Genomic DNA, 57,671 nt, shown 5'->3' with positions numbered 1-57,671 from the left:
CAGAGATCAACACACATAAGAGGGGGCTTAATAGAGATAATTTTTTTTTCCGCATATCCTTGCTCTTATATTGTCTGATGATGACTAGTCTGGTAAAAAATCACACTAAAAAGCAAGCTCTTGCTACAAAAAATAAAAACTTAATTTGAAATATGCTTTTGAATCTCTTTATATAATTCCCGGCAATTAATCGGGGAACTGAATTGAGCAGTAATCATCTGAATCATTTGCCAGCTAATGCCATGATGGCGTTCCAATAAAAAATAAGGATAGGCCGATTCATTCTGTGACAGGGCTAAACGTTTGTGCCCATGAATAAGCCGTATTTTTTGCCGTTCTTTGAGTAAAAGTAGCGGTGTTTTAATATCGGCGGCACTTTCATCCAGCTTAATAATTTTTTGGGTTTGAATCAGTTGTGCAGGAATAAATGGCATATAGTTTTCATCATGCCAGATGCAAATGGCTTTATGCGTATAGACATCAAACAGGGCTTCAATAGAGTTAAAATGATCGGCCAGGTCTATCCAGGGAATTGTCTTGATTGCAGCCAGGGCATATTGCTCAGCATTATTCAATAATGGCATGAACTGCATGGCCTGCGCCTGGTTTTCTGCACCCAGTAATGCCAAATATCGAACAAAACAACCTTGCTGATTGATCTGCTCTGCCAGATAAATTGGGTAATGCTGCCATTTTTCCAGGTCTGCACCATGTAACAGTAAATCTAGATACGGGGCAATTTCTAGCAAGCTGGGAATGTCTAAACGATATAGCTGCTGTAATGAGGCTTCTTCGCCAGGTAGCGAATGAATACGGGCGACATATTGATTGAGTTCCAGGGTTTCTGCAACATCTTTGATGATAGATGACGGAGCCGCCGTATTCTCTATATCGGTGTGGGCGAGCGTAGAAGCCGCCATCGGTAGATCAGGTTCTACAGTTGAAGACGGTTGCTGAATCTCGGCAGGCTGCTGGCTTTGCTGCGCAGATGTTTCAGTGGCTATCGGCTCTTGATCTGAATACAGCTCAGTTATGGATAAATCCATTAAATTGGATTGTTCATGTTCAGCAATGGTTTCAAGCTCATCAGCAGCTACAGTTAGATTTGTCTTAGTCTCGGTTAAAACACTCGTTAGCTTTGGTACAATCAAATTTTGAATCTGTTTGAGTTCATAGTCTGTTTTTAGGCAACCATAGTTCTGTTGTTGTTGCAGCATCCAGTGATAGGCATCCTCCAGATTTTCCCATTCGCTGATCAGGGCTGTACGATTTGCTGCCGGAATTAACCAGATTTGCCAACCGAGTTGAGCATCATGCAAAATAGCCCAGCCAAAATCTGGATGTTGATAAAGGGCTTGCTCTAGCGCTTTACCTTGCTGAAATACGCCACGAAAAGAGAGCTGAAACAGGGTTTGAGCGGCGAAATCTGTAGCTGCTTTTTCGGGCTGGCTATGGGATTTAAATTGTAAAATCTGTTTTTTAAAAATCGGTTCATCACATAAAGCAAAAATGTCTTTTATCCGGGCTTTTGAGCTGGCAATTTCAAAGAAAGATAAGGAACGTTGTTCCAAGCCATCGATGAGTTGATTTAATTCGTGAATCAGCTTGGCTTTTTCTAAGACATTCATGTGCTGATCTCACCTCTAGAGATGCTTTTGCGCTTTTTCTAGATAACTTGCCAATACGATATTAATCGCGAGTTCAAGTAACTTATATTCTGCAGACGTGGGCTGGGAGTAATGCTCAGCAAGCATGATCAACTGATCGGTTTTGATCGTTTGCGGAGAAATCTTGCCTTGAATCAGTGCTTGAAGTTCTTGCATATACACACTTCTTCTTGAGTGAATTATTTATTTAATTGTTTTGATTATATGTATTTAGTAAAAAAAAGCATGAAAAAAAATGTCAGTTTTTGAGTATTTATAGACATAATTTGCAAAAAATGTAAATTTTAAATAAAAAATAAGCAATTTTTTGGCAGGAGAGAGCAGAAATCTGCTGATCAGGCTTTAGCTGTCCTGTTATTTTGCAAAGAAATGGATAAAAAGAAAGTAATGAAATGACAGATTAAAACGATGTTCTGATCGAACATAAGCTGGTGAACAAAATGCCAATTTATGCTGATAAAAAAACCAGACCACATTTGTTTTGTCTGGTTTTTTTTATGGATTTTTAGATTAGGCAGCTGTTTTAGATGCAGTCACACTCTGTATCTCAGTTTTAGCAACAGGTGCTTTTTGTTCAGCATTCACGGTTTCTGTTGCTTTGCTGACAGGAAAATCTGGGGTATAAACAATTTGAGCAGAAAGGTTAGCAGAGCAAGCCACAATAGCAACAGCGATAAGAGATTTAATCAGGTTCATCATCATTTTCCTTTAGTGAAAGGATGTCTGCTTCATTCAAAAATGAAGCAGGCAAGGAGAGAAATAAAAATAAATTTCATGTGAATGATATCAAGAAGTGATTGAATCAAGTAAGGAGGTGAGAGCAAAAAAAGATGAACGGTGAGTTTAAAATATTATATAAATCATATATTTAGAGTTTTTGCTCTAAGACAGACTGTCTGTTAACAATCTGTCTTAACTGCTTTGAAAATATATAAAAATTATTTTGCATGGCATTTATTTTGGTATTTTTTTTCGTAAACTTTTCCCGCCACACCTCCAATAATGGCACCACTAAACGTACCGAAAACGGGTAATACACTACCAGCCACTGCGCCAATCAGTACACCTTTGAGCGTGGGTGAAAAAGGAGATTTTGCAGATGTGCTTTGTTTTGGACTGGTATCAATCATCGGATCTTGTATTTCAGTGTTCATATTTACCTCTATAAATTTCATGATTAGGAACTCAGATATTCCGCATATTAGCCTAGCGAATTGTGCTTTTAATTGTGTCCAAACCTTGTATAGATAAGTTGTCTTTTGTAAGAGGTTCAAAGCAAATAAGGGTATTGTGACCCGGCTGTAAGTTTTTGCGCTGTAATGTTAAAACTCACTTTTTTGTTTAGAAAATGTCCTATGATCTGGACTCAAAATAATAAAACCTGAGGTAAAAACAATGGCTATCGCAAAAGTGGTTGAAGTGAATTCAAGCAGTAATAAAAGTTTTGAAGATGCTATTCAAAGTGGCATAGATAAAGTGATCGAAACAGTGAAAAATGTGCAGGGTGCATGGATAAATGAACAAAAAGTGGTGATTAAGGATAATAAAATTACAGAATATCGGGTGAATTTAAAAATTAGCTTCTTGGTTGACTGAATTGAATAGATCAATGAATCTTAAAATAAAAAATCCCCAAGGACTGGGGATTTTTTATTGACTTGCTGTAGTTAAGACTTCAGCTTATTTTTCCGGAACATCACACTGATCTTCTTTACAGATTGCGCTATCTTCAGCAACTATGTTGTCTTGTTGAGGTGCTTCAAGGGCTTTTTTCATCACCTGTAAAAATACTTCACGTGGCTGTGCACCCGCGAGTGCGATCCGTTGATCAAAGACAAAGAAGGGTACCCCGGTCACTTTGAGCTGATCACGTGCTACTTCTTCATCAAATTTGACAAAATCTGCAAATTCGTCTGAATTGAGCACATCATCTACTTCAACCGGATTTAAGCCAATACGGGCTGCAACATCTTCCAGGGTTTCACGTTCACCAATGGCTAAACCTTGGGTCATATAACTATAGAAAAAGGCTTCTTTGGCTTCGGAACCCAAGCCTTTGCTTTGTGCCAAATGAATAATACGGTGAGCATTGAAGGTGTTGCCTGAATTGGCATTTTCCCAATTGAACTGAATACCTTCTTCTGCAGCCATTGCGGCAATATTGCGCTGCATTTCTTCAACTTCAGTCAGAGTACGGCCGTATTTTTGCGCCAGACGTTCAGAGTTGGATACTTCTTGGCGAACAGGTGCTTCCCGGTCAAGTTCATAACTATGCCAATGAACTTCAAGTTCTAAACCTGCCTGTTCAGCAGCAGCTTCCAGACGTTTTTTACCAATATAACAAAATGGGCAAACTACATCTGACCAAATATCTACGCGCATGAGAGTTCTCTTATCTTTTCTTGCTTCTATTGATGGGGATAGAGATTAAAATTTAAAGCATCTAAAAATGAAAAATCATGAATTTATCAAATGGTATAAAACATATAGGTTTAAGGATAGATTGAAACTTAAAGAAGCGGGGTTCTTATGAAAAAATCGAATAAGCAATTCCATTTTAATTAGATTACAAGCATTACTATAAACAATATTATTAAAAAATATATTATTATTTAATCAATTGTTAGCATGAATATTCACACTTCTCCCCGTTTTTTAGCTGCTTTATTGCCATTGATCAGTACTCCTGTATTTGCAACAACTGGATATTTTATGCATGGTTATGGCATTAAGGCTCAAGGGAATGCTGGAGCCTCTGTTGCACATTTTCAAGATGCATTGACCATTGCAAATAACCCGGCAGGGTTGAGTTGGGTGGGCTCAAGAATCGATATTGGCGCTACACTTTTTGCTCCTGATCGCTCAGCAGAAATAGTGGGGAATGCTGTACCTGGTGCCAATGGTCATTATGATGGCAATGGTCGAAAGTATTTTGTACTTCCTGAACTTGCCTATAACCATCAAGTGAATAATCAAGTTAATTTGGGGATCGCTATTTATGGCAATGGCGGTATGAATACCGGCTATAAGCAAAATCCATTTGCTGCATTTGGAAATCAAGGCAGTGCGGGTGTGGATTTGTCACAGGTGTTTATTTCTCCTGCTGTCTCTTGGCAATATGCGAAAAATCAATCGATTGGGGTTGCGACCAATATCTTGTATCAACGTTTTGAAGCCAAAGGTATTAGCGGTTTTGCGGGTCTTTCTGTCGATGGCAATAAGCTCAGTAATAAGGGTAAAGACTCCGCTACAGGCGTTGGCGTACGTGTCGGTTGGGCTGGGAAGTTCTTTGATGAGCGTTTAACTCTAGGTGCAAATTATAGTTCTAAAATTGATGCAGACCGTTTTGATCAATACAGTGGCTTATTTGCACAACAAGGTGATTTTGATGTACCTGAAAGTTACGGTATTGGTGCAGCCTATCAGCTGACAGCAAAGTTGAACGTGGCTGCCGATGTGGAACGTATTAACTATTCAGATGTCGGTTCGGTTGGACATGCGATTAATCCGCTATTCCAGGGGCATGCCTTTGGGTCGGATCAAGGTCCAGGCTTTGGCTGGAATGACATTAACGTGTATAAAGTTGCAGCAAGCTATCAGGCTCATCCAAAATTAACTTTACGTGCCGGGTATAGTCATAACGACCAGCCCATTTCGGCGGATCAAACCTTCTTGAATATCTTGGCACCCGGGGTCGTGCAAGATCATTTGAGCGTAGGTGCAACCTGGAATGTAGATGCTCATCAAGAGCTCAGCATTGCATATACCCATGCTTTAGAAAAAGAAGTAAAGGGCAGTGAGTCCATTCCTGCAAACTTTGGTGGTGGTGAAGCGAATTTGACAATGAGTCAGAACATTTTAGGCTTGGCTTATGGTTATAAGTTCTAACCTGAGGCTTTCAAAAGTTGCGATAAAAGCCCTTTTCATCGGGCTTTTTTAGCTATGCGGTTTAATCTTCAATTAGCCATTTTCTTAAACAAGACATATGGACTTGATTTTAACTCATTTGCTGTCCTGCATACTTTGTGTCCTTATTGTTTGATAAATGAACGATTTAAGGCTGAATCAAGTTATGATGTGAAAAAGGCGGTATAGGGGAGTCTGGTATGCCCAGAATTTTTCTCATCTTGGCATTGGCAACATGCAGCGTATTTGGCTGGATGTTGTATCAATATTCGGTCCAGCAAAAGGAACTCAGCCAACTGCACAGCTACCAAACGGTATTGTATGAAAAAGCCGAACTCATTTATCAGCAGGCCCAAGACTGGTCTAAGCCAATCCAGATCAATGTTTCAGATAATCGTCTGCAGGGCGATTATAAAGTGATGGCAGATTTTGTGTTGAGTGAAATGATTCAAAATGCTGAAGCAAGAAATCAGTATTTGCGCGAGCTGAAAGCGATTCACTGGGATCAGTTTTTAAATATCGACCGTTTAGACCAAGACCGCGAGCAGAAATATGTAGAAACCGAGCAGATGTTGCAGCAAGCACATCTGCTCGCGAAGCGCTATCAGCAACAAACCCTACAGCGTGAACAAAATACCTTAGCCCGAGCTAAACAATTATCGATTAAATCACATCTCAGGCATCAGCTCACCGATAGCTTGCGTGAAAGCCGGGATAGTGATCAGACCCATGCGCTATTTGCTCTGGAGCTACAGGTTCTAGATAAGGCGGATGCCTTATTCCAGATTCTTAAAAATAATCAATGGGAGAAAAAGAACAAGACCTTTATGTTTTATCAGGATCAGCCCCTCAAGCAGTTTAATGATTTGTATAAGCAGATTCTGCAGTTAAATGCAGAAATAGAAAAAATTAAAAAGCAAAACCGTCAGGCGGTTGAGCAGCGTTTATAGATTTTGAGTTTCGATTGGGGGATGTCAGCTAAAGCAGCAGTTTAAAATAAAAAAGCGTACCGAAGTACGCTTTTTGATACTATTGAGTGAGGCGATTAAGCACTTTTCTCTTCAGCCTGAGCAGCAAGCATATGGCCGGTTTCTTCGAAGTTTGAATGCCAAGACAGCGCTTCACGAAGAATGTGTGGAGTTTGACCACCTTTAGCACATGCACGATCAAAGTAATTGTTTAGAGCATCACGGTACATCGGGTGAGCACAGTTGTCGATAATCACACGCGCACGTTCACGAGGTGCTAAACCACGTAAGTCAGCAAGACCCTGTTCAGTTACCAGAATGTCTACGTCGTGTTCAGCATGGTCAACGTGAGAAGCAAATGGCACCACAGAAGAAATGTCACCGCCTTTAGCGATAGACTTAGTCACGAAAATTGCCAAGTGGGCATTACGTGCGAAGTCACCAGAACCACCAATACCGTTCATCATTTTGGTACCGCATACGTGAGTTGAGTTTACGTTACCGTAAATATCGAACTCTAATGCAGTGTTGATACCGATAATACCGAGACGACGAACCAGTTCAGGGTGGTTCGAAATTTCTTGTGGACGAAGCACAAGTTTGTCTTTGTATTGCTCAAGGTTGTTAAATACTTTTTCGCCATATTTAGCAGAAAGCGTAATTGAAGAACCTGAAGCAAATTTCATTTTGCCAGCATCAATCAATTCGAAGGTACAGTCTTGAAGTACTTCTGAGTACATGATCAAGTCTTCGAAGTTCGAATCTTTCAAACCGGTCAATACTGCGTTGGCAATCGAACCGATACCTGCCTGTAATGGACCAAGATTAGAAGGAAGACGGCCTTCAGCCACTTCTTTTTCAAAGAATGCGATCAAGTGGTTCGCAATGCCTTGAGTTTCATCATCCGGTGCAGTCACGGTAGATGGAGAATCGTGGTATTCGCTGTTGAATACGATACCGACAATTTTTGCAGGATCGATATTGATGGCTGTTGTACCAATACGCTCATCCACTTTAGTCAACGGAATAGGTTGACGTGTTGGACGATATGTTGGGATGTAGATGTCGTGTAAACCTTCAAAAGCAGGGCTTAAGTTGGTGTTGATTTCTACAATCACTTTTTCAGCGAAAATAGCAAAGCTAGCAGAGTTACCCACAGATGTAGTTGGAATGATGCCGCCATCTTCAGTAATGGCAACAGCTTCAATCACTGCCACATCTGGCTTTTTAAGTTGCTGGTTACGCATTTGTTCAACAGTTTCAGACAAATGCTGATCGATGAACATCACTTCGCCTTTGTTAATGGCTTTACGTAACGTATTATCCACCTGGAACGGTAAACGGCGAGCAAGTACACCAGCTTCAGTTAACTGTTTATCTAAATCGTTACCAAGACTTGCGCCTGTAATTAAAGTAATTTTCAAAGGATTTGTTTGAGCCTGTTTTACCAGTGCCAGGGGAACAGCTTTTGCTTCACCTGCACGAGTAAATCCACTCATACCTACAGTCATACCATCTTGGATAAAAGTAGCAGCTTGTTCTGCGCTCATGACTTTGTCATGAAGTGACGCTAAACGAATACGATCTAAAGACATGGTCTACGCTCAATTCTTGTTCAAAACTAGACGGATTGTACCGTCCAAAAAACAAATTGTGCATGCCTGTTAGGCTAAGGTCTAATTTTTTGAAAAAATGTGGGTATAACGAATTTTTATGGTTTTTAATGCCTTGATTTTAATAGTGTAAAAACCAGGGGGGTAATCATTAAACAAAACTGTTTGTTGATTAATTGATCAAAGCTTAAAAGTGTCCCGTAATCGTTTGTTTAATTTTTTCTAAAGTGCCTTGCGGGATATTTTCCTCAACTTCATCATGCAGTAGAGGTAAAGAAATCAGTGCTTCCAAACCGCCTTGCGGGCGATTTTGAATGGTAAGCTGCCCTTGATGAAGATCAACAATACGTTTTACGATGGCCAAACCTAAACCACTGCCCTGAATGGTCCGGGCTTCATTGCCGCGCACGAAAGGTTGCATCAAATCTTCAATCTGGTCTTCAGGAATACCTTCGCCATGGTCGGCGACACGAATCAGCAGGTGATTGTTTTCCACTTTGGCAGATAACTCGATCGGTTCGGCGCCATAGCGTTTGGAATTGTTAATCAGATTACCAATCAGGCGCTTTAAAGACTGGCTACGTGCCTGAATAATTGGAACTTCCTCAGCTTCAAAACGCACGTCCAGCGGCTTGAACTGAATGACCAGTTCCTGTAACAGCATATTAATATCGGTGTCCTGAAGTTCTTCATCAGAGCCATCACGCATGTAGGAGATGAACTGGTTCAGGATGGCATCCATATCTTCGACATCATAAATGAAGCCTTCTTTCAAAAAGTCATCATCGGGCATCATTTCTGCACTTAAGCGGATACGGGTTAGCGGAGTACGCAAGTCGTGTGAAATCCCCGCCAGCATAATACGGCGGTCACGTTCAGTCTGCTCCAGCGTATAAATCATATGATTGAAGGCCTGATTGACTTCACGAATCTCTTGTGGCCCATGATTGGTTTCCAGATAGGGTGCTGAGCCGGTTTTGCTATAGTTGTTAGCTGCATCCTGCAAACGGCGAAGCGGGCGGTTTAACTGGCGAACTAGAGTCAAAATGATGGCAGCAGCAATCAGTGGAATACCAACTAACCAGCCATAGATCAGTTCGGGACTATAGTTGGCATAGGTTTTTAAAGGTTCACGGACCCAATTTCCATTCATTTCTGGAGTCTGAATCCAGATACTGGGACTGGGTTTAAACTGGAAATAAACCGTTACATTTTCAACTTTCAGTTCTTTCGCCAGCTTTTTTTCTATTTGATTGGTAAAAAATTCGGCAATCACCTTGTCTCTTACACGGGGATATTCTGCGGGATTGGTAATATATTCAATACCGACCCGATTTTTGAGCCATAAATCGGCATCCACTTCGGCATTATTATGAAAAATGCGTAAGTCAGGATTGTTTAGAATTTCCAGCTCGACCCCTAAATAGCGGGCATGCTGCTGAATTTCAGGAAGGTAAAGCGTACGCCAAAAGAACCACAACGACATAAATAAACTGAAAAATACAACGAATAACACCAGCACGGTGGTACGCATTGCAGCAGAACGCGGCTTAATCTTATCCAGAAAGCGTTCCCAGCGGGTTCGCTTCTTTTCTGAATAAGCTTCGTAATCAGTAAATTTTTGCGGGTCGATGGGTTCAAGTTTCACGCCAGCTTCCTGTAGGTATTTTTTTAAATTGAACAGTAATAATATTCGCGGTGGAATCTTACTGCCTGTACTTTCGATGGAAGGAGCTTGTTATGTTACTTTTTTTGAAAAAAGTAACCAAAAAACTTTGCCATTCGCTGAACTCGCGCATTTGCATGCGAGTTTTTAAAAAAGGGCGAGCTCAAACAGCAGCGAATGGCTTTTAGGGACAATTAATATTGCGAAGAATTATCCGCGTTGAGCATTTTTATTCCGCACCATCTGGAACAAAGACATAGCCTACGCCCCAAACCGTTTGAATATAACGCGCACGGGCAGGGTTTTCTTCCACCAGACGACGTAAACGTGATACCTGAACATCAATCGAACGTTCCATCGCACCCCATTCACGGCCACGTGCCAAATTCATCAACTTGTCACGGGTTAAGGGTTCACGTGGATGTTGTACCAGTGCTTTCAGTACTGCAAATTCGCCCGTGGTCAGCGTTACCACCTGGCCTTCACGGGTCAGGGTGCGGGTCGACAAATCCAGTGACCAAGGGCCGAAGCTCACGACTTCCATTTGCTGGCTTGGTGCACCCGGGACTTCACGAACCTGGCGGCGCAATACAGCACGGATACGTGCGAGCAGCTCATTTGGGTTAAACGGTTTAGGCAGGTAATCATCAGCACCTGCTTCCAAGCCGGCAATACGGTCAGAATCGCTGCCACGGGCGGTCAGCATGATAATCGGCGTATCGATATTGGATTGGCGTAAACGGCGACAAATACTTAAACCATCTTCAACAGGAAGCATAAAATCGAGCACGATCAGGGAGAAAAGTTCGCGCTGCAATAAACGATCCATTTGCGTTGCATCGTGAGCAGTTTTGACCACAAAACCTTTATCTTCTAGAAAACGCTGTAACAACGTACGTAAACGCACATCATCATCCACAACGAGAATGCGCTCGACGCGATCAGGGTCGCTTTGTACTGGATCTGTTTTTTCAGCAGGTACCACTAAACTCATGATGTGCTCCTTTATCTTTATTGTCATCGTAAACAAAAGTTTGGATGATCTTGAGTATACGATTCATTTGTATCTGTTTACTATGCTCTAAAGCAACAAATATTGCAGATAAAATCAAGACATAGATACCAAATATATACATCTAAATTATCGCTTATCCTGCTGAATATGTAGAGTTAAAATCTACTTATCACCTAATTTTGTCGCAAATTCTAAAAAAACTGTGAATTGGCAATACTGACCACTGATAAATTTAATCAAAACAGTTGTGGATTTTATAGTCTTGGTCTTTATAATCATGCCATTTAGTACTTATCCTTGTGGGATCAAACACGATGACTGACTTAGTTCAGCAGTTGGCAAAAGAAATTGCCGTACGTCCAAATCAAGTAGAAGCTGCCATCAAGCTGATTGATGAAGGTGCAAGCGTTCCATTTATCGCACGTTACCGTAAAGAAGTAACCCAAGGCTTGGACGATATCCAGTTACGCCAACTCGACACCCGTTTATCGTATTTACGTGATTTATTTGAACGCCGTGAAAAAGTAATTGAATCGTTGAAAGAACAAAATAAATTGTCAGACGATTTGTTGGCACGTGTAAATGCTGCTGAAACCAAGAATGCTTTAGAAGAACTTTATGCACCGTACCGTCCAAAACGTACCAGCAAATCATTTAAAGCCAAAGAAGCGGGCCTCGGGCCAATTGCTGAAAAAATCTTCAGCGAGCAAGTTGATCCTGCGGAAGCACTCGCTGGCTTTAGCCATGAAGATTATCCGGATGTGGAAAGCCAGTTGGATGCGATCCAGCACATTCTGATTGATGACTGGGCACAAAATATTGCTTTAACCACTGAACTTAAAGCGACATTTGCCAAAACAGCTGTATTGAAAAGTCTGGTCGCCAGTGAAGAGAAAAAAGAAGTCGGTAAAAAATTCCGCGATTACTTCGATTTTTCTGAAAACTTAAACAAAGTACCTTCACATCGTTTATTGGCCATGCTGCGTGGCCGTCAGGAAAATGTCCTGGGCTTAAAAGTGGATGGTGAAGATGATGCCCCACTTGCTCGCATTGAAACTGAATACAACCTGGAAACAGTGCAACCGCAAAGCCGTCAGGATTACTTGAAGCAAACTGCAAAACTGTTCTGGTTAGGCAAAGTCCGTCCACAAATCGAACATTCATTATTGACTGAAAAACGCTTGGCTGCTGAAGCAGAGGCGATGGAAGTCTTTGCTGAAAACCTGCGTCATTTATTGCTTTCTGCTCCTGCCGGTGCACGTTGTACCTTAGGTGTAGACCCTGGCATTCGTACCGGCGTGAAGCTGGCTGTGGTGAATCAGTCCGGCGATGTGGTTGCGCATAGCACCATTTATCCGTTTGCACCAAAAGAAGATAAAGCAGGTTCAATTGCAGAACTTGCCCGTCTATGCCGTGAATTCAATGTTGACCTGATTGCCATTGGTAACGGTACTGCAAGCCGTGAAACTGAAGCTGTTGTGGCTGAAATGATGGCGGCCAATAGCGACCTGAAATTGACCCGGGTTTCCGTCAGTGAAGCAGGCGCATCGGTTTATTCGGCATCTGAACTGGCTTCACAAGAACTTCCAGAACTCGATGTTTCAATTCGTGGCGCTGTATCTATTGCACGTCGTTTACAAGATCCACTCGCGGAACTGGTGAAGATTGATCCGAAAGCGATTGGTGTGGGTCAATACCAACACGACGTAAACCAGGCCGGTTTGGCGAAAACATTAGAAGCAGTTGTTGAAGACTGTGTGAACTCGGTCGGTGTAGATGTCAATATAGCATCTTCAGCAATTTTGGGTTATATCGCAGGTTTAAACAAATCGATTGCCCAACAAATTGTTGATTTCCGTAAAGAAAATGGCCGTTTTGATAACCGTCAGGCACTCAAAAATGTACCACGTTTAGGCGAGCGTACCTTTGAACAGGCGGCAGGTTTCTTGCGTATTCAAGATGGCTCTGAACCACTGGATGCATCTGCCGTACACCCTGAGTCTTATGGCTTGGTAGAAAAAATTGTTGCAGCAAAAGCCACTACGGTAAAAGATATTATTGGTAATTCTGAAATCATTCGCCAGGTGAATGCCGAAGAATTTGCTGATGAGCAATTCGGTTTACCAACCATTCAAGATGTATTGGCTGAACTGGAAAAACCGGGCCGTGATCCACGTCCGGAATTCCGTACTGCCAAGTTCCGTGATGACATTACTGAAGTGTCACAATTGACTGAAGGCATGCAGCTGGAAGGTGTGATTACTAATGTCACCAACTTCGGTGCATTTGTGGATGTGGGCGTACATCAAGACGGTTTAGTGCATATTTCTGAACTGGCGAACGAGTTTGTATCCGATCCGCACAAAGTGGTGAAACCGGGTCAGATCGTACAAGTACGTGTATTAACTGTCGATGCTGAACGTAACCGTGTGAACCTGTCGATGCGTCCTGAAGGTTCAGAAGCTCCGGCTAAAGCACCACGTCAGCCACGCCGTGACAATGCTCAGAATGAACAACGTGCTGAACGTAAGCCTCAAGCTAAACGTCCACAGCATTCACGTCCGCAAGGCGACCGCCCACAAGGCAAGAAACCTCAAGCGGCTAAACCACAAGAAAATAAAATTGGTGGTTTGGGTGCATTATTACTTCAAGCCGGGATTAAAGGTTCGAAATAATCTTTGATGGTTCAAAGAAAACCTCCCAATTGGGAGGTTTTTTTATTTGATCTTTATGAATTAATGATTGGCACAATCCAGCTACAGATAATCAGAATAATACCCAAATGACCCAACTTACGCGTGATTTTTTCTATCGTTGAAACCCGAATAGCAGGCTGCTGAGAAGCGTTTTTCATTTTTAGTGATGCCAGAGACTTATTGAAATGTAGGAATACGCCTAAATCGATACAAATTAAAATAGTACCGATATCGCTGACGATATCCATCAATTTATAATCTTGCAGGTATAGAGAAGTACCGACTTGATAGCAAAGAAAAAGAGCAAAGGCAAAACAGCTATATTGGAAAATGAGAGCAGCAATCCGCATAAAAATCTAAGAGCAAAAAATGATGGGTGTTTATAGCATAAAAAAGCCAGTCTAGTTGATCTGACCCCAGAAAGTTAGACGGTTTGATTAAGCAGCTTTTAAGGACTGACTCCTGTACTCTACAGGACTCAGTCCTTTTAATTTAACCTTGATTCGTTCATGGTTATAATAGTGAATATATTCTTTCACGGTTTGCTCTAAATCATCAATTGTTTTAAATTTTTTACCATAGAAACATTCAGATTTGAGTATTCCAAAGAAACTCTCCATAGATGCATTATCTAGGCAGTTCCCTTTACGTGACATACTTTGAATTAAGCCTTTCTCCGATAATTGTCTTTGGTAATGCGCCATCTGGTACTGCCATCCCTGATCTGAGTGGACAATAGGTTTTTCGCTTGGTTTTAGCTTGTTTACAGCTTCTTTCAGCATATCTTTAACCAATCCAAACAGCGGTCTGCGCTGTGTTTGAAAGGCAATAATTTCACCATTAAACAAATCCATAATAGGTGATAGATAGAGCTTTTCACTACCCACCTTAAATTCAGTCACATCTGTAACCCATTTTTGATTAGGTTTATCTGCTTCAAATTGGCGTTGCAATATATTGTCTGCAATTTTACCCACCTGTCCCTTATATGAACGATATTTCACAACCCTGATACGTGATTTAAGCTGCATGGACTGCATAAGCCTTTGGACGCACTTGTGATTTATAGTTAAACCTAAGTTCCTGAGTGCAAGGGTAATCCTGCGATACCCATATCGTCCTTTATGCTGATGATATATCACCTTTATTTGATGCTTAAGGCTACTGTATTTATCGTCAAGCCTGGATTGCTTTTCATGATAAAAATATGTGCTTCGAGCTATTTTAGAGGCACGTATCAAGTATCTTAGCGGATAGATTTGCCTTAATTCAGACACGAATCTTGCAATCGTTGCAGTTCGACTTTTTCCTGTTCTCTCTGCTTCTGAATCAAGGCTCTCCGCTTTTTTAAATAGGCATTCTCCGCACGTAGATATGCCAGCTCCTCAAGCAACTGTTCCTGTGTTTTATCACGATCTTCTTGAGCGTATTTACTCTTAATTAACTTGGGTGTTGACATACCTTTGAGTGGTCCTTTGGGCTTGGGTTTCAGGCCATCTATACCATCTTTCTGATAAAGGAATAACCACCTACGAACTGTTTCTTTCTCTTTAATATTAAACCGCTGAGCTGTTTCTCTAATAGATAAACCTTCATCTAAGGCTATTTTTACTACTTTATATTTGAACTCGATCGAAAAAACTGGTTTCGTTCTCAAAATATCCAGTCCTGACTCACCATGTTGATTATAGGATTTCACCCATTCCTCAACACTACTAGGATTTATATTAAATTTATGACCTGTTGTTTTTGATCCAAAACCTGATAAGTAATATTGAACAACTTTAAGTTTGAATTCTTGCGAATATTTAGCCATAGAAAAGCACCCTCCAAATTAGACGAAGTATCCAACTTTCGGGGTGCAGATCAAGTGACTGGCTTTCGTATTGCACAATCTTACCAATGTTCACCCGGGAACAAACGTGCATACGCTTTTTGAACCCAATTCAGCTTCTGTGGTTGACCTACCGAAGCAGAAGAGCTTGGGAACAGGTTATAACCAATTGACATCAATTTATTGTTAATGTCTGGAGCAATAGAATAGGTAATTGAAGCCAAACGGCCTAAGTGGGTCGCAACTTTTTTCGGGCGTTTCACGATCGCATAGGCAATTAAATCGGCTGCCTGTTCCGGAGACAGGGTGGGTACGTATTTATAGATTTTGGTTGGTGCAATCATCGGGGTACGAACCAATGGCATATAAACTGAAGTAATGGCAATTTTATGCGAATGGACTTCGGCAGACAGACAGCGGCTAAATGCATCCAGTGCAGCTTTAGAAGCCACATAAGCGGAAAAACGTGTCGCATTGGCCAAGACACCTATCGAGCTGATATTGATGATATGGCCATCCCGGCGAATCATCATTTGTGGCAGAATGTTCATCACTAAACGTACTGCACCAAAGTAATTCAGCTGCATGGTGCGTTCAAAATCATGGAATCGGTCGGTCGATTCATGAACTGCACGACGAATTGAGCGTCCTGCATTGTTGATCAGGATATCAATATGGTCTACAGAGGCTAAAATCTCTTTTGATACCTCATCAATAGATTCCATGTTATTTAAATCACATGGGAAAACAGATGCTTTGCCGCCCTTGGCTTCTATTTCTTGTTTGACTTGATCTAATGTTTCTTTGGTACGAGCCACCAACAGAACATGTGCACCGGCATCGGCGAGTTTATGTGCAGCGGTTAAACCAATACCACTAGATGCACCAGTAATTAAAACAACTTTGCCGTTGACTCGATTCTGAAAAAGTTTCTCTAGTTTAGAATTCACAATATTTTCCTGGTTTCAATAGAATAAAAATTTAGATTATTTTTTTAGTTGATTCTAGCGCTCAAAATTTGGCAAATTTAAGCTATTCTCGAGCCATTTATAATAGCGAATGTTGGGAAAAAATCTACAAATAAGTAATTGAATTTACAAATATAATTAGAGTAATTGCTCTATTATTGTTTTAACTGTTATTTAATTTTTACCATGAATTAAAACCAAAGCAAAGAGAAATAATCAAAAAATTATACTCAAATAAAAGTAGCCTTCTTTCGTTTAGAAAGAAGGCTAAATTGCATTCTAATCAAAAGCTTTAAACTTGTGCCAATGCCTGTTCCAAATCTGCAATTAAATCATCAATATGTTCAATACCGACAGATAAACGGACCATATCAATACTCACCCCTGCAGACTTCAGTTCTTCTTCGTTGAGCTGACGATGGGTGGTAGTGGCAGGATGGCAGGCCAGGCTTTTGGCATCGCCAATATTGACCAGACGGGTAAAGAGTTGCAGGGCATCAATAAAACGTGTTCCACCTTCACGGCCATCTTGTACACCAAAAGACAGAATTGCTGAAGGTTTACCTTTCACGTATTTTTGTGCCAGCGCATGCTGAGGATGATCTTTTAAACCAGCATAATTGACCCATTTGACTTTCGGATGCTGCTGTAAATATTCCGCGACCTTTTGTGCATTTTCAGTATGACGCTCCATACGAAGGTTCAGTGTTTCCAGACCTTGCAAGATCAGGAATACACTGAGGGGGCTAATGGCAGCACCGGTATTGCGTAGAGGGACCACACGCGCACGGGCAATATAGGCAGCCGCACCTAAGGCTTCGACATAATTAACCCCGTGATAACTTGGGTCAGGTGTATTTAATACTTTGAAACGTTCAGGATATTTGCCCCAAGGGAATTTACCGCTATCAACAATGGCACCGCCGATTGAATTGCCGTGACCACCAATATATTTGGTCAGTGAATGCACGACAATGTCAGCACCATATTCAAAAGGTTTAAGCAGGGCAGGCGTGGCAACGGTATTATCGACAATCACCGGTACACCATATTCATGGGCAATTTTAGAGATGGCTTCCAGATCGATGATATTGCCGAGCGGGTTGCCGATAGATTCGACAAACACCAGTTTGGTTTTCTCGTCAATTAAACCACGCAAGGCTTCAGGGTTTTGGTAATCAAAGAATCGAACTTCAATGCCCTGTTTAGGCAAAGTATGGGCAAACAGGTTGTATGTACCGCCATATAGCGTTGAAACCGACGCAATATTGTCACCAGCTTCGGCAATGGTCTGAATGGCATAGGTAATCGCTGACATCCCAGAGGCCAGAGCCAAAGCCCCAATCCCGCCTTCCAGTGCAGCTAGACGTTGCTCTAAGACAGCGGTCGTCGGGTTCATAATCCGGGTATAGATATTACCCTGAACCTTTAAATCGAACAGATCAGCCCCATGTTGAGTATTGTCAAAGGCATAAGAAGTGGTTTGATAAATGGGTACGGCGACCGCTTTTGTGGTTGGTTCTGGGCTGTACCCTGCGTGAATCGCTAAAGTTTCATCTTTATAAGTCATGTTTACATCATCTAAGTGAGTTAATTGTTTCGGTGGGTTATGCCATCAGTCTATCACCTGTGGATATGAATAAAAGTGCGTATTCTAGAAAAGAATATCTAATTTTCTTATATCTATGGGTTTTATTCAGTCACAATTCAATAAAACTGAGTATCTGCGATTGTGTTTAAAAAACCAACACGCCATTAGTTGTAACATTCTATTGAAGATGAAGGCTATGCCTTATTTTTTTTGTACTTTCATCGTATAATGCCCGCCAAATATTTGTTCGCATACTGCTGTGGGTAGAGTGCGAATGTTGCTTTTTCTATAGAGGAGTCCTACGTGGCCCAATATATTTACACGATGAACCGTGTGTCGAAGATGGTTCCGCCTAAGCGCGAAATCTTAAAAGACATCTCTTTATCATTCTTTCCAGGCGCAAAAATTGGTGTGCTTGGTTTAAACGGTGCAGGTAAATCGACCTTGCTCCGTATTATGGCTGGCGTAGATAAAGATTTCTCAGGTGAAGCCCGTGCTCAACCGGGTATTAAAATCGGCTACCTTGAGCAAGAACCACCACTTGATCCTAACAAAGACGTTCGTGGTAACGTTGAAGATGGTTTACGTGAACCATTGGATGCTTTGGCTCGTCTGGATGAAGTATTTGCTGAATATGCAGCGGAAGATGCTGACTTCGACAAACTTGCAAAAGAGCAAGAAAAGTTAGAAGCCATCATTCACGCTTGGGATGCACATAACTTGACCAACCAAATGGATCAAGCTGCTGCTGCGTTAAACCTTCCAGCTTGGGATGCAGATGTCACCTTGCTTTCAGGTGGTGAACGTCGTCGTGTTGCACTGTGCCGTTTATTGCTTTCTAAGCCGGACATGTTACTTCTTGATGAACCGACCAACCATTTGGATGCAGAATCTGTATCTTGGTTAGAGCGTTTCTTGAAAGATTTCCCTGGCACAATTGTTGCGATTACACATGACCGTTATTTCTTGGATAACGTTGCAGAGTGGATTCTGGAGCTTGACCGTGGACATGGTATTCCTTACCAAGGTAACTATTCTTCTTGGCTTGAGCAGAAAAATGCCCGTTTAGAGCAGGAAAATAAACAAGAAGAATCTTTTGCTAAGGCATTGAAAAAAGAACTTGAATGGGTTCGTTCAAATGCTAAAGGGCAGCAAAAGAAAAACAAAGCGCGTATGGAGCGTTTTGAAGAGCTTAACTCACGCGAATTCCAACAGCGTAATGAAACCTCTGAAATCTACATTCCACCTGGTCCACGCCTAGGTAACAAGGTTGTAGAAGTTGAAGGGATCAGTAAATCGTTTGGCGATAAATTACTGTATAAAGATTTGTCTTTCACAGTACCACCAGCTGCGATTGTCGGTATTGTCGGTCCTAACGGTGCGGGTAAAACGACTCTATTCCGTATGATGACTGGTGAACAGCAACCCGATACCGGTACGGTAACCCTGGGCGAGTCAGTTAAAGTCGCTTACGTGGGTCAGATCCGTGATACTTTGGACGATAACAAAACCGTTTGGGAAGAAGTATCGGGTGGTCTGGATATCTTGAAGATTGGTGATTACGAAATCGCATCACGTGCGTATATCGGTCGCTTCAACTTCAAAGGTCAAGATCAGCAAAAACGTGTAGGCAGTTTATCGGGTGGTGAGCGTAACCGTTTACAACTGGCGAAAATCCTGCAAATGGGCGCAAACGTGATTCTGCTGGATGAGCCATCGAACGACTTGGATATCGAAACCTTACGTGCACTGGAAGATGCAATTCTGGTATTCCCAGGTACTGTGATGGTGGTATCGCATGACCGTTGGTTCCTCGACCGTATTGCAACGCACATCTTGTCATTTGAAAATGAAACACCAGAGTTCTTCACTGGTAACTATACCGAGTTTGAAGAATATCGCCGTAAGCGCGATGGTGATGACTTGGCAACGCGTCGTCAAAAATATCGTAAAATCGGTGCTTAATTCCCGATTTTGATGTGAAAAAAAACCAGCCTTCGGGCTGGTTTTTTGATTAAAATGCAATTTGCGAATAACTATACATTAAAGTCTTTATTGCTTCCGGGTGACCTTGTTTGGCGGCTTTTTCGAGCCATTCCTGAGCATGGGTATAATTTTTATCTAGACCCAATTCACCATTCAAATAACACAGGCCCAGTTTATACTGAGAATCACGATGACCTTTTAATGCCGCACTTAAAAAGTTCCAGACTGCATTGCGTTTATCCTGAATGGCAGGATTGTTTTCTGATGTGTGTTGATAGGCATGCAGGCGTTCAAAGGTCTGATGATGTTCAAGCGCTAATTTTTCGTAATATTGGCCTTGTGTATATTCTGCCTGCACTTCGGAAAGGGCGTTTTGTCTTCCTTGTCTTGTTGAGTCGAATAAAGGTAACCAAGCGTAAACGATCTGTTCTATTTTATGCAGGATCATATTCAGCTCCTTATCATCTGGATTAAATGATTTTTATCCAATATTCTTAATATATATAGGTTTTTAAGAAATTAAATCTCTTTTATTTGTAAGTTAATTTTTATTTGAAAACAATGATGTGCTTTTTATTTTAATTTTATGTTTTTAAATGATTTTTTTATTAAAGTTGGATTGTGGAAAAGCCATTATTGAACTTCTTTTATCAGTGCCTTTGTTCTGACGATGAGGGTAAAATCAAGAGAGACAGGACTTATGAAAGAAATCTCTTGTGTTGAGGTTTAATTTTATTGCTCATGGTATTAGGGTAAGAATGCCATACTATTACCTCATGGTCGTATGATTATTAAATTGAATCGCTATCACAAAAACCAGAAAAAATAGAGTAATAGAGGAGTAGGTATGGCTGAACAGCATGGGCATAATCATAGTCATGCAGTGGTGACGGAAGCGAATGCCAAAAAGCTGACCTTTGCCCTGGCGCTCACCAGCATTTTTCTTATTATTGAAGTCATTGCAGGTTTTATCACTCAAAGTTTAGCCCTGCTTTCTGATGCAGCACACATGTTTACCGATGCGGCAGCCCTGGCGATTGCCTTGGTGGCGATCAAAATCGGCAAAATGCCGGCAGATGATAAAAGAACTTTTGGCTATCAGCGTTTTGAAATCTTGGCCGCCCTGTTTAATGCCTTAATGCTGTTTGTTGTAGCGATGTACATTCTGTTTGAAGCTTATCAGCGTTTTAGCCATCCACCTGAAATTCAAAGTCTGGGCATGCTGGTAGTTGCGGTGATTGGCTTAATGATCAACCTGATTTCTATGCGGATTTTATTTTCCAGCGCCACAGAAAGCCTGAATATTAAAGGGGCTTATCTGGAAGTTTTAAGTGATGCTGTGGGTTCGATCGGTGTGATTATGGGCGCAGCAATCATCTATTTCACTGGCTGGATGTGGGTAGATACCCTAATTGCGATGTTGATTGGTCTCTGGGTATTGCCAAGAACCTGGATTTTACTCAAACAAAGTATCAACATTCTGCTGGAAGGAGTTCCGGAAGAAATTGATATTGAGCAGTTGCGTAATGACCTTTTGGCGTTAAAGGATGTGGAGAATATCCATCAACTGAAGGTATGGGCCATTAGTTCCAGAAATGTCCATCTGACGGTACATCTTTATGCGCCTCAGGCAGATCGCACACTGTTATATCAGCAAGCTTTGGAGATGTTGCAGCATCAGCACGGTATTCGGGAAATCACGCTACAGATTGAAGATTATGAATGCGGGCTGCATTCATCCTGTCATCGCCATGATGATCACGAAGAACATTCACCTCATCAGGAAGATTCACACCAGCACTGAAACTGATGTGAAATCAAATCTATTTTAGATTTCCCATTCGTGATTACATTCACGGCATTTCCATTTCTTTTGCGATTGCATAAAGCCTTGCATGGAAATTTTAAAATCTGGCAGGTCGCGGTAAAACAGGAAACCGGCGATGACGCAGATGATAAAAGCCACTACGGTTGCAACTTGTAGGGTAGAGCCTGCACCATCGCCAAAAATCCACATCGCAATACTAATTAAAACCAGCAGTAATAAGATAAATACTGCGGGAATAAGAAAGACCAGACTTTTAGGAACTACAGGTCGTACTGCAGGGCTACCGGCTTGAGCGACAGGCATAATTTTAGGGCTTTGGCATTTTGGGCAACGGTATTGCATTACAACTCCATCATTTTAATTTATCGCTTATTTTAATCGGAATGACACAGAAAGCAAAAACAGCGCAAATAAAAGTTGATAAAAGATTGAGACAATAAAAAACCCAAGTCGCAATGCTTGGGTTTTTTATCAGATCAGCATAACCATATTATGATGATCTTGAATATGGCGTCCCTACGGGGATTCGAACCCCGGTTACCGCCGTGAAAGGGCGATGTCCTAGGCCTCTAGACGATAGGGACAATTGAGGCAACACAAAAAAAGGTGGAACTTGGTGGAGTCAAGGAGGATCGAACTCCTGACCTCTACAATGCCATTGTAGCGCTCTACCAACTGAGCTATGACCCCAGTTTGTGTGAGCGCAATATTAGGGGTATTGCGCTCACACGTCAACTATAAAATCAATTATGCTTCATCAACTGCATTATTTTTCGGCAATTTTAAGCTTTCATTGAGTTTTTCCCAGATTTTTGCTTCTTTTTTACTCGGTCCGCCAACAATTTCCAGAGCATGACGTAAGCGTGCGAAAGTTAAGTCAGGACCAATCGTCACCATCGATTGCATGACTGGGGTTGAACTGGTTGAACCGGCAATGGCAATAAAGAAGGTGGGCATAAAGTCACGCAGCTTAATTTCCATCTGGTTGGCCAAGTCCATTAAGGTTTGACTCACCGTGTCGTTATTCCAGGTGAACAGGCTTTCCAGACGCCAAATGGCAAACTGCAAGCTTTGACGAACCTGTTCTTCAGATAATTTCTTGCTTTCAAATTGTTCTTTGCTGATGCTTGGGAACTGGTTGAAATAGAAACCAGCCCAGTTCACTGCTTCAGAAAGCAGGTTGATACGCGGCTGAATGGCAGCAGCAATGTCTTCCAGGGTATTGCGGTCAGATTTCCATGCTAATAAAGTATTTAACAGCTCGGCAGGCGAGAGCGCTTTAATCCATTGACCGTTGAGCCAGTTGAGTTTTTCCACATCAAAGATCGGACCGCCGAGGGATACACGCTTAATGTCGAAATGCTCAATCATTTCTGCCAAAGTGAACTTTTCACGTTCATCTGGCATTGACCAGCCCATACGACCTAAATAGTTCAACAAGGCTTCCGGCAACACACCAATGTCTTTGTAGTAATTGATAGAGGTCGGGTTTTTACGCTTAGACAGTTTTGATTTGTCCGGGTTGCGAAGTAATGGCATATGACCCAGTACTGGCATTTCCCAGCCAAAGTATTGGTAGAGCAACTGATGTTTTGGTGCCGATGGTAACCATTCCTCACCACGGAAAACGTGAGTGATTTGCATCAAATGGTCATCAACCACATTGGCAAGATGGTAAGTCGGTAAACCATCGGTTTTGAGCAAAACTTGCATGTCGACTTGAGCCCAAGGAATTTCAACTTCCCCACGCAGTAAGTCGTTGACTTTACAAATGCCTTCTTTAGGTACTTTCATACGAATCACGTGGGGCTCACCTGCGGCAAGGCGACGCTGCACTTCCTCTGCCGACAGCTTTAAACCACGACCATCATAACGTGGCGTTTCGCCACGCGCCTGCTGTTCAGCACGCATTTGATCCAGTTCTTCTGGTGTTGCGAAGCAGTAGAAAGCATGACCTTTTTCTACCAGTTCCAAGGCATATTGTTTATAGATGCTCATACGCTCGGATTGACGGTACGGTGCATGTGGACCGCCCACATCTGGCCCCTCTGACCAATTTAAGCCTAACCAGCGTAATGAATCTAAAATCATTTTTTCGGATTCAGGGGTTGAGCGCAGTTGGTCGGTATCTTCAATACGAAGAATAAATTCACCGCCATGCTGTTTAGCAAAACATAAGTTAAACAAGGCAATATAAGCAGTGCCTACGTGTGGAAAGCCAGTAGGAGAAGGCGCAATACGAGTACGAACAGTCATAACCAATATTTTTCAGAATGTGAATGAAGGCTATTATAACGAAAAAGCCTAATCACTTAATGTTAAATTCAACATTGAAATGATTAGGCTAGATAGGAACTTCTAAAGGGGAATAAGTTCGCTGTTGAGTTAAGAGCTGCTTTGAGGGAACAGTGCTTGCACAAAACGGCTGAATTTCTGGTTTTGAGCAGCAAAGAAGCTTTGAGTTGGTGCCACTTTAATTTCGGTCAACATCTTTAAATCGTTATCGGCACGTAACGTATTTCCACCTTGCTTTTGCTGTTGCAGGGCTTTTTCAATCAATGAAGACTTTTCAGGACCTAAAATCACTTTGGCTTCGCTACCTTTGATTGCTGCTGCATGTCCCAGCTGAGCCATAAACCCTAAAGTTAAACTTAAGCTAAGCGCTTGTATAATTGCTGTATATCTCATTTCCACATCCCCCTTTTTTTTCCGGTGCTGGAATTTTATATATTGTTTTAATCCGATGAGCGAGTACCATTTAACCATACAAAAAAATACAAAAGTAGAACTAGCTCACACTTTTTTACAAAATAATAAATACCTGTAAACATTGTGCTCTTTGTATCAAAAAAATATGGAGACAACATGAAGAATCAGGAAAAACAACAAGCTGTAGATTTATGCTGATATTTTTTAGTACTAAAAGTGCATTTTAAAGCATTTTTATGGATATCTTTAAAACCGATTTTTAATCAATAAAATATTATAAGTTTATGATTGTTAAAAATATTTATGATTTATATAGTGTCCTCATTGTTAAATAAAAGTTAAATAAGAGTGTTACACATGAAAAAAATAATCGCCTCTACTCTTTTGGTATTGCTGGGGGGAATAGGGACACAGAGTTTTGCAGCGAAAGATTTCCTGAATGTGTCTTATGATCCGACCCGTGAGTTTTATCAGGAATATAATCAGGCTTTTGGTGCGTATTGGAAACAACGTACCGGACAGGACATTAATTTCAAGCAATCTCATGGCGGTTCAGGTAAACAGGCACGTTCCGTGATTGATGGTTTGCAGGCTGATGTCGTGACTCTGGCTTTAGCCAACGATATTGATGAAATTGTAAAGGCAGGCCTGATCCATAAAAACTGGCAAAAGCAGTTTCCGAACAATTCTGCACCGTATACCTCGACTATGGTTTTTCTGGTTCGCAAGGGTAATCCCAAAAATATTAAAGACTGGAACGATTTAACCAAGCCGGGTGTAGAAATTATTACGCCAAATCCAAAAACCGGCGGTGCACCACGCTGGATTTACCTGTCTGCCTGGGGTTATGCGTTAAAACAGCCGGGTGGAAATAATGTTAAAGCACGGGAACTGGTGAAAAAACTGTATGGCAATGTCAAAGTGCTGGATTCTGGCGCACGTGGCTCTTTAACCACTTTTGCAGAACGTGGTATTGGTGATGTGCTATTGTCTTGGGAAAATGAGGCCCTGCTGGCGACTCAAGGCTTAGGTAAAGACAAGTATCAGATTGTTTATCCGTCCATTTCAATTCTGGCTGAGCCATCGGTGGCGATAGTCGATAAAAATGTCGATAAGGATGGCAACCGTAATTTGGCTAAAGGTTATCTCAACTATTTATATTCGCCAAAAGGTCAGGAACTGGCCGCACAGAATTTCTTCCGTCCGCGCAATTTCCCAAAATCAAACTATTTACCATTGGTGATGTGTTTGGTGGATGGGCCAAGGCACAGAAAACCCATTTTGTGAATGGTGCTATTTTTGATCAAATTTATAGTGAAAAGAATTAAGCCAGATTTTCGATAAAAAAGTCAAAACGGATAAATTATTATCCGTTTTTTTCATATCCAATCCATAAAAATCTATATATCTTAAATAAGTATAATGTTATCGTCATTTTTCTATCTAAAACAGTAGATTAAGTAGAAAAACCTTTTATCTTAATCGGTTACGCCTAAGTTTGATGAATTGCGGATTATGACTTTATTTCATATAGTTAGCATTAATGAAGATAATTGATCTGTATGTCATGAAAACTCAATTTAAAGCCTTATTCAGTGCAGCATTGCTTGCTACCGGCATGGCTTTTACTGCAACTTCTGCTCAGGCGGCAGAACGTGAATTTTTAAATGTATCTTATGATGCAACGCGTGAATTTTATGAAGAATTCAACAAGTCTTTTGGTACTTACTGGAAAGAACGTACCGGCCGTACTGTCAATTTTAAACAGTCGCATGGTGGTTCAGGTAAACAGGCACGTTCCGTAGTGGATGGCCTAAAAGGCGATGTGGTGACTCTGGCTCTGGCCAATGATATTGAAGAAATCGTCAAGTCCGGCCAGATTCAACCGGGTTGGCAAAAAGAGTTCCCGCATAACTCTGCGCCTTATACTTCCACCATCGTATTTATGGTGCGTAAAGGTAATCCAAAGCATATTAAAGACTGGTCTGACTTAACCAAACCAGGCGTACAGATTATTACTCCGAACCCGAAAACAGGCGGTTTACCACGCTGGGTATATTTGTCGGCTTGGGGGTATGCGCTGAAACAACCGGGTGGTAATGAGGCCAAAGCCAAAGACTTCGTCGGTAAAATGTACCACAACGTTAAAGTGATGGACTCGGCTGCACGTGCTTCAATGACGACTTTCGCGGAACGTGGTATTGGCGATGTGTTATTGACCTGGGAGAATGAAGCCCTGGTGACGCAAAAAACTTTGGGCAAAAACAAGTTTGAAATTGTCTATCCATCCATGTCTATCCTGACCGAGCCGTCGGTTGCTATCGTGGATAAAAATGTAGAGAAAGATGGCAACAAGTGGTTAGCCAAAGGTTATATCAATTACTTGTACTCACCATTGGGTCAGGAAATGGCAGCAAAATATTACTACCGTCCGCGTAATCCTGAGGTGTTGGCTAAATATTCTGCGCAATTCCCTAAACTAAAAACCTTTACCATTGATGAGGTATTTGGTGGTTGGGCTAAAGCACAACAGACCCATTTTGTGAATGGTGCGATTTTTGACCAGATTTATAATAGCAAACGTTAATTCTGCGTGATCTAAAAAGCCAATCCTTTGTGATTGGCTTTTTTATTTTGAATGAAGCATAAATTTAAAAAAGATGAGTAATAGTTCTCTATTTTTATTGGTTCAGCAAAGTTTGGCAGATTTTAACAAACAATAAAGAGAAGAATCGGGTTTTTTAACTAATATGCATTTACAACAAAATTTGCTTCAATATCCCCAAAAACGGTTTTCTCTATGAAAAGTAATATTTCCCTACAAAAAGTCGTTTGGAGCTTTGTTAAAACAAGGTAATAATGTGCAGTTACATTTTTCCTAGTATTGATTGAACCCTTATGTCGCATATTTCTGTATTACTTCACGAAACTGTTGATGCCTTGTTGGCAGATCGCAATACAGGAATTTATGTCGATGGGACTTTCGGTCGCGGCGGTCATACCCGTTTATTGCTGTCTAAGTTAGATGAAAATGCACGTGTTTATGCTTTTGATAAAGATCCGCAAGCTTTGCAAACGGCGGCACTATTGGAACAGGAAGATTCACGTTTCAAGATTATTCATGCCAGCTTTGCCGATTTAAAGCAGGAGCTGGAAGCATTGGGTATCGACCAGGTGGATGGGGTGATGGCAGATTTAGGGGTGTCATCTCCACAACTCGATCAGGCGGAACGTGGCTTTAGTTTTATGAAAGATGGTCCACTGGATATGCGTATGGATAATTCACAAGGTCCAACGGCGGCCGAGTGGCTGGTGGATATTGAAGAAAAAGCCCTGGCGAATATCATTTTCCAGTATGGTGAAGAACGTTATAGTCGCCGTATTGCCAAAGCCATTAAAGCTGCCGGTTATATTGAAACCACGGCTCAACTGGCAGAGATCGTAAAGGTTGCTCACCCGAAATGGGAAAAAAATAAACATGCGGCAACCCGAACTTTTCAGGCCATCCGTATTGCCATTAATAAAGAATTAGATGATATTGAAGCATTCTTGCCACAGGCTGTGGAAGTTTTAAAACCCGAGGGACGTTTGGCGGTGATCAGTTTCCATTCACTGGAAGACCGTTTAATTAAACAATTTATTCAAAAAGAATCGACTTTAGCGGAAGATACCAGTTGGGGATTACCACAAAAGCGGGAAGATACCCGTCGTTTAAAGAAAATTTCCCGAGTCCGTGCCAGTGAAGAAGAGGTGAAGGCCAACCCTCGTTCTCGTAGTGCATGGCTTAGAGTTGCAGAGCGCTTAGCTTCAAAAGGCGAATAATGAAAACTGAAGTTGTTGAAAAGAAAACTGACAAAAAACCGATGAAAAAATTCATCAGTTATATCATTTTGCTGATGTTGGTCTTTGTCAGTGCAATCATGGTGGTATTTCAAGTGTTTGAATATCGTCATGACTACCGCGAACTCAGTTCTTTTATGCGGGAAAGGGATGATCTGAATGCAGAGTGGGGTCGTTTGCTGATTGAACAACAAACTTTTGGTGCGACGGCACAGATTGGCACGCGTGCAGTAACGCAATTGCGCATGTATTCGCCTCCTGCAGCACAGACGGTTGTAATTGCTTTACCAATGACTTCAGAAGATAAAAAATAGGGCTAGCTGTAATTATGGTGGACAAAAGAACAACACAGGCAACACGCAAAAAGCAGCAGCCAATTAGTGAGAAAAATGCCCTCAGTGTAGACATGTGGCGTTTTTATTTGATGTGGAGCGTGGTTTTACTCTGCTTTTTAGCTCTGGTGAGTCGTGCATTTTATGTGCAGGTGATCAATAAGGACTTTTTACAAAACAAGGCCAATGCCAATATTTTAAGAACTGAAAAAATCAAGGCGATGCGTGGCGTCATCTATGACCGTCATGGTGTACCTCTGGCTATCAGTACGCCAGTGATGAAGGTGGTGATTGATCCGCGTGACTATTTTGAAACCAAAAAACAGTTTGACGAGATTACTGCTGAACTGGCCAAAGATCCCAATAATCGCAAACTGAAACGCCAGTTACCCGATAAAAACCTCAATTTGGATGAGCTTGCTGATGCAGTGGGCATCGACCGTGCCGAGCTGAAAAAGAAAATGAACGACAAACCTCGTTCACGTTATCTGGTGCTGCAAAAAGAAATTCCGCCCCAGCAGGCGGAACTGATTGCCAAGCGTGAGTTCCAGGGGGTTTATACTGAGAAAAACTATAAACGTTACTATCCGCAGCCGCAGCCCAATGCGCAGATTATTGGTTTAACCAATAGTGAAGGCGTGGGGATTGAAGGCCTGGAGATGCAGCTGAATAAGACTTTATCTGGTCATGATGGCGAACAGCAGATTGTGCGTGATAAAAAAGGCAACCGTTTTAAAGATCCTGAAATTATCAAGGAAGTCGAAGCTGGGGAAAATATCACCTTAAGTATCGATTCACGGCTGCAATATATTATGTACCGTGAGTTGACTGCTGCCGGTGTGGCCAATAATGCCCGCTCTGCAACCGCGATTGCGGTAGATGTCAAAACTGGTGAAATTCTGGCCATGACCAGCTGGCCTTCATATAATCCCAACGATAAAAAGAGTCTGGCCAATAAAGATGCCATGCGTAACCGCGGTGCAGTCGACTCGTTTGAGCCGGGTTCTACCATGAAACCGCTGACCGTAGCGATGGCGCTGGAAAGTGGCAAATATACCGCGAACTCTGTCGTCAATACTTCGCCGGGCAGTATGCGTATTGGTAACCATACCATCCGTGATACGCATAACTATGGCGCACTGACCCTAGGCGGCATCATCCAGAAATCTTCCAACGTGGGTGTGGCAAAAATTGCCTTGTCACTGCCTTATGCAACCTTACCGACTTTCTATAAACGCGTAGGTTTGGGGCAGCGTTCTGCGGTGAAATTCCCGGGTGAAAGTGCGGGTCTGATTTTGCCGCCAAGCAAATGGAATGTCTCTGAAGTAGGTACCATGGCCTACGGGTATGGTCTGAATGCGACCGTGCTGCAAATTGCCGATGCTTATGCCATGATTGCCAATAAAGGGGTCAAAGTCCCTTTAAGCTTATATAAATTAGAACAGCCACCGAAAGGCGAACAGATTATTGATGCAAAAATTGCTGAACAGGTTTTGCTGATGATGGAAGCTGTGACCTTGCCGGGTGGTACAGCACAACAGGCGAATATTCCAGGTTATCGTGTGGCGGGTAAGACCGGTACTGCGCATAAATTACGTGCAGACCGTAAAGGTTATTCAGATAGTGAGTACCGTGCGCTGTTTGCCGGTATGGCGCCGGTCAGTGATCCGCGTTTGGCGATGGTCATTGTGGTGGAAAACCCGAAAGGGCAATATTATGGCGGTCTGGTGGCCGCGCCAGTGTTTGCACGTGTGATGCAGGAATCCTTACGTTTGATGAACGTGCCTTTAGATAAACCTTTAGATACTCCCAAAATCCAGTAACAGGTGATAAATGTCGATTACATTTCAAGATATCTACCATACTGAGAAAACCGCTGGATGGATGAGCAAGCCATTCACTGGCTTTAGTTTAGATAGTCGTAAAGTTGACGCAGGGCAAATTTTTATTGCCCTGACTAGTTTTTCTCAGCCTGAAAAAACCTTGCAGTTTGCCCAATCGGCTTTGGCAAGGGGGGCTCTGGCTGTGGTCAGCGAAACAGAGTTAGGTCTGGAAAATAGTATAGTGGTAGCGAATGTCCGTCATTTGATGGGACAGTGGCAAAAACAGTATTTACAAGCGACCAAAGCTGTAAATGCCGCGCGCATTATTGCAGTGACAGGAACCAACGGTAAAACCACCATCTCGCGTTTAATTGCTGAACTGCTGATGTTGCAAGGCAAGAAATGCGCCGTGATGGGAACCACCGGTAACGGTATTTTACCGAATCTGGAAGCCTCTACGCATACTACGCTGGATGCTTTGCAGCTGCAAAATGCCTTACATGAATATGCGCAGGCCGGTGCTGAATTTGCAGCGATTGAAGCCAGCTCGCATGGTCTGGAACAGGGGCGTTTAAATGGCTGTGATATCGAAATTGCGGCATATAGTAACTTGAGTCGCGATCATCTGGATTATCACGGAACGCTTGAAGCTTATGCTGAAGCCAAGTCGCGATTATTTAAATTTTCCAGCTTGAAAGTAGCCATTATCAACATGGATGATGAACATGCACAGGTCATGATTGATGCTGCCCAATCAAATCCGACCCAACCGAAAATCCTTACTTACTCGACCACTAAGACAGCTGACTATCGGGTTGAAAATATTCAATATAGTTTAAACGGTGCGTACTTTAAACTGATCACTGCGGATGGTGAATTTGAAGTCAACAGCCCATTGCTGGGCCATTTTAACGTAGAAAATCTTGTGGCGAGTCTGATTGCTGCACAGCAGGCTGGCTTTAAGCTAAGCGATTTGATTGCAGTTGCAGCACAACTGAAAGGTGCGCCGGGTCGTATGCAGGTCATTCGTGATGGCGAGCGCCTGTTCGTAGTGGATTATGCCCATACGCCGGATGCCCTGATTCAGGTACTGACCACCTTAAAACGCCATGTAGTGAAAAATTTATGGGCAGTCTTTGGCTGTGGTGGCGACCGTGACCGTGGCAAGCGTCCATTGATGACTCAAGCTGCCTTAGATCATGCCGATGTTGCGCTGATTACTTCAGACAATCCACGTAGTGAAAATCCTGAACAGATTTTTGCCGACATGAAAGCCGGAATTGATTTTTCAGCACATCGCGTGCATGAAATTCATGACCGCCGTGAAGCGATTAAATTTGCAGTGAAACAGGCTCAGGCGGGTGATATTGTAATTATTGCCGGTAAGGGGCATGAAAACTATCAGGAAATTGATGGCGTACGTCATTGGTTCGATGATGTGGTTGAAGTGCAGGCGGCCATTGATGCACAGCATTACTCACCAGATTCAGCTTATCCTGTGCAATAGGGAACCATCATGCATACATCAACTACCAGTACAGTACCTTTAGAACCGTGGACAGCCGTACAGCTTGCTGAAGCCACCCAGAGTTACTGGTTGAATGAGAAAGTGCCTCAAGGCGCAATCAAACGGATTTTGACCGATTCACGCTTTGCGGAAAAAGGCGATGCTTTTCTTGCCTTGCAAGGCGAACGTTTTGATGCGCATGATTTTGTTGCCCAAGTGGCGGCTAAGGGCTGTGAAATCGCAATTGTTAGCCATCCGGTGGATGCTGATATCTGTCAGCTTGTGGTTGCCGATACCCGTGTGGCATTGGGATATCTAGGGGCTTATCGCCGTGCACAAAATTCACAATTGAAAGTGATTGCCCTAACTGGCAGTAGTGGTAAAACCACCACCAAGGAAATGCTCGGCAGTATCTTGTCACGTCTGGCACCGACCTTAATTACCCGCGGCAATCTGAATAACGATTTGGGCGTACCGATGATGCTGCTTGAGCTACGTGCTGAACACCAGTATGCCGTGATGGAATTGGGTGCCAGCCATCAAGGTGAAATTGATTACACCTCAAATCTGGTGCAACCGCATGTCGCCGGGATTATCAATATTGGTACTGCACATTTAGGTGAGTTTGGCGGACGCGATGGTATCTGTCGGGCAAAATCGGAAATTTATCGTCATATTGATAAAGCAGGCACCTCAATTGTTCCTGCGGCAGATGATTTTGCTGACCCGATTCGTCAGGCAGTACAGACTGAAAAAGTCTTGAGTTTCGGGCAAGGTGGTGATGTATATGCAACAGACATCGAGTTGCAAGCACAATCTTCCCGCTTTACGCTAAATACCCCGCAAGGTGTGCGTCAGATCAATCTGCCATTTGCCGGTGAACACAACGTGCAGAATGCTACTGCCGCTGCTGCTTTTGCCTTGGCGATTGGTGTTACGCTGGATGATATTGTGACCGGTTTGGAGCAGGCGAAAAGCGCGAAAGGTCGTTTGAACTTTATTCATACCGCAAAACATCTGTTTATTGATGATACGTACAATGCCAATCCGACATCGATGCGTGCTGCAGCCGAAGTGCTGGCGCAGCAGGAAGGCGTCAAAGTAATGGTGATTGGTGATATTGGTGAATTAGGTGCAAGTGCTGCACAGCAACACTATATGCTGGGGCGTGACCTGGTTTCGGTACCGGGAGTTCACTTCGTGGTCGCTGTGGGTGAATTTGCTCCGGCTACCCAGGAAGGGGCACGCAGTACTCAGTATGGCAAAAAACTGCAGGCCTTCCTGACCCAGGCACAAGCCCTTCCTTTCTTACTTAGTTTAATTGAAACACATCAACCTCAATCCATGAGTTTCCTGTTTAAAGGTTCTCGCTATACCCACATGGAAACATTGATGGCTGATTTGATGGAGAAACTCTAAATGCTGTTATGGCTATTTGAACATTTGGCGGGCTTTGACAGCACGTTTCAGGTGGTTCGTTATTTAACTTTACGTGCTTTGCTCAGTGTCTTAACCGCATTGACCATTGGACTGGTTTTGGGTCCGGTGATGATCCGTAAGCTCCAAGCTTTAAAATACGGGCAGGCGGTAAGTTCTTTTGCTCCTGAAAATCATGCCAAAAAAATGGGAACCCCAACCATGGGCGGGATTCTGGTCCTGCTATCGATTGGTATTTCAACCCTGTTATGGGCAGATTTATCTAACCCTTATGTCTGGATTGTACTGGGCGTGATGGTGATTTTTGGTGCTGTCGGCTGGGCAGATGACTGGATCAAGGTACGTTATAAAGACAATGCCGGTCTGCCTGCACGAAAAAAATTCTTCTGGACTTCAGTGGCTTCTTTGGGTGCCGGTATTGCCTTGTATGTGATTGCGACCCAGCAGGCCAATCCTGTGCATACCAGCAACATGCTGGATCTGTTGATTCCTTTCTTTAAAAATCTGACCATTCCATTATCTGTTATTCCTTTAGGGATTGGTTTCATTATCTTTACCTATCTGGTAATTAACGGTGCATCCAATGCGGTGAACCTGACTGATGGTCTGGATGGTCTGGCGATTATGCCGATTGTTCTGGTTGCTGCCGGTTTGGGGGTATTTGCCTATCTGGCCGGAGATGTCCGCTTTGCCAATTATTTGCATATCCCTTATGTAAAATATTCTTCTGAACTGGTGGTGATCTGTGCAGCCATGATTGGTGCCGGTTTGGCCTTTCTTTGGTATAACGCACATCCTGCACAAGTATTTATGGGTGATGTCGGAGCTTTATCCTTAGGTGCAATGCTGGGTACGATTGCAGTCATGGTTCGTCAGGAAATCGTGTTTGCGATTATGGGTGGGGTCTTTGTCGTAGAAGCCATTTCGGTGTTCCTGCAAATTGGTTCACTGCGTATGCGTAACAAACGTGTCTTCCTGATGGCACCACTACATCATCATTATGAGAAAAAAGGCTGGCGTGAAACCCAGGTGGTGATTCGTTTCTGGATTATTACGATTATGCTGGTAGTTTTAGGCTTAATGACCTTAAAATTGCGTTAAGCAAATATTCGAAAAAAGCTGGCATTTGCTCCCACATCTGCCGGCTTTTTTATCGCCTGATTTCAGGCATTGGAGAAAAATATGAATCTGCTGATGTGTCCTGTCTGTCATGAAGTATTGAAACTGACTGGAAAAACATGGCACTGTGTGAATAATCACAGTTATGATGTGGCCAAACAGAGCTATGTGAACCTGCATGTAGTGCAACATAAGCACAGTAAGAATCCGGGCGACACACCTGAATCGGTACAGGCGCGTCGTGCATTTTTAAGTGCCGGTTTTTATGCGCCTTTACAGCAGGCAGTGGTTGAAAAAATTCGTGAATTACGCATTGAAAACCTGCTGGATATTGGTTGTGGTGAAGGTTATTACACCAGTGCTATGCAGGCGGAAGTACTGCAATGTGTCGGTGTGGATATCGCTAAAAATGCTGTTCAGGTGGCTGCAAAGCTCAATAAAAATGTGACTTGGGTGGTGGGAACAGGAGCTACTGTGCCAGTACTGGATGCTTCAATTGATTTATGTACCAGTTTATTCAGTCCGATTCCGAAACCGGAAATATTAAGGGTACTGAAACCGCATGCCTATTTGATGGTGGTGACCCCGGCGAAAGAGCATTTATATGCCATGCGTGAGGCACTTTTTGCAGAAGTGAATCCGCATGAACCGCATAAATTTGTCACTCAGCTGCAAGATGCTTTTGAGCTGGTGGAGGAAAGTGTGGTCGACGCGCCCCTTACCTTGTCACAAGCGGATTTAAAGCATCTGATTGCGATGACGCCTTATGCCTATAAAGCCAAGCCAGAGCGACGTCAGGTGTTAGAGCAGAAAGATCAGTTTGAGTTAAAGGCCCAATTTCAGATTTATTTATTTAAAAAGAAATAAGCCGCATAAAAAAACTCCCTCAAATGAGGGAGTTTTTTTATGCATTGGAGTGTAAAATCTCGGGGTGGTCCGAGTATATAAGCGACACGACATGAAGTGTCGTTCAAGTCTGTTTGATGGTTTTTTAAGACCATCAAAATATTAATATAAGCACATGAAGACACTTAAATTGCGTATCAAGGACAAACATTGCGAGGTGCTAGATCAATTGGCATCCGAAGTGAATTTTGTCTGGAATTATGTGAATGATTTAAGTTTCAAGCACCTTAAAAGAAAAGGTGAATTTCTAACTGCTTACGATATTGCCAAGTACACTAAAGGCACATCAAAAGAATGTGGGCTTCATAGCCAAACTATTCAGGCTATTACTGAAGAATTGGTCACACGAAGGAAACAGTTTAAAAAAACAAAACTGAAATGGCGTGTGAGTAACAAGAAATCAGCAAGAAGATCGCTTGGATGGATACCCTTCAAGAAAGTTGCCATCAAGTATGCTGATGGCTATGTACAATACGGCAAGCATCAGTTCAAGGTGTGGGATAGTTACGGTTTAAGCCAATACAGCATTAAGACAGGTTCATTCATTGAGGATAGCCGTGGGCGTTGGTATGTATGTCTAGTGGTGAATTCACCTAAGCAAGTCAAGCCGACAGCAACCAAAGCAATTGGCATTGATCTTGGTTTAAAGGCTATCGCAACGTGTTCCGATGGTACGATAATTTCGAATCCTAAATTCTATCGTCAATATGAGCATAAATTAGGAATTGCTCAACGAGCAAAGAATAAAAAACGTGTACGTGCGTTACACGCCAAGATTGCAAATAGTCGTAAAGATCATTTGCACAAAGCAAGCACTATGCTTGTAAGGGAAAATGCACTGATTGTTGTAGGTAATCTAAGTGCGAATAAACTTGTAAAAACTAAGATGGCAAAGTTTGTTTTAGATACAGGATTTTCAGCACTTAAAATAATGCTCAAGTATAAATGCGAGAACGCAGGGGTATTGTTTGAAGAAGTTAACGAAGCCTATACCACCCAAATTTGTTCGAGTTGTGGTGAAATATCTCACAGCAGCCCGAAAGGTAGAGCAGATTTGCGAATAAGAGAATGGGATTGTATGGTGTGCGGTACACACCACGATCGGGATTTAAATTCCGCCCTAAACATTCTTGCGCTTGGGCATAAGCGTCCAGCAGTAGGAATCCCCTTACTTTAGCTAGGGGAAGATGTCAATGAAATACATCAATCAGATTATCCAGCGCATCCGGTTTGCTGTTTTGTTTTTGCATATCTGGAGGATTTGCATTATTTGGAACCAGGATTTCTTCTCCGGGCAAGTCGTCAAAGTCGCTTTCCGGTGCCCGCACTGGGGCAGCAGGTGCCGGACGGTACAATGGACGAGCCAAAGGTGGAGAGGAGCGATCTGTCTGGACGGGTTCACCTATAGTAATCGTCTGGTTACGATTGGCTGGTGCTTTGGCATTTTTGTCAAAATGTACCCAGGCTGCTGGTGTACCTTTTAAGGCCTTGCCCATAAAGTTGGTCCAGATTGGCAAGGCCGCAACACCACCGTATTCACGACGGCCTAGTGTAGTTGGTTGGTCAAAACCAACCCATGCTACAGTCACCAGTTTGCCATTAAACCCTGCAAACCAGGCATCTTTGGCGTCATTGGTGGTTCCTGTTTTACCGCCAATATCATCACGGCCAATTCTGAGTGCGGCACGTCCGGTACCATGCTGAATCACATCACGCAGAATATTGGCCATGTCATATGCCGAGCTTGATTTCAAGATACGCTGTGCCTGACGGTACTGGCTCTTTGTTTCATCCAGCTCAAGTTGGGCGAGCTGTTTTTCTTCTGGCAGCGTCTGATTGGTGATATTAATCACTTCATCATCAGGGGTCACGGGTTCTGCAGATGCAGTTTCTTCATCATTTTGATTGATGCAGGAAATACACGCATATTCCGGATTGCTTTGATAAATCACTTTGCCATAGGCATCTTCAATACGGTCAATAAAATGTGGCTGAATGCGGTAACCGCCATTGGCGAAAGTGGCATAGCCTGTAGCCATTTGAATAGGAAGAACTTGTGGTGTACCTAAGGCAATCGTGTAATTTCGCGGAATCTGATTTTCATGTAAACCAAAATCCATCAGTAATTGTCGGGTACGCTCGATGCCCACCGTTTGCAGCAGGCGAACCGATACCGTATTTCGCGATAAATACAGGGCACGACGTAATGGAATCATGCCAAGATAACGACCATCGGAATTTTTTGGTGACCATTTGCCAATAGTGATCGGACTGTCATTGACCATGCTATAGGGGGTCATACCACGTTCAAGTGCCAATGCATAAACAAAGGGTTTAATGGTCGAACCTGGTTGACGCCAGCCCTGTAAGGCACGGTTGAATTTAGACTGATAAAAATTGTATCCACCAACAATTGCTTCAATTGCGCCATTGTTCGGGTTTAATGCAATCAGCTGGCCTTGTGCTTTAGGAATCTGTACCAGTGCCCAAGAGGTTTTATTGTCATTCGGACGTAAGCGGATAATATCGTTTATTTTTACGATTTGTGCAGCTGTACGCGGAGCAGGACCAATGCTATTGGCATTTCGATAGGGAGCAGCCCAAGACATGCCTGACCAGGGCACAGTCACTGTAGAGCCATCTTGCATCAAAGCTTCAAAAGCATTTTTCTCGACTTTAACCACCTTGGCAGGATAGGTATTTGCATAAGGGATGAAATCGCTCAGTGGTTTGTCATGTGCCTCGGCACCTCTCCAGCCGTGTCGGCGGTCATAGGCTTCGAGACCTTCCTGTACAGACTGTTCTGCGAAGGCCTGACGCTGGCTATTGATCGTGGTATAAACTTTATAGCCAGAATCAATTGCTTGTTCACCAAACTTTTCCACCAATTCTGAACGGACCATTTCACCGACATAGGGATATTTGTTATTGATGCCGCGGTCTGGCATATCGAGGTTAACCGGTTCAGCAATGGCCTGTTTATACTGAGTTTGATTGATATAACCCAACTGCAGCATACGACCCAGAATCCAGTTGCGGCGTTCCAAGGCGCGGGTAGGATTGACGACAGGATTGTATTTTGAGGGTGCTTTGGGTAGGCCGGCAATCATGGCCATTTGAGCAATACTGAGCTGATCCAGATTTTTGTTGTAGTAAATTTTTGCAGCCGCAGCAATCCCGTAGGCATTTTTACCCAAGAAGATTTTATTTACGTATAAGGTAAGAATTTCTTCTTTGGTCAGGTTCTGTTCAATTTTGCGTGCCAGAAAAATTTCAGTCAGTTTGCGTTTTAATGTACGTTCAGGGGTTAAATAATAGTTTTTTGCCACTTGCATGGTAATGGTGGAACCACCAGTTTGCACATTGGAACCGGTGATGGTTTCACTCACCGCACGACCTAAACCTTTAAAACTGATGCCGCTATGTTCAAAAAACGATGAATCTTCTGCAGCAAGAAAAGCAGAGATAAAAGGTTTGGGAATCTGTTTGTATTCCACCGGGACAGATAACTTTCCGCCATACTCGGCAATCAGCTCATTATCTGCACTATATACTTGTAAAGGTTTTAATAATGGCGCCTTTTTTAAGGTGGTCATTTTAGGCAGGGATGGGGCAATATAGAGATACATACCATAAAATCCCATCGGAATTGAGACCAAGACTATAATTATGATCAAAAAAAATGGATGAACATGGCCCGAACAAGATAGCTTTTTCATAACAAGTAAGTTTTAATAAGAGCTAATGGCAAACTAATTGGCGGTCAGTATAGCCTTTACACATACAGATTGTTAGATGAGTTATTGTATCTGTATAAAATTATAGACCATCACTGATTAGTAAGTTACTTTTATTGGGGATAAAAAAATAATAGGAATTATATTGTGCTCAGGTTATATCGTAAGCCGAATAAGGGATTAATAGGAGTAGATATTAGTTCTACTTCTGTTAAATTGTTAGAACTTTCTGTTAAGAGCGGTAACAGGTATTGGGTAGAAAGCTATGCGCTGATTCCTTTGCCTGAAGGTAGTGTTGTTGAAAAAAATATTTTAAATCCAGAAGCAGTGGGTGATGCGCTAGAGCGAGCACTCAATCTTGCCAATACTCAATGTACAGCTGCAGCGCTCGCAGTCCCAACTTCACTGGTCATTACCAAAACCATTGAAATGGATGCGGATATGACGGATGACGAACGTGAAGTCCAGATTCGTATGGATGCCGAGCAATATATTCCCTTTCCTCTGGACGAAGCCAGTCTGGATTTTGAAGTATTGCCGGATCGTTTAGCCAATCCGAATCGGGTAAATGTGCTTTTAGTTGCAACGCGTCTTGAAAATGTAGAAGCACGTGCTGAAGTGCTGGAACTGGCTAACCTGACACCAAAAATTGCCGATGTTGAAAGTTTTGCGCTAGAAAATGCCTATAAAGTATTTTCCGATACTTTACCAATAGGTGTGAATACGGTGGGTATTTTAGATATTGGTCATACCATGACGACCTTATCTGTCATGCAAAATAATAAAGTGATTTATACCAGAGAACAGGTGTTTGGTGGTAAACAGCTGACTCAAGAAATTCAAAATCGTTATGGTCTGTCTTTTGAAGAAGCGGGCCGTGCCAAGAAAACCCGTTCATTGCCCGATGACTATGATGTTGAAGTCTTAGAGCCATTCTTGGAAGCTGTAGTTCAGCAAGCAGCAAGATCACTGCAGTTCTTCTTCTCGTCTTCACAGTTCAATGAGATTGACCACATTTTATTGGCGGGGGGGAATGCGAATATTCCAGGACTCGCGAAATTACTACAACAAAAACTGGGTTATCGCGTCACAATTGCCAACCCATTTTTGCAAATGGGGTTTTCTCCACAAATCGATATTAAAAAAATAGAGAATGATGCTTCCTCGCTCATGGTGGCATGTGGTCTGGCATTGAGGAGTTTTGATTAATGGCAAGAATTAACTTGCTCCCTTGGCGTGATGAGCTGAGAGAGAAACGGAAAAAAGAATTTATAGCAATTTGTATTGGGGCGGCATTCGTTGGCGCTTTGGCGGTTACATCCTCATGGTTTTATTATGACCATAAACTTGAAGACCAGGAACAGGCCAATCAGCTGATTACCAGCACCAATCAAAATCTTGATGTGCAATTAAAATCTCTGGAAGGTTTGGAAGCGCAGCGTAATGCTATTATTGAGCGTATGAAACTGATTCAAGGCTTGCAAGGGCAACGTCCGATTGCAGTACGTCTGATAGATGAGCTGGTTCGTGTTACGCCAGCTAATTTGTACATTACCAAATTTGTGCGTACAGGCGATAAATTCACCATTGAAGGCAGAGCTGAAAGTCCAAATACCGTTGCAGAATTTTTGCGTAATTTAGAAGCATCAGCTTGGTATCGCAACGCTTTCATGAATTCTTTTTTAGCAGTTGAAGAACAAAAAGATAAAGCGCCAAGTTCCGTGATTCCACGTGTTGAAGAGGGCTATGGTTCATTTGTGGTGACTGCTGACTTAGATGAAATCGCCCAACCTGCTGCACCAGAAGCACAACAACAAGCACCATCCAATACAGCTAATTCAACCGTGGAGGCGACCGAATGAGTCTCGATGAATTTGATGAATTAAATCCAAATGAAGTTGTGGTGCGTAAAAAGAAAATGACGCTGGATAAGTTTCTTCAGCAGTTCAATACCTTAGATCCAAATAATTATGGTAGTTGGCCCTTATCCGTCAAAATCACCTGTTGGATTTTGATTGTTGTCATGATTGCCTTTCTCGGGTATTTTTTAACAATTAAAAGTAAATTGGATAATATTTCGAATGCTGCTGCTCAAGAGCAAAACCTGCTTAACGAGTTTCGTGAAAAAGATTCTAAACTTCGCAATTTGCAGTTGTTGCAAGCACAGTTACAGGAAATGGAAGCGAATTTTAATCAGCAATTGGAACAATTGCCTAAAGAAACTGAAATTCCAGGACTGGTTGAAGATATCAACGTGACTGGTGTGAATTCTGGTTTGAAATTTAAAAATATCCGTTTAGAAAATGAAATAAAACAAGAGTTCTTTATTGAACAGCCAATTGCGATTGAGGCAACCGGTGATTATCACGCTTTTGGTTCTTTTGTAAGCGGGATTGCTGCACTGCCACGTATTGTGACTTTGCATGATTTTGAGATTACCGCCTCGGAAAATAAAGAGAAAAAATCTGATATTCCCCAAGTGAATTATAACGTTAAAGCAAAAACATATCGTTATATCGGTGCTGCGGATGCTCAAGCGACAGAAACGCAAGCTGCGAATGCAAATTCAACTGCTACGGCTGGAGGGGCACAGTAATGAAAATGCAAAAATTCTCTCTAAGCTTGATGTTGGGTTTATTGTTGGTGGGCTGTGATTCACGTATTGATGCTGTGAATGAACAAATGGCCAATATTCGCAATCAGCCGCCATTGCCGATTGAACCTGCACCGGTTTTTCCACCTGTACCGACATTTGATTATGCTGCACACCAGCTTAAAAGTCCTTTTTTACCGAGCTCACTGGCTGCTGAATTAAAAATTATGTCAGGAAAACGTGTCTATCCTAATTTATCACGTCAACTGCAACCTTTAGAAAGCTATGCAATTGAATCCTTGAATATGAAGGGAAGTATGCGTAGTCAGTCTGGACAGATCTTGGCATTGATTCAAACCCCGGATGGTGAAATTGAGCGGATACAGCGCGGCAGTTATATGGGCATGAATCATGGTCGTGTGGTCAATATCACGCCTACACAGATTGATCTCGTGGAAATTGTTCCGGATGGGCGAGAAGGATACGTGGAGCGTCCAAGAAGTCTAGTATTAATTGGACCGGCGCCTTAAGTTTAAAAGGAATAAAAATGAATAATAGGTTTAAAGATTTTATATTTGGGGATGGCAATACAATGAACCATTTGTTTCGTCAATTTTCTATGGGTGCTGTTGCGATTGCGATCATGCAGGTTGCAAATGCACAGGTGAGTATGACCAATATTGTACCTATGCAGATTGCAGGCCAAGGTACAGAAATTCGTGTCATGTTTAATGGTTTGCCGCCACAACCTCAGGCTTACCAGCTAGAGCAGCCTTCACGTCTAATTCTTGATTTTGATAAAGCCCAACAAAATTTAAAACAAAATAGCATTCCCGTTGCAACGAAAGAAGCAACTTCCATCGATGTGAGTTCTGATGCCCAACGCTCACGTTTAACCGTGAATTTGGCTGAAGCGGGTGCCTTTACCACGCGTGTCGAAGGCAATACTTTTATTTTAAAAATTAATTCTGCGACTGCGAATGCATTTGCCTCTCAGCAAGTGGTTGCCCAAAAAGCTGCGCAAGGTATTTCTAATATTGGTTTCCAGCGCGGTAGTCAGGGTGAAGGTCAAATTGTTGTGGATTTATTGGGGAGCAATACTCCGGTAGATGTACAACAACAAGGTAGTAAAGTCGTAGTGCGAACTCTGGGTAATAAAGTTCCTGCACACTTGGCGCGTCGTTTAAATGTCAATGATTTCGCAACTCCAGTATCTACGGTCGATGCTACCAATAATGGTGGCAATGGCGTGATTACGATTCAAACTTCTGGCAGTTATGAATATATGGCTTATCAGACGGATAACAAACTGACTATCAGCTTAAAACGTCCTGAAGATAAAAACCCATTAAAACCTAAGGCAGCCAATGCTTATACAGGTAAAAAGATTTCATTAGATTTTCAGGATATTGAAGTACGTCGTGTACTGCAATTGCTGGCAGATTTCACCGGTATTAATATGGTGGCTGCGGATAGTGTACAAGGCAATATTACCCTGCGTTTAAAAGATGTACCATGGGATCAGGCCTTAGATATTATTTTAAAAACTAAAAATCTGGATAAGCGCCGTAACGGAAATGTCATCTGGATTGCGCCAGTATCGGAATTAATTAAGGCGGAAGAAGAAGAAGCTAAAGCACTGGCCCAAAGTGTAAAACTGGCACCCATACAAACAGAGTATATGCAACTCAGCTATGCCAAGGTTGCTGATATTGAAAAACTGATTACACAAACTAAATCTTCGAATAATTCTAATTCTGGTAATAGTAGTAACAATAACAATTCTAGTGAAAGTTTATTAAGCTCACGTGGAACGATATCTGCAGATATACGTACCAATACACTGATTATTAACGATACCGCACAGAATATTGATAAAGTTCGAAAAATGGTTGACTTGCTAGACATTCCGGTGAAGCAAGTGATGGTTGAAGCCCGTATTGTGCGTGCCTCTACAGAATTCAGTAAAGAAATGGGCGTGAAGTGGGGGATCTTGTCACAGGGCATCAATCAAAATAATGATTTGTTGGTCGGCGGAAGTGACACAACTTTATGGGATTTAAAAACACCTGATGATGACGGTAAGTATACGATTCAACGTCCACAGAACTTAAATGTGGATTTAGGTGTAACCAGTCAAGGTGCAAGCCGTATTGCTTTTGGTTTAATCAGTTTATCTGATTTTATGCTGGATTTGGAACTCTCAGCCTTACAAGCAGATGGTTATGGGGAAGTAATTTCTACACCAAAAGTTCTGACTGCAGATAAGCAAAAAGCAAGTGTGCAATCTGGTGTTGAAGTTCCTTATCAGTCTGCTGAAGGTGGTGGTGCAAATGCTGTATCTAAAACCGAGTTCAAAGAAATTGTATTAAAATTAGATGTAACCCCAAGTATTACCCCAGATGGCAAAGTGCAAATGCAACTCGATATTAAAAACGACAGCATTGCAGGTGTAACGAGTCAAGGCGAATTCTATTTAAATAAAAATATGCTTAACACGAATGTTTTGGTAGATAATGGAGAAACAGTAGTCTTGGGTGGGATTTTTGAGCAGGAATCCGCTAATAAACAAACCAAAGTACCATTCTTGGGTGATATTCCTTACGTAGGCCGTTTATTCCGTAAAGATATCAAGTCTGACAATAAGCGAGAGCTATTGATTTTTGTTACACCGCGAATTGTTAATGACAGTGTTTCAAGAAATCATTAATATATTTTGAATTTAACAAAATAAATAGGTGACTCCTTGCCAAGCAATGAGTTTGAAACCCTGCCAAATGTCTATTTGGTAGGGCCAATGGGGGCTGGGAAAACAACTGTTGGTCGTCATTTAGCGGAACTGTTGGGACGAGAGTTTCTTGATAGTGATCAGGAAATTGAGCGTAAAACAGGTGCGACAATCCCTTGGATCTTTGAAAAAGAAGGTGAAAAGGGATTTCGTAACCGTGAAACAATGGTGATTGATGAGCTCACTGCCCGTTCACAGCTGGTTGTTGCAACCGGTGGTGGGGCAGTAACCCAGTTGCCTAATCGCGAATTCTTAAAACAGCGCGGAATCGTTGTTTACCTCTATACTCCTGTCGAAATTCAATTACAGCGCACTTATCGGGATAAAAACCGTCCTTTACTGCAAGTTGAAAATCCTGAGCAAAAGTTACGTGATCTATTGGCAGTTCGTGATCCTTTATATCGTGAAATTGCAGATTATATTATTGAAACAAATCAGGGTGCTGCTCGGGATTTAGCGCAAAAAATCTTACATATGATTGTTTCTCAAGAAACAAAGCTAGTCTAATTAACGGTTTTAATTTCATGCAAACTTTACATGTTGAACTCGGTGATCGCCGTTATCCTATCTTTATTGGCAGTGATTTGGATCCTCAATCATTGCTTGAGCCGTATATTCGCGGAAAACAGGTCATGCTGGTCACCAATACCACGGTTGCACCTTTGTATCTGGAACATTATGTGATTGCAATCGAGCATTTGGGAAAAACAGTTGCAACATGTATTTTGCCGGATGGGGAGCAATATAAAAATATTGAACACCTGAACCTGATTTTTGATGCCTTGTTGGAAGCGGGTTTTAACCGTGATGCCACAGTGCTTGCTCTGGGCGGTGGCGTGATTGGAGATATGGCCGGTTTTGCATCTGCCTGTTTCCAGCGCGGCGTTTATTTTATTCAGGTGCCGACGACGCTTCTGTCGCAAGTTGATTCAAGCGTGGGTGGAAAAACCGGGATTAATCATCCACTCGGTAAAAACATGATCGGCGCTTTTCAGCAACCTCAGGTTGTGCTTGCTGATATGTCGCAGCTGTCGACCTTACCCGACCGTGAATTATCTGCAGGTCTGGCAGAAGTGATTAAATATGCCTTGCTGGGAGACCGTGATTTCCTGGTCTGGCTTGAACAAAATATGGATGGTCTAGTCGCGCGAGATGCGCAATTGCTGGCTGAAGCTGTTTATCGTTCCTGTGCCCATAAGGCACGTATTGTGGCGAATGATGAAAAAGAACAGGGCGAACGTGCCTTATTGAATTTAGGTCATACTTTTGGTCATGCAATTGAATCCTATCTGGGTTATGGGGTCTGGCTGCATGGCGAAGCTGTGGCTACCGGTATGGTGATGGCGGCTGATTTGTCACAACGTATGGGCTGGATTTCACTGGAAGATCTGGAACGTACAAAAAAAATCATTCAACGTGCACATTTGCCAGTAAAATGCCCAGCTATTCCACTGCAAGAATTTCTTGGCTATATGGCACATGATAAAAAAGTGCTGAATGGACAATTACGTCTGGTCCTGATGAAATCGCTCGGGCAGGCTGTGATCAGCAAAGAATTTGATGTGGAATTGATGAAACAGGCGATTTTAGCGAATCAAGAAAAGGCATAAATCATGGCAACCTTCCGGACACAATGGCAACGTATTCAAAACTATATCTGGCTGGTGTGTGGGATGGTGTGCCTGTTTGCAGCACTGATTTTTTGGGCGATTACCGACAGTGATGCTTTGGTTGAGGTAGAAAAGTCTGCTGAAACTGAATCTGAACTGCAAATTCAGCCGGAAAAGGTTGCTGCGACCAGCCTGCTGGGTGCGCTTCAGGAAGAGGTGCGCCCTTTACAAATGACTACACGTGTGGTGACTACAGGAAGTTATGAGCCAGAATTTCGTGGCAGCAAATTTATTAATGAGAATAAAAATGCAAGTACCATCGAATTGTTTCGGGTCACTAAAGATGATGTGATTCGAAGCTTTCTGAAAAAACAGGCGAATCGCAACAACTTTTTTTATATTCGTTTGAGTGGCGAGAACCAGATTGAACAATATGTACTTCTTTATGGTATCTATCGAAATAAAGACGAAGCTCAACGTGTATTAGAACAATTACCGCTACAATTTCCCAAGACTGTTCAGCCCAAAGTACAGGATATTGAAAATTATGTTTCTTTAGTCAATGACATGGGCGCAGATGAAATGGGCAGCAATTATAAGTTGTATGCAGTCAATCTCAAATCAGTCCCTTTGCCAAAAGTGGATGAAAGTTTGCTGGTTTTGCCGAAGCCTAAGCCGGCTGCAGCTGAGACTGATCCTAAAAATGCAACCACGACCACCACCGTAACCCGGCGTGATGAACAGGGTAATGTGGTAGATATCCAGCAGTCACATTCAGGTGCGGATATTGCACCGAAACAAGGCGGAAACAAGATTCCGGAAAAAGAAATTAATGACCCATTTAATTAAAAATATAGTTCTAAAATAGAGCAATTTGAGTTATAAAATTATTTATATGCACAAATATAGTGCGAAATATGTTTCTTGAAAATTACTCTAAAGTTAATGAAATTTTAATATTTCTATATTTAAAACATTTAGCACTCTAATTTTTAAATTGGCATATTTTTTGCTTTATTGGTGCATGAATTGAGTTAATGTCCCTGTTTTGGCGCGAAAAGATTCAATGAGTGTGCGAAATTGTCAAATTTACCTGCTTTAAAAGAGTGCGTAAACGAAGCAAAACATTTTTTGCAATTCATCCATGTACAAAGATCAAAATCAGACTATCTTAGACAGGATGAAGAAGTTTTGCTCAACATTGATCTTGATGTGAGTGAATTGGACTAAATCGCAAAGAAGTTATTTGATTGTTAGATGCCCGTTTTATGGGCCATGTTGAAAGAAGGGTACGCTATGCACATGCCATCGCCTAATACTGTAGCTCCCGCTCAAGGTTTATACCAACCGGATGAGTTTAAAGATAACTGTGGTTTCGGTTTAATCGCCCATATGCAGGGTGATGCAAGCCATGATCTCGTTAAAACCGCTATGCACAGCCTTAGCTGCATGACCCACCGTGGTGGTATTGCCGCAGATGGTAAGACAGGGGATGGTTGTGGCCTGCTTTTGGCAATGCCGAAAAAATTCTTCCGTGAAGAAGCCAAAAAACTCAGTGATATCACTCTAAGTGAAATTTTTGCTGTCGGTACGGTATTTTTAAATCTAGATCCGGCGATTGCTGCACATTCTAAACAAGTGCTGGCTAAAGAGATTGAATCTGAAGGCCTTACAGTTTTAGCCTGGCGTGTTATCCCAACCAATAATGATGCGCTTGGTGAAATTGCAATGCAGTCTTTACCTGCATTCGAACAGATTATTGTCAATTGTCCGATGGGTGTGACTGAGGTTGAGTTTAACCGCAAATTGTTCTTGGCACGCCGTCGTGCAGAACAGCAGTTAAGCAATGATCCATCATTCTACGTGACGACTTTGTGTTCTACAGTGATTAGCTATAAAGGCCTAATGATGCCTGAAGCGATTGCTGATTTTTACACCGATTTGGCAGATGAACGCCTGGAATCCCATATTGTGGTGTTCCATCAACGTTTCTCGACCAACACATTACCGCGTTGGCCTTTGGCACAGCCGTTCCGTTATCTTGCGCATAACGGTGAAATCAACACCATTACCGCAAACCGTAACTGGGCTATGGCACGTACACCAAAATTCGAAAACCCGTTATTGCCAGGTTTAACCGATCTTAACCCGATTGTGAACCGTACCGGTTCAGACTCTTCAAGCCTGGATAACATGCTTGAGATTCTTGTCGGTGGTGGCATGGACTTGTTCCGTGCATTGCGTATGCTGGTTCCACCAGCTTGGCAAAATGTTGAAACTTTAGATGCTGACCTACGTGCATTCTATGAATTCAACTCTAAGCATATGGAAGCTTGGGATGGTCCTGCTGGCTTGGTTATCCAGGATGGTCGTCATGCCATCTGTATGCTGGATCGTAATGGTTTACGTCCGGCACGTTGGGTCATTACTAAAAATGGTTACATTACTCTTGCGTCAGAAATTGGTGTGTGGGGCTATGAACCTGAAGATGTGATTTCTAAAGGTCGTGTGGGACCGGGCCAGATTTTGGTGATTGATACCTTCACTGGCAAATTGCTGGATACCAAAGATGTCAGCAATCATTTGAAAAAAATGCGTCCTTACCGTGAATGGTTGCGTGAAAATTCTGTACGTGTACAAGGTAGCCCAGAACTTGAAGAATATTTATGTGATCAAGGCTTAAAAGGCGACGAGCTAAAAGCTTCACAAAAAATGTTCCTAGTGACTTTTGAAGAGCGTGACCAGTTGCTTCGTCCAATCGCAGAAAGCGGTCAGGAAGCGGTAGGTTCAATGGGTGATGATACGCCAATGGCGGTGTTATCTCGTCAGGTACGTCATGTATCAGATTACTTCCGTCAACAGTTTGCGCAGGTGACCAACCCGCCAATCGATCCACTGCGTGAATCGATTGTGATGTCGCTGGAGACCTGTTTTGGTCGTGAACAAAATGTATTCGAACAAAGTCCTGAGCATGCTGATCGTCTGATTGTTTCAAGTCCTGTGCTGTCAAATTCCAAAATGCATCAAATTCGTACCCTTGGGCGTCCAGGTTATGAAATTGCTGACATTGATTTGAACTATGCAGAAACTGAAGGTTTGGAAGCTGCCATCACACGTATTTGTGAAGAGGCTGCTCAAGCCATTCGTGATGGTAAAACTTTATTGGTGCTTTCAGACAAGAAAATCCGTCAAGGTTTCTTGCCAGCCAATGCGCTCATGGCAACAGGTGCGGTGCATCACCACCTGATCAATGTTGGCCTGCGTACCGATGCCAACATTATCGTTGAAACCGGTCTGGCGCGTGATCCGCATCAATTTGCAGTGATCTTGGGCTTTGGTGCAACAGCAATCTATCCTTACCTGGCTTATGACGTCATCAATGACCTGATTGCCAAAGGTGAATTGCTGGGTGACCCGATTCATGCACAGGCGAACTTCCGTAAAGGGATTGAGAAAGGCTTGTTGAAAGTCCTGTCTAAAATGGGTATTTCAACAGTTGCCTCTTACCGTGGTGGTCAGTTGTTCGAAGCTGTGGGTCTATCTGATGAAGTGGTCAATAAATGCTTCACAGGTGTACCAAGCCGTATTAAGGGTGCTACTTTTACCGACCTTGAAAATGACCTGAAAAAACTGGCTGATACTGCGTGGAAATCACGTAAGCCAATCGATCAGGGTGGTATGCTGAAATTCGTATTCGACAAGGAATATCATGCCTTTAACCCGGATGTGATCAATGCCCTGCATAAATCGGTTCGTTCAGGTGAATACGCTGACTTTAAAGAATATGCTGAATTGGTGAACAAACGTCCGGTTGCAACCATTCGTGATTTGCTGAAACTGAAAACAGATAATTCAATTCCACTGGATCAGGTGGAATCTGTAGAAGACATTCTGCCGCGTTTCGACTCTGCCGGGATGTCTTTGGGTGCATTGTCTCCTGAAGCGCACGAAGCGATTGCCATTGCCATGAATACCATTGGCGGTCGTTCCAACTCGGGTGAGGGCGGTGAAGATCCAGCACGTTATGGCACTATCCGTAACTCGAAAATCAAACAGATTGCCTCAGGCCGTTTTGGTGTAACCCCTGCGTATCTGACTTCGGCAGAAGTCTTGCAGATTAAAGTGGCGCAAGGTGCAAAACCGGGTGAAGGCGGTCAGTTACCGGGTGGTAAGGTAAATGGCTTGATTGCACGTTTACGTTACTCGGTTCCAGGTGTGACCCTGATTTCACCTCCACCGCACCATGACATCTACTCAATTGAAGATTTGTCACAATTGATCTTTGACTTGAAACAAGTCAACCCTCAGGCGATGGTGTCTGTGAAACTGGTCTCTGAACCGGGTGTGGGAACTATTGCTGCAGGTGTTGCGAAAGCTTATGCCGACTTCATTACCATTTCCGGTTATGACGGCGGTACAGCGGCTTCTCCATTATCTTCAATTCACCATGCCGGTTCGCCATGGGAATTGGGTCTAAGTGAGGCGCATCAAGCCCTTCGCGTGAATGACCTGCGTGGTAAAGTTCGTGTACAAACCGATGGTGGTTTGAAAACAGGTCTGGATGTCGTGAAAGCGGCAATTTTAGGTGCAGAAAGCTTTGGCTTTGGTTCAACGCCAATGATTGCATTGGGTTGTAAATACCTGCGTATCTGTCACTTGAACAACTGTGCGACCGGTGTGGCAACTCAACAGGATCATTTACGTCAGGAACACTACATTGGTGAACCTGAAATGCTGATCAACTTCTTCCACTTCATTGCGGAAGAAACCCGTGAATGGTTGGCAGCGCTTGGTGTTGCAAGCCTGAAAGACTTGATCGGCCGTACCGATCTGCTGGAAATGTTGCCAGGTGAAACTGAAAAACATGCGCACCTGGACTTGAGCGCATTGCTTGAGTCACATCCTGCAGCTGAAGGCAAGGCGCAATATTGCCAGGTTGAAGGGAATGCGCCGTTTGACAAAGGTATTCTGGCTGAGAAAATGGTGGCAGAAATGTTGCCAGCGATTGAAGCGGGAATCAGCGGTGAATATAGCTTCACGATTGGTAACTGTGACCGTTCGATCGGTGCACGTATCTCTGGTGAAATTGCACGTCGCTATGGCAACCTCAGCATGGAAGCGCATCCTGTTAAAGTCAATTTAACCGGTACTGCGGGTCAGTCTTTAGGTGTATGGAACGCTGGCGGTTTACATATTAAACTTGAAGGTGATGCCAACGATTACGTAGGTAAAGGTATGGCGGGCGGCCGCGTGTCTATCTTCCCGCCTAAAGGTTCGCCGTTCCAGACTCAGGAAACCGCAATCATTGGTAATACCTGCTTATATGGCGCGACTGGCGGTAAACTGTTTGCTGCAGGTACAGCCGGTGAACGTTTCGCGGTACGTAACTCAGGTGCATTTGCCGTGATTGAAGGTGCTGGCGATCACTGCTGTGAATATATGACTGGCGGTATTGTGACTGTACTAGGTAAAGTGGGCCATAACTTCGGTGCAGGTATGACCGGTGGTTTTGCCTATGTACTTGATCTGGATAACGACTTCGTTGACCATTACAACCATGAGTTGATTGAATTAAACCGTATTTCTACAGAGGCGATGGAAGAGCATCAAGAATTCTTGCTTCGCATCTTGGATGAGCATATTGCTGAGACAGGTAGTGCTTGGGCGTACAAGATCCGCAATGAGTTTGATTTTTACAGCCGTAAATTCTGGCTTGTAAAACCAAAAGCTGCTAATTTGCAAACGCTTTTGAAAACAACCAAAGCTGATCCACAATAATTCCACTACTGCAGATTGATAGGCAGGTGTGGCGGATAAATAAACCGACCACGCCTCCCCACGGAGAGAGACATGGCAGAGCGCCTAAACAATGACTTTCAATTCCTGGATGTCCCACGCCAAGATCCAGAGAAAAAAGATCTAACTGTCCGCAAAGCAGAGTTTGTGGAAATTTATAAGCCTTTTACAGCGGAAATTGCGGCAAACCAGACGCATCGCTGTTTAGGTTGTGGTAACCCATATTGCGAATGGAAATGTCCGGTACATAACTACATTCCCAACTGGTTAAAGTTAATTGCTGAAGGTCGCATTTTCCAGGCAGCAGAACTTTGCCATCAAACTAATACCCTGCCGGAAGTGTGTGGTCGTGTTTGTCCGCAAGACCGTTTGTGTGAAGGGGCGTGTACCCTGAACGACGGTTTTGGTGCAGTGACCATCGGGAATGCTGAAAAATACATTAATGATACCGCTTTTGCCTTGGGCTGGCGTCCAGACATGTCACACGTGAAGTGGACAGACAAAAAAGTTGCCATCATTGGTGCGGGTCCTGCAGGTCTGGGCTGTGCCGATATTCTGGTACGTAACGGTGTTAAACCGGTTGTCTTTGACAAGCGTCCTGAAATTGGCGGCTTGCTGACTTTTGGTATTCCTGAATTCAAAATGGAAAAAGACGTGATGAAACGTCGCCGTGAAATTTTCACCGGCATGGGCGTTGAATTCCGTTTAAATACTGAAATTGGCACTGATGTTACGATTGATCAGCTGCTTGCAGACTACGATGCCGTGTTTATGGGTATGGGTACATACACGTACATGAAAGGCGGTTTCGCCGGTGAAGATCTGGACGGTGTCTATGATGCACTGGATTTCCTGATTGCCAACGTTAACCGTTGCCAAGGCTGGGAAAAAGATCCTGCTGAATACATCAGTGTAGAAGGCCAAAAAGTGATTGTACTGGGTGGTGGTGATACAGCGATGGACTGTAACCGTACTTCTATCCGTCAAGGTGCTGAATCCGTGATTTGTGCCTACCGCCGCGATGAAGAAAACATGCCGGGTTCTCGCCGTGAAGTGAAAAATGCACGCGAAGAAGGTGTGGAATTCCAGTTTAACCGTCAGCCAATCGAAATTGTCGGTGAAAACGGTAAAGTGACAGGTGTTAAATTTGTGACTACACAATTGGGTGAGCCTGATAGCCGTGGTCGTCGTAGCCCTGAACCTGTACCGGGTTCTGAAGAAATCTTGCCAGCTGACGCAGTTCTTCTAGCATTCGGTTTCCGTACCAGCCCTGCTGACTGGTTTAATGATGTGAAAATTAACCTGGATGGTTCAGGCCGTGTGGTTGCGCCAGAACAGCAAGAGTTTAAATTCCAGACTTCAAATCCGAAAATCTTTGCCGGTGGCGATATGGTGCGCGGTTCTGACCTGGTGGTGACTGCAATCTGGGAAGGTCGTCAGGCGGCTGAAGGTATCCTTGATTATCTGGATGTTTAATCTCTCATTAAACATTGATAAAAAACCCGCTTAGGCGGGTTTTTTATTGTCATGACGTATTGCCTGAAATGATAAGTTTTGTGTACCTGCTGATAAATAAAGGATTTTAGGAGTAAATGAGCTGGAAAAATGGCTGATTTTGCAAATGAGCCAAGCATTTATGCCATATATGAAGCAGCAATTCCTGCACATACTGAGTGTCTGTATTTCAGCGAAGAGATATTCAGATGACTCAAGTGACGGCAGAAAAATCATATCAAAATCGTCCAAAGGCTGTCGGAATTACAGTGCGTAAACCGCAATTTACTCCGCAAGCCATTCGCAGGCATTATTTTGCCAATTCTCCCCTCATGTCACATTTGCTGACAGCGTTATCTTCTACATTTCCCATCGGGGAACAGTTTTTTGTGCATAGCGTACGGAATGTCCGCGATCGCGTAAAAGATGAAAAACTTCAGGCCCAAATTGCTGCCTTTATTGGACAGGAGGCTATGCATTCCAAAGCGCATACAGCGTTTAATGATGCCTGGCGTCGGGATGATTATAATCTGGATCGTTTTCAGGCTTGGCTTGCACGTAAAGACAGTTATATTAAAGGGCTGCATCCTAAAATCCAGCTGGCAATTACCTGTGCCTTTGAGCATTTTACCAGCTTTGCTGGGCGGATATATTTTGCGACATCCTGAAATCTTGGCAAGTTCAGATGAAGATACAATCAAACTCTGGGTCTGGCATGCGATTGAAGAAATTGAACATCGTGCTGTCGCCTTTGATGTTTATCAGCATGTGTATGGCGATGATAAAGTGCGACGTATGATTATGCGCAGTGTGACCACAGGCTTTGCCAGCTTGACTTTCTATTCGGCCACGCGGTTGTTTTGGCAGGATAAGAAGAAAAGTTTGCCTAAAGTCACGGGTAATTTTTTGGGAATTTATCTAATCGGGAAAATGTTTGTCCAGTTATTGCCGGAATATCTATCCTATTTTAAAGCTGATTTTCATCCTTCTGAAATTGATTATAGCGAGATCGTCAATATGTGGAAGCAGCGATTGGCGACTGAATATCTCCATCCGGAATTTCAAAAGGAGCGATCAACAGGTGCTTATAGCTGATTGAAATGATACCTGATTCAGCCCGACGCATAATCGGGCTTTTTTTATTTTATTCAAGAAAAATTGAAATTTATCTTGAATAAATAAATTAAACAAAACTACAGCCAAATATGTTTACAATAAAAATATTTAAACAAATACAAATAAATAATAGAGGAATAGCACAATGAATTTTATCAAAAAAACCGCAGCGACAGTGGTGCTGGCAAGCACGCTAAGCTTAACCGGCTGTGGCTATAATACTTTACAGGTGAAGGATGAGGCTGTAACGGCTTCCTGGGCTGAAGTGCAGAACCAGTATCAACGCCGTGCAGATTTGGTACCCAATCTGGTGAATGTGGTGAAAGGTTATGCCAAACATGAAGAACAGGTCTTAACAGAAGTCACTCAGGCACGTGCTAATGTTGCAGGACTAAAAGTGGATAAACAAGTGCTGGAAGATCCGGCTTTATTCCAGAAATATCAGGAAGCACAGGCCCAGATGACCAGTGCATTGTCGCGTTTAATTGCGGTATCTGAAAATTATCCGGACTTAAAGGCGAATGAGCAGTTCCGTGATTTACAAGTACAGTTGGAAGGGACTGAAAACCGCATTGCAGTGGCACGTAACCGTTATATTGCCTCAGTTCAAGACTTTAATGCCTATTCGCGCCAGTTCCCGCAAGTCATGACGGCTAAAGTGATTGGCATGAATCCAAAACCGAATTTCAGTGCTGAACAGGGTGCACAAACAGCGCCGAAGGTGACATTTGATTAATCGGGTGGCTATATAGAAAAGGATGCGCTTATGTCTGCTCCAGAAAAGAAAAGCTCTCTTGCGATTGTTTTGCAACTACTGGTTTTGTGGTGTGCAATATTGTCCAGTTCATTCGCTTTAAGTGCAGAGACAGCAGTCCCGGATAATGAAGATGCCGTCATTGCAGGGAAGATCATTCAGGAGCAACAACAAACCCAGCAACAGCCGTCAGCACAGCCAGAAGTAAAACAGCCGCACATTGCCAATGATATGGCAGAAGGCGAGTCTATCCGTGGACTGCCGACTTTAAATGAGCCGGTTGTGGATCAGGCCAATTTACTTAGTGCGGGTGAAAAGCAGGAGATCAGCCAACGGATTCTCAAGCTGCATGAACAGGGCAAGGCCCAAATTGGTGTGGTGATTGTCCCAACCACCGGTCAGGAAGATATTTTTGATTTTGCCATGCGGGTGGCTGAAAAATGGCAACTTGGTTCTGCAAAACAGGATAATGGTCTGCTCATGGCGATTGCGGTGAATGACCGGCGTATCCAGATTTTAACTGGCTATGGTCTGGAAGGTGTGCTTCCTGATATTGTGGTAAGCCGAATTATTCGTAATCAAATCACCCCTTATTTTAAACAGGCCCAATATGCCCAAGGCATTGATGCTGGACTTGCAGAGATTGAACGTATTCTCAATATGGACCCTGAAGTTGCAGCGAATGCAGCGCAGGAACTGAAAGAACGGCAAGAAAAAGCCTTGCATGAACAGCAAGCAAAACAGAAAACCTTGAGTACCGCCTTATTTATTTTAATTGCAGGGATTATTGGTTCATTTATTGTCGGTAAACCTTTAAGTGCTTCTACAGCAGCTGTCGCAGGTACGGTGACTGGACTGGTCAATGGGGCTGGCTTAATTACCAGTTTATTGATTGGAGTAGGCATCTTCTTTTTACTCATCACTGCAATTGCACAAACCATTTTTCAACTGGTACTTTCATCTGCCGGTCGTGGCGGTGGTGGAGGGCGAGGTGGCGGCTTTGGCGGTGGTGGATTTAGTGGCGGCGGTGGCGGCTTTGGTGGTGGAGGGGCATCAGGATCATGGTAACAACAACGGATACAACAGAGATTGTCACACAAGCTAAAACAGAAGAAGTGAATCAGCCGAGTTTTAAGCGTTGGTTGAAACATTTTTTATATATGCCTGCAACCAAACGATACTTTTCCAAACAGGATCAGGATGCGATTGCCCAGGCAGTGACTGAGGCTGAGTGTGGACATGTTGGGGAAATTCAGGTCGTCATAGAAGGGCATCTACCTGTAAATCAGGCATATTACCAAGAGACTCGTATGCGTGCGCGTCAGTTATTTGCAGAACTTGGGGTATGGGATACTGAATATAATAGTGGTGTGCTGCTGTATATCAATTTATGTGAGCGTAAAGTTGAAATTGTGATTGATCGAGGGATTCAACAAGCAACGGAACAAGCGGTCTGGGATGATATCTGCCAAAATATAATTTCACAATTGGTTGACCAACAGTTTCGCCTGGCTGTGGTGACAGGAGTGAAGTATATTGGTGTAGTGCTCACCCAGTTTTATGCACAATCTGTTAAAGAGCAAAACAACGAATTAGAAAATAATCCGATTATATTAGACTAGAAAATAGGTGGATTAGTGACATAAATTGTCACTTTTTTACTAAATAAAACATTAAAACTACGTTGTAATAATTTTATTTTTTTAAAGTGCTGTTTTTTCTGTCAATTTTATTATAATCAGTTTTGGCACAGTTAGTGCTAACTATAAATTAGCTTACAAAGCTTATAAATAAACAAAAACATTTGTGGAGAATGTTATGAAATCTATGCAAAAGGGTTTTACTCTTATTGATACTCCATAAGTGTCCATATAAAATGAACAATCCATAAGTAAGTCAATATGGACATCATCAAATAGACTACAAATAATAAGCCCGCTATGAAGAATAAATATTACTTCAGCCTTTTTCTGATTCTTTCTATTTTTACCCATGCACAAGAGTTAGACTTAGCTCAATATTCAGATATTTCATCCATCTCTCAAATTGCGTCAAATCAAAAAATCCAAACAGAACTTCAAAAGCTGTTAAAGCACGATTATCAAAAATTCCAATCTAATTTTGAAAATTACTCAGCCCCCTATTTACTGAGAACAGATGAGGCTTTGTATTATGAAGGTAGGTCTGTATCTAGAGAGGTGGATCAGGAAATTTGAACAACACCTATAAGTGATATTTTGCTCCCCAAATGATGTTATAAACATCAATATATGGAGTATTTTATGGCACGTAGACCAAGAAGAAATCATTCAAATGATTTTAAAGCTAAGGTAGCACTTGCTGCGATTAAAGCAGAAAAAACACTTGCTGAA

At 42.7% G+C, this 57,671-nt stretch carries 46 protein-coding genes, 2 tRNA genes and 3 pseudogenes (1 of these 51 running past the window's edge); 31 read left to right on the top strand and 20 right to left on the bottom strand.

Features of this window, described 5'->3' with window-relative positions; genetic code table 11:
• The 5 genes from FTT87_RS05285 to FTT87_RS05265 form a co-directional block, all read right to left on the bottom strand.
• Window positions 1-55 carry the start of a hypothetical protein gene (locus FTT87_RS05285; protein WP_180082280.1) on the bottom strand. Its footprint begins 1,064 nt before the window's first position, so 55 of the gene's 1,119 nt are visible here — the first part of the coding sequence; it begins with the start codon at window positions 53-55; its stop codon lies beyond the left edge, outside the window.
• Between the two features lie 85 nt (window positions 56-140).
• A complete protein-coding gene (locus tag FTT87_RS05280) occupies window positions 141-1,628 on the bottom strand; it encodes a hypothetical protein (protein ID WP_180174533.1) in 1,488 nt (495 codons plus the stop codon).
• Window positions 1,629-1,643: 15 nt separating this feature from the next.
• Window positions 1,644-1,823 (bottom strand): hypothetical protein, encoded by a 180-nt coding sequence (locus FTT87_RS05275; protein WP_180082278.1) that lies wholly within the window; start codon window positions 1,821-1,823, stop codon window positions 1,644-1,646.
• Between the two features lie 354 nt (window positions 1,824-2,177).
• Window positions 2,178-2,363, bottom strand: a complete 186-nt coding sequence (locus tag FTT87_RS05270; protein WP_180082277.1) for a hypothetical protein — start codon at window positions 2,361-2,363, stop codon at window positions 2,178-2,180.
• A gap of 242 nt (window positions 2,364-2,605) precedes the next feature.
• Entirely contained in the window at window positions 2,606-2,821 is a 216-nt protein-coding gene (locus FTT87_RS05265; RefSeq protein WP_180082276.1) for a hypothetical protein, read from the bottom strand.
• 241 nt (window positions 2,822-3,062) lie between these two features.
• Here FTT87_RS05265 and FTT87_RS05260 point away from each other — a divergent pair, with 241 nt between their 5' ends.
• A complete protein-coding gene (locus tag FTT87_RS05260; RefSeq protein ID WP_180082275.1) occupies window positions 3,063-3,263 on the top strand; it encodes a dodecin family protein in 201 nt (66 codons plus the stop codon).
• Window positions 3,264-3,347: 84 nt separating this feature from the next.
• Here the strand turns inward: FTT87_RS05260 and FTT87_RS05255 are convergent, their stop codons facing one another.
• Window positions 3,348-4,049 carry a DsbA family oxidoreductase gene (locus FTT87_RS05255; protein ID WP_180082274.1) on the bottom strand — a complete coding sequence of 234 codons (702 nt, stop codon included), beginning with the start codon at window positions 4,047-4,049 and terminating at the stop codon, window positions 3,348-3,350.
• Between the two features lie 246 nt (window positions 4,050-4,295).
• On the opposite strand from FTT87_RS05255, the gene FTT87_RS05250 reads away from it, so the two are divergent.
• Window positions 4,296-5,555 carry an OmpP1/FadL family transporter gene (locus tag FTT87_RS05250; protein WP_180082273.1) on the top strand — a complete coding sequence of 420 codons (1,260 nt, stop codon included), beginning with the start codon at window positions 4,296-4,298 and terminating at the stop codon, window positions 5,553-5,555.
• Window positions 5,556-5,773: 218 nt separating this feature from the next.
• On the top strand, window positions 5,774-6,523 hold the full coding sequence (locus FTT87_RS05245; RefSeq protein WP_086197232.1) for a hypothetical protein: 750 nt from the start codon (window positions 5,774-5,776) through the stop codon (window positions 6,521-6,523).
• A gap of 95 nt (window positions 6,524-6,618) precedes the next feature.
• Here the strand turns inward: FTT87_RS05245 and FTT87_RS05240 are convergent, their stop codons facing one another.
• The 3 genes from FTT87_RS05240 to ompR form a co-directional block, all read right to left on the bottom strand.
• Entirely contained in the window at window positions 6,619-8,136 is a 1,518-nt protein-coding gene (locus FTT87_RS05240; protein ID WP_086197231.1) for an acetyl-CoA hydrolase/transferase family protein, read from the bottom strand.
• A gap of 205 nt (window positions 8,137-8,341) precedes the next feature.
• Complete coding sequence (locus FTT87_RS05235; RefSeq protein WP_086197230.1) at window positions 8,342-9,802, bottom strand: ATP-binding protein; 1,461 nt, start codon at window positions 9,800-9,802, stop codon at window positions 8,342-8,344.
• 247 nt (window positions 9,803-10,049) lie between these two features.
• The gene (ompR, locus tag FTT87_RS05230) at window positions 10,050-10,814 is read right to left on the bottom strand and encodes a two-component system response regulator OmpR (protein WP_086197229.1); all 765 of its coding nucleotides are present in this window, start codon (window positions 10,812-10,814) and stop codon (window positions 10,050-10,052) included.
• Window positions 10,815-11,149: 335 nt separating this feature from the next.
• Between ompR and FTT87_RS05225 the strand changes: the two genes are divergently transcribed.
• On the top strand, window positions 11,150-13,510 hold the full coding sequence (locus tag FTT87_RS05225) for a Tex family protein (RefSeq protein ID WP_180174532.1): 2,361 nt from the start codon (window positions 11,150-11,152) through the stop codon (window positions 13,508-13,510).
• A 53-nt stretch (window positions 13,511-13,563) separates the two neighbouring features.
• On the opposite strand, the gene FTT87_RS05220 is transcribed toward FTT87_RS05225, so the two are convergent.
• The 4 genes from FTT87_RS05220 to FTT87_RS05205 all read right to left on the bottom strand — a co-directional run bounded on the left by FTT87_RS05220 (window position 13,564) and on the right by FTT87_RS05205 (window position 17,903).
• Window positions 13,564-13,881 (bottom strand): hypothetical protein, encoded by a 318-nt coding sequence (locus FTT87_RS05220; protein ID WP_180174531.1) that lies wholly within the window; start codon window positions 13,879-13,881, stop codon window positions 13,564-13,566.
• A gap of 87 nt (window positions 13,882-13,968) precedes the next feature.
• Window positions 13,969-15,347 (bottom strand): IS3 family transposase gene (locus FTT87_RS05215; RefSeq protein ID WP_373423498.1). Its coding sequence is split into 2 segments (ribosomal slippage): window positions 13,969-14,838 and window positions 14,841-15,347, totalling 1,377 coding nucleotides; the frame shifts between segments, so codons are not numbered across the junction.
• An 80-nt stretch (window positions 15,348-15,427) separates the two neighbouring features.
• Window positions 15,428-16,315, bottom strand: coding sequence for an SDR family NAD(P)-dependent oxidoreductase (locus FTT87_RS05210; protein ID WP_086197226.1), 888 nt, complete (start codon window positions 16,313-16,315; stop codon window positions 15,428-15,430).
• 310 nt (window positions 16,316-16,625) lie between these two features.
• Complete coding sequence (locus tag FTT87_RS05205) at window positions 16,626-17,903, bottom strand: O-acetylhomoserine aminocarboxypropyltransferase/cysteine synthase family protein (RefSeq protein WP_086197225.1); 1,278 nt, start codon at window positions 17,901-17,903, stop codon at window positions 16,626-16,628.
• A gap of 324 nt (window positions 17,904-18,227) precedes the next feature.
• On the opposite strand from FTT87_RS05205, the gene ettA reads away from it, so the two are divergent.
• Window positions 18,228-19,889, top strand: a complete 1,662-nt coding sequence (ettA, locus tag FTT87_RS05200) for an energy-dependent translational throttle protein EttA (RefSeq protein ID WP_086197224.1) — start codon at window positions 18,228-18,230, stop codon at window positions 19,887-19,889.
• A gap of 49 nt (window positions 19,890-19,938) precedes the next feature.
• On the opposite strand, the gene FTT87_RS05195 is transcribed toward ettA, so the two are convergent.
• The gene (locus FTT87_RS05195) at window positions 19,939-20,358 is read right to left on the bottom strand and encodes a tetratricopeptide repeat protein (RefSeq protein WP_180174530.1); all 420 of its coding nucleotides are present in this window, start codon (window positions 20,356-20,358) and stop codon (window positions 19,939-19,941) included.
• A gap of 399 nt (window positions 20,359-20,757) precedes the next feature.
• Between FTT87_RS05195 and FTT87_RS05190 the strand changes: the two genes are divergently transcribed.
• Window positions 20,758-21,714: a cation diffusion facilitator family transporter gene (locus FTT87_RS05190; RefSeq protein WP_180043461.1), complete on the top strand. Its 957-nt coding sequence runs from the start codon at window positions 20,758-20,760 to the stop codon at window positions 21,712-21,714.
• Window positions 21,715-21,738: 24 nt separating this feature from the next.
• Here FTT87_RS05190 and FTT87_RS05185 read toward each other — a convergent pair whose 3' ends face one another.
• The 5 genes from FTT87_RS05185 to FTT87_RS05165 all read right to left on the bottom strand — a co-directional run bounded on the left by FTT87_RS05185 (window position 21,739) and on the right by FTT87_RS05165 (window position 24,426).
• Window positions 21,739-22,080: a hypothetical protein gene (locus FTT87_RS05185; RefSeq protein WP_086197221.1), complete on the bottom strand. Its 342-nt coding sequence runs from the start codon at window positions 22,078-22,080 to the stop codon at window positions 21,739-21,741.
• 166 nt (window positions 22,081-22,246) lie between these two features.
• Window positions 22,247-22,322: transfer RNA gene (locus tag FTT87_RS05180), tRNA-Glu, on the bottom strand.
• Window positions 22,323-22,352: 30 nt separating this feature from the next.
• Window positions 22,353-22,428: transfer RNA gene (locus FTT87_RS05175), tRNA-Ala, on the bottom strand.
• Between the two features lie 57 nt (window positions 22,429-22,485).
• Window positions 22,486-23,994, bottom strand: coding sequence for a glutamate--tRNA ligase (gene gltX, locus FTT87_RS05170; protein WP_180174529.1), 1,509 nt, complete (start codon window positions 23,992-23,994; stop codon window positions 22,486-22,488).
• 129 nt (window positions 23,995-24,123) lie between these two features.
• Window positions 24,124-24,426, bottom strand: coding sequence for a hypothetical protein (locus FTT87_RS05165; protein ID WP_180043457.1), 303 nt, complete (start codon window positions 24,424-24,426; stop codon window positions 24,124-24,126).
• Between the two features lie 378 nt (window positions 24,427-24,804).
• On the opposite strand from FTT87_RS05165, the pseudogene FTT87_RS05160 reads away from it, so the two are divergent.
• From FTT87_RS05160 to FTT87_RS05115, 10 genes and pseudogenes are all read left to right on the top strand, one after another.
• Window positions 24,805-25,775, top strand: a pseudogene (locus FTT87_RS05160) (sulfate ABC transporter substrate-binding protein).
• Window positions 25,776-26,014: 239 nt separating this feature from the next.
• Window positions 26,015-27,034, top strand: coding sequence for a sulfate ABC transporter substrate-binding protein (locus tag FTT87_RS05155; protein ID WP_180174528.1), 1,020 nt, complete (start codon window positions 26,015-26,017; stop codon window positions 27,032-27,034).
• 311 nt (window positions 27,035-27,345) lie between these two features.
• Entirely contained in the window at window positions 27,346-28,269 is a 924-nt protein-coding gene (gene rsmH / locus FTT87_RS05150; RefSeq protein ID WP_180174527.1) for a 16S rRNA (cytosine(1402)-N(4))-methyltransferase RsmH, read from the top strand.
• Complete coding sequence (gene ftsL, locus FTT87_RS05145; RefSeq protein WP_180174526.1) at window positions 28,269-28,601, top strand: cell division protein FtsL; 333 nt, start codon at window positions 28,269-28,271, stop codon at window positions 28,599-28,601. The genes rsmH and ftsL overlap by 1 nt, the downstream gene beginning before the upstream one ends.
• A 14-nt stretch (window positions 28,602-28,615) precedes the next feature.
• Window positions 28,616-30,442, top strand: coding sequence for a penicillin-binding protein PBP3 (ftsI, locus tag FTT87_RS05140; RefSeq protein WP_180174525.1), 1,827 nt, complete (start codon window positions 28,616-28,618; stop codon window positions 30,440-30,442).
• A gap of 10 nt (window positions 30,443-30,452) precedes the next feature.
• On the top strand, window positions 30,453-31,949 hold the full coding sequence (locus tag FTT87_RS05135) for a UDP-N-acetylmuramoyl-L-alanyl-D-glutamate--2,6-diaminopimelate ligase (protein ID WP_180174524.1): 1,497 nt from the start codon (window positions 30,453-30,455) through the stop codon (window positions 31,947-31,949).
• A gap of 9 nt (window positions 31,950-31,958) precedes the next feature.
• Window positions 31,959-33,368: a UDP-N-acetylmuramoyl-tripeptide--D-alanyl-D-alanine ligase gene (murF, locus tag FTT87_RS05130; RefSeq protein ID WP_180174523.1), complete on the top strand. Its 1,410-nt coding sequence runs from the start codon at window positions 31,959-31,961 to the stop codon at window positions 33,366-33,368.
• Window positions 33,369-34,487, top strand: coding sequence for a phospho-N-acetylmuramoyl-pentapeptide-transferase (gene mraY / locus FTT87_RS05125; RefSeq protein WP_086197212.1), 1,119 nt, complete (start codon window positions 33,369-33,371; stop codon window positions 34,485-34,487).
• Window positions 34,488-34,568: 81 nt separating this feature from the next.
• On the top strand, window positions 34,569-35,372 hold the full coding sequence (locus FTT87_RS05120; RefSeq protein ID WP_180081802.1) for a putative RNA methyltransferase: 804 nt from the start codon (window positions 34,569-34,571) through the stop codon (window positions 35,370-35,372).
• 154 nt (window positions 35,373-35,526) lie between these two features.
• Window positions 35,527-36,588: an RNA-guided endonuclease TnpB family protein gene (locus FTT87_RS05115; protein ID WP_180174522.1), complete on the top strand. Its 1,062-nt coding sequence runs from the start codon at window positions 35,527-35,529 to the stop codon at window positions 36,586-36,588.
• A gap of 13 nt (window positions 36,589-36,601) precedes the next feature.
• On the opposite strand, the gene ponA is transcribed toward FTT87_RS05115, so the two are convergent.
• A complete protein-coding gene (ponA, locus tag FTT87_RS05110) occupies window positions 36,602-39,130 on the bottom strand; it encodes a penicillin-binding protein PBP1a (RefSeq protein ID WP_180174521.1) in 2,529 nt (842 codons plus the stop codon).
• 165 nt (window positions 39,131-39,295) lie between these two features.
• Between ponA and FTT87_RS05105 the strand changes: the two genes are divergently transcribed.
• The 15 genes and pseudogenes from FTT87_RS05105 to FTT87_RS05035 form a co-directional block, all read left to right on the top strand.
• Entirely contained in the window at window positions 39,296-40,357 is a 1,062-nt protein-coding gene (locus FTT87_RS05105; protein ID WP_086197208.1) for a pilus assembly protein PilM, read from the top strand.
• Window positions 40,357-41,010, top strand: a complete 654-nt coding sequence (locus FTT87_RS05100; protein ID WP_180081806.1) for a PilN domain-containing protein — start codon at window positions 40,357-40,359, stop codon at window positions 41,008-41,010. Before FTT87_RS05105 ends, FTT87_RS05100 begins: the two co-directional genes overlap by 1 nt.
• Window positions 41,007-41,744 carry a type 4a pilus biogenesis protein PilO gene (locus tag FTT87_RS05095; RefSeq protein WP_180081807.1) on the top strand — a complete coding sequence of 246 codons (738 nt, stop codon included), beginning with the start codon at window positions 41,007-41,009 and terminating at the stop codon, window positions 41,742-41,744. Before FTT87_RS05100 ends, FTT87_RS05095 begins: the two co-directional genes overlap by 4 nt.
• Entirely contained in the window at window positions 41,744-42,271 is a 528-nt protein-coding gene (locus FTT87_RS05090; protein WP_180174520.1) for a pilus assembly protein PilP, read from the top strand. Before FTT87_RS05095 ends, FTT87_RS05090 begins: the two co-directional genes overlap by 1 nt.
• 62 nt (window positions 42,272-42,333) lie before the next feature.
• Window positions 42,334-44,451 carry a type IV pilus secretin PilQ family protein gene (gene pilQ / locus FTT87_RS05085; protein WP_180174519.1) on the top strand — a complete coding sequence of 706 codons (2,118 nt, stop codon included), beginning with the start codon at window positions 42,334-42,336 and terminating at the stop codon, window positions 44,449-44,451.
• Window positions 44,452-44,487: 36 nt separating this feature from the next.
• Complete coding sequence (gene aroK, locus FTT87_RS05080) at window positions 44,488-45,036, top strand: shikimate kinase AroK (protein ID WP_092820202.1); 549 nt, start codon at window positions 44,488-44,490, stop codon at window positions 45,034-45,036.
• Window positions 45,037-45,053: 17 nt separating this feature from the next.
• A complete protein-coding gene (gene aroB, locus FTT87_RS05075; protein ID WP_180174518.1) occupies window positions 45,054-46,139 on the top strand; it encodes a 3-dehydroquinate synthase in 1,086 nt (361 codons plus the stop codon).
• Window positions 46,140-46,142: 3 nt separating this feature from the next.
• On the top strand, window positions 46,143-46,988 hold the full coding sequence (locus tag FTT87_RS05070; RefSeq protein ID WP_180174517.1) for a hypothetical protein: 846 nt from the start codon (window positions 46,143-46,145) through the stop codon (window positions 46,986-46,988).
• A 453-nt stretch (window positions 46,989-47,441) separates the two neighbouring features.
• Window positions 47,442-51,917: a glutamate synthase large subunit gene (gene gltB, locus FTT87_RS05065; protein ID WP_180174541.1), complete on the top strand. Its 4,476-nt coding sequence runs from the start codon at window positions 47,442-47,444 to the stop codon at window positions 51,915-51,917.
• Between the two features lie 72 nt (window positions 51,918-51,989).
• A complete protein-coding gene (locus FTT87_RS05060; RefSeq protein ID WP_131273114.1) occupies window positions 51,990-53,411 on the top strand; it encodes an FAD-dependent oxidoreductase in 1,422 nt (473 codons plus the stop codon).
• Between the two features lie 227 nt (window positions 53,412-53,638).
• Window positions 53,639-54,524, top strand: a pseudogene (locus tag FTT87_RS05055) (metal-dependent hydrolase).
• A gap of 166 nt (window positions 54,525-54,690) precedes the next feature.
• The gene (locus tag FTT87_RS05050) at window positions 54,691-55,281 is read left to right on the top strand and encodes a LemA family protein (RefSeq protein WP_092820197.1); all 591 of its coding nucleotides are present in this window, start codon (window positions 54,691-54,693) and stop codon (window positions 55,279-55,281) included.
• Between the two features lie 30 nt (window positions 55,282-55,311).
• Window positions 55,312-56,367, top strand: a complete 1,056-nt coding sequence (locus FTT87_RS05045; protein ID WP_180174516.1) for a YgcG family protein — start codon at window positions 55,312-55,314, stop codon at window positions 56,365-56,367.
• On the top strand, window positions 56,361-56,921 hold the full coding sequence (locus FTT87_RS05040; protein WP_180174515.1) for a TPM domain-containing protein: 561 nt from the start codon (window positions 56,361-56,363) through the stop codon (window positions 56,919-56,921). The genes FTT87_RS05045 and FTT87_RS05040 overlap by 7 nt, the downstream gene beginning before the upstream one ends.
• Before the next feature lie 318 nt (window positions 56,922-57,239).
• Window positions 57,240-57,491: pseudogene (locus tag FTT87_RS05035) on the top strand (hypothetical protein); the annotation flags it as partial.
• Between the last annotated feature and the right edge of the window lie 180 nt (window positions 57,492-57,671).

It is taken from the genome of Acinetobacter sp. YH01022 (assembly GCF_013420235.1).
Taxonomy (GTDB): Bacteria; Pseudomonadota; Gammaproteobacteria; order Pseudomonadales; family Moraxellaceae; genus Acinetobacter.
This window is presented reverse-complemented; position numbering and strand designations above follow the sequence as displayed.

Bases quoted from the DNA above. Each gene is read 5' to 3' on its own strand.
- FTT87_RS05280 (WP_180174533.1), bottom strand. From the start codon at position 1,628: ATGAATGTCTTAGAAAAAGCCAAGCTGATTCACGAATTAAATCAACTC.
- FTT87_RS05275 (WP_180082278.1), bottom strand. From the start codon at position 1,823: ATGCAAGAACTTCAAGCACTGATTCAAGGCAAGATTTCTCCGCAAACG.
- FTT87_RS05270 (WP_180082277.1), bottom strand. From the start codon at position 2,363: ATGAACCTGATTAAATCTCTTATCGCTGTTGCTATTGTGGCTTGCTCT.
- FTT87_RS05265 (WP_180082276.1), bottom strand. From the start codon at position 2,821: ATGAACACTGAAATACAAGATCCGATGATTGATACCAGTCCAAAACAA.
- FTT87_RS05260 (WP_180082275.1), top strand. From the start codon at position 3,063: ATGGCTATCGCAAAAGTGGTTGAAGTGAATTCAAGCAGTAATAAAAGT.
- FTT87_RS05255 (WP_180082274.1), bottom strand. From the start codon at position 4,049: ATGCGCGTAGATATTTGGTCAGATGTAGTTTGCCCATTTTGTTATATT.
- FTT87_RS05250 (WP_180082273.1), top strand. From the start codon at position 4,296: ATGAATATTCACACTTCTCCCCGTTTTTTAGCTGCTTTATTGCCATTG.
- FTT87_RS05245 (WP_086197232.1), top strand. From the start codon at position 5,774: ATGCCCAGAATTTTTCTCATCTTGGCATTGGCAACATGCAGCGTATTT.
- FTT87_RS05240 (WP_086197231.1), bottom strand. From the start codon at position 8,136: ATGTCTTTAGATCGTATTCGTTTAGCGTCACTTCATGACAAAGTCATG.
- ompR (WP_086197229.1), bottom strand. From the start codon at position 10,814: ATGAGTTTAGTGGTACCTGCTGAAAAAACAGATCCAGTACAAAGCGAC.
- FTT87_RS05225 (WP_180174532.1), top strand. From the start codon at position 11,150: ATGACTGACTTAGTTCAGCAGTTGGCAAAAGAAATTGCCGTACGTCCA.
- FTT87_RS05220 (WP_180174531.1), bottom strand. From the start codon at position 13,881: ATGCGGATTGCTGCTCTCATTTTCCAATATAGCTGTTTTGCCTTTGCT.
- FTT87_RS05205 (WP_086197225.1), bottom strand. From the start codon at position 17,903: ATGACTTATAAAGATGAAACTTTAGCGATTCACGCAGGGTACAGCCCA.
- FTT87_RS05195 (WP_180174530.1), bottom strand. From the start codon at position 20,358: ATGATCCTGCATAAAATAGAACAGATCGTTTACGCTTGGTTACCTTTA.
- FTT87_RS05190 (WP_180043461.1), top strand. From the start codon at position 20,758: ATGGCTGAACAGCATGGGCATAATCATAGTCATGCAGTGGTGACGGAA.
- FTT87_RS05185 (WP_086197221.1), bottom strand. From the start codon at position 22,080: ATGCAATACCGTTGCCCAAAATGCCAAAGCCCTAAAATTATGCCTGTC.
- gltX (WP_180174529.1), bottom strand. From the start codon at position 23,994: ATGACTGTTCGTACTCGTATTGCGCCTTCTCCTACTGGCTTTCCACAC.
- FTT87_RS05165 (WP_180043457.1), bottom strand. From the start codon at position 24,426: ATGAGATATACAGCAATTATACAAGCGCTTAGCTTAAGTTTAACTTTA.
- FTT87_RS05155 (WP_180174528.1), top strand. From the start codon at position 26,015: ATGAAAACTCAATTTAAAGCCTTATTCAGTGCAGCATTGCTTGCTACC.
- rsmH (WP_180174527.1), top strand. From the start codon at position 27,346: ATGTCGCATATTTCTGTATTACTTCACGAAACTGTTGATGCCTTGTTG.
- ftsL (WP_180174526.1), top strand. From the start codon at position 28,269: ATGAAAACTGAAGTTGTTGAAAAGAAAACTGACAAAAAACCGATGAAA.
- ftsI (WP_180174525.1), top strand. From the start codon at position 28,616: ATGGTGGACAAAAGAACAACACAGGCAACACGCAAAAAGCAGCAGCCA.
- FTT87_RS05135 (WP_180174524.1), top strand. From the start codon at position 30,453: ATGTCGATTACATTTCAAGATATCTACCATACTGAGAAAACCGCTGGA.
- murF (WP_180174523.1), top strand. From the start codon at position 31,959: ATGCATACATCAACTACCAGTACAGTACCTTTAGAACCGTGGACAGCC.
- mraY (WP_086197212.1), top strand. From the start codon at position 33,369: ATGCTGTTATGGCTATTTGAACATTTGGCGGGCTTTGACAGCACGTTT.
- FTT87_RS05120 (WP_180081802.1), top strand. From the start codon at position 34,569: ATGAATCTGCTGATGTGTCCTGTCTGTCATGAAGTATTGAAACTGACT.
- FTT87_RS05115 (WP_180174522.1), top strand. From the start codon at position 35,527: ATGAAGACACTTAAATTGCGTATCAAGGACAAACATTGCGAGGTGCTA.
- ponA (WP_180174521.1), bottom strand. From the start codon at position 39,130: ATGAAAAAGCTATCTTGTTCGGGCCATGTTCATCCATTTTTTTTGATC.
- FTT87_RS05100 (WP_180081806.1), top strand. From the start codon at position 40,357: ATGGCAAGAATTAACTTGCTCCCTTGGCGTGATGAGCTGAGAGAGAAA.
- FTT87_RS05095 (WP_180081807.1), top strand. From the start codon at position 41,007: ATGAGTCTCGATGAATTTGATGAATTAAATCCAAATGAAGTTGTGGTG.
- FTT87_RS05090 (WP_180174520.1), top strand. From the start codon at position 41,744: ATGAAAATGCAAAAATTCTCTCTAAGCTTGATGTTGGGTTTATTGTTG.
- pilQ (WP_180174519.1), top strand. From the start codon at position 42,334: ATGAACCATTTGTTTCGTCAATTTTCTATGGGTGCTGTTGCGATTGCG.
- aroB (WP_180174518.1), top strand. From the start codon at position 45,054: ATGCAAACTTTACATGTTGAACTCGGTGATCGCCGTTATCCTATCTTT.
- FTT87_RS05070 (WP_180174517.1), top strand. From the start codon at position 46,143: ATGGCAACCTTCCGGACACAATGGCAACGTATTCAAAACTATATCTGG.
- gltB (WP_180174541.1), top strand. From the start codon at position 47,442: ATGCCATCGCCTAATACTGTAGCTCCCGCTCAAGGTTTATACCAACCG.
- FTT87_RS05060 (WP_131273114.1), top strand. From the start codon at position 51,990: ATGGCAGAGCGCCTAAACAATGACTTTCAATTCCTGGATGTCCCACGC.
- FTT87_RS05050 (WP_092820197.1), top strand. From the start codon at position 54,691: ATGAATTTTATCAAAAAAACCGCAGCGACAGTGGTGCTGGCAAGCACG.
- FTT87_RS05045 (WP_180174516.1), top strand. From the start codon at position 55,312: ATGTCTGCTCCAGAAAAGAAAAGCTCTCTTGCGATTGTTTTGCAACTA.
- FTT87_RS05040 (WP_180174515.1), top strand. From the start codon at position 56,361: ATGGTAACAACAACGGATACAACAGAGATTGTCACACAAGCTAAAACA.